The sequence below is a fragment of the Psychrobacter sp. AOP7-B1-25 genome (assembly GCF_052376195.1).
In the GTDB taxonomy this organism is placed as follows: Bacteria; Pseudomonadota; Gammaproteobacteria; order Pseudomonadales; family Moraxellaceae; genus Psychrobacter.
In genome coordinates this window covers 1-52,140 of sequence record NZ_JBQSVK010000019.1, presented here as the reverse complement: position 1 = coordinate 52,140, position 52,140 = coordinate 1, and the positions used below count along the sequence as shown (strand labels likewise).

42 protein-coding genes are annotated in these 52,140 nt (G+C 43.7%); 29 read left to right on the top strand and 13 right to left on the bottom strand.

The window, feature by feature from the left end; genetic code table 11:
* On the top strand, positions 1 to 488 hold a 488-nt coding region (locus ACT3QR_RS12390), incomplete at its 5' end, for a pentapeptide repeat-containing protein (RefSeq protein ID WP_444521633.1).
* Entirely contained in the window at positions 485 to 862 is a 378-nt protein-coding gene (locus ACT3QR_RS12385; protein WP_444521632.1) for a Spx/MgsR family RNA polymerase-binding regulatory protein, read from the top strand. The genes ACT3QR_RS12390 and ACT3QR_RS12385, both read left to right, overlap by 4 nt.
* Before the next feature lie 110 nt (positions 863 to 972).
* On the opposite strand, the gene argB is transcribed toward ACT3QR_RS12385, so the two are convergent.
* The 5 genes from argB to ACT3QR_RS12360 form a co-directional block, all read right to left on the bottom strand.
* A complete protein-coding gene (gene argB, locus ACT3QR_RS12380; RefSeq protein WP_444521631.1) occupies positions 973 to 1,884 on the bottom strand; it encodes an acetylglutamate kinase in 912 nt (303 codons plus the stop codon).
* 77 nt (positions 1,885 to 1,961) lie between these two features.
* Positions 1,962 to 3,767 (bottom strand): phosphomannomutase, encoded by a 1,806-nt coding sequence (locus ACT3QR_RS12375; RefSeq protein ID WP_444521630.1) that lies wholly within the window; start codon positions 3,765 to 3,767, stop codon positions 1,962 to 1,964.
* A 122-nt stretch (positions 3,768 to 3,889) separates the two neighbouring features.
* The gene (gene dut / locus ACT3QR_RS12370) at positions 3,890 to 4,354 is read right to left on the bottom strand and encodes a dUTP diphosphatase (RefSeq protein ID WP_201580448.1); all 465 of its coding nucleotides are present in this window, start codon (positions 4,352 to 4,354) and stop codon (positions 3,890 to 3,892) included.
* A gap of 134 nt (positions 4,355 to 4,488) precedes the next feature.
* Entirely contained in the window at positions 4,489 to 5,892 is a 1,404-nt protein-coding gene (gene mgtE, locus ACT3QR_RS12365) for a magnesium transporter (protein ID WP_444521629.1), read from the bottom strand.
* Between the two features lie 121 nt (positions 5,893 to 6,013).
* Entirely contained in the window at positions 6,014 to 8,047 is a 2,034-nt protein-coding gene (locus tag ACT3QR_RS12360) for a UvrD-helicase domain-containing protein (RefSeq protein ID WP_444521628.1), read from the bottom strand.
* A gap of 814 nt (positions 8,048 to 8,861) precedes the next feature.
* Here ACT3QR_RS12360 and ndhC point away from each other — a divergent pair.
* From ndhC to ACT3QR_RS12290, 14 genes are all read left to right on the top strand, one after another.
* A complete protein-coding gene (gene ndhC / locus ACT3QR_RS12355) occupies positions 8,862 to 9,485 on the top strand; it encodes an NADH-quinone oxidoreductase subunit A (protein ID WP_444521627.1) in 624 nt (207 codons plus the stop codon).
* Between the two features lie 169 nt (positions 9,486 to 9,654).
* The gene (locus tag ACT3QR_RS12350; protein ID WP_444521626.1) at positions 9,655 to 10,323 is read left to right on the top strand and encodes a NuoB/complex I 20 kDa subunit family protein; all 669 of its coding nucleotides are present in this window, start codon (positions 9,655 to 9,657) and stop codon (positions 10,321 to 10,323) included.
* A 112-nt stretch (positions 10,324 to 10,435) separates the two neighbouring features.
* The gene (gene nuoC / locus ACT3QR_RS12345; RefSeq protein WP_444521625.1) at positions 10,436 to 12,211 is read left to right on the top strand and encodes an NADH-quinone oxidoreductase subunit C/D; all 1,776 of its coding nucleotides are present in this window, start codon (positions 10,436 to 10,438) and stop codon (positions 12,209 to 12,211) included.
* A gap of 147 nt (positions 12,212 to 12,358) precedes the next feature.
* A complete protein-coding gene (nuoE, locus tag ACT3QR_RS12340; RefSeq protein WP_444521624.1) occupies positions 12,359 to 12,868 on the top strand; it encodes an NADH-quinone oxidoreductase subunit NuoE in 510 nt (169 codons plus the stop codon).
* On the top strand, positions 12,865 to 14,289 hold the full coding sequence (nuoF, locus tag ACT3QR_RS12335; RefSeq protein ID WP_444521623.1) for an NADH-quinone oxidoreductase subunit NuoF: 1,425 nt from the start codon (positions 12,865 to 12,867) through the stop codon (positions 14,287 to 14,289). Before nuoE ends, nuoF begins: the two co-directional genes overlap by 4 nt.
* A 10-nt stretch (positions 14,290 to 14,299) precedes the next feature.
* Positions 14,300 to 17,368, top strand: a complete 3,069-nt coding sequence (gene nuoG, locus ACT3QR_RS12330) for an NADH-quinone oxidoreductase subunit NuoG (RefSeq protein ID WP_444521622.1) — start codon at positions 14,300 to 14,302, stop codon at positions 17,366 to 17,368.
* 52 nt (positions 17,369 to 17,420) lie between these two features.
* Positions 17,421 to 18,413, top strand: a complete 993-nt coding sequence (nuoH, locus tag ACT3QR_RS12325; RefSeq protein WP_444521637.1) for an NADH-quinone oxidoreductase subunit NuoH — start codon at positions 17,421 to 17,423, stop codon at positions 18,411 to 18,413.
* 55 nt (positions 18,414 to 18,468) lie between these two features.
* Positions 18,469 to 19,017, top strand: a complete 549-nt coding sequence (gene nuoI, locus ACT3QR_RS12320; RefSeq protein WP_444521621.1) for an NADH-quinone oxidoreductase subunit NuoI — start codon at positions 18,469 to 18,471, stop codon at positions 19,015 to 19,017.
* The gene (gene nuoJ, locus ACT3QR_RS12315) at positions 19,014 to 19,733 is read left to right on the top strand and encodes an NADH-quinone oxidoreductase subunit J (protein ID WP_444521620.1); all 720 of its coding nucleotides are present in this window, start codon (positions 19,014 to 19,016) and stop codon (positions 19,731 to 19,733) included. Before nuoI ends, nuoJ begins: the two co-directional genes overlap by 4 nt.
* A 98-nt stretch (positions 19,734 to 19,831) precedes the next feature.
* On the top strand, positions 19,832 to 20,140 hold the full coding sequence (nuoK, locus tag ACT3QR_RS12310) for an NADH-quinone oxidoreductase subunit NuoK (protein WP_444521636.1): 309 nt from the start codon (positions 19,832 to 19,834) through the stop codon (positions 20,138 to 20,140).
* Between the two features lie 4 nt (positions 20,141 to 20,144).
* Positions 20,145 to 22,019: an NADH-quinone oxidoreductase subunit L gene (gene nuoL / locus ACT3QR_RS12305; protein ID WP_444521619.1), complete on the top strand. Its 1,875-nt coding sequence runs from the start codon at positions 20,145 to 20,147 to the stop codon at positions 22,017 to 22,019.
* Between the two features lie 3 nt (positions 22,020 to 22,022).
* Complete coding sequence (gene nuoM, locus ACT3QR_RS12300; RefSeq protein WP_444521618.1) at positions 22,023 to 23,648, top strand: NADH-quinone oxidoreductase subunit M; 1,626 nt, start codon at positions 22,023 to 22,025, stop codon at positions 23,646 to 23,648.
* 3 nt (positions 23,649 to 23,651) lie between these two features.
* Complete coding sequence (locus tag ACT3QR_RS12295) at positions 23,652 to 25,130, top strand: NADH-quinone oxidoreductase subunit N (RefSeq protein WP_444521617.1); 1,479 nt, start codon at positions 23,652 to 23,654, stop codon at positions 25,128 to 25,130.
* 193 nt (positions 25,131 to 25,323) lie between these two features.
* Positions 25,324 to 26,154 (top strand): ferredoxin--NADP reductase, encoded by an 831-nt coding sequence (locus ACT3QR_RS12290; protein WP_444521635.1) that lies wholly within the window; start codon positions 25,324 to 25,326, stop codon positions 26,152 to 26,154.
* Between the two features lie 88 nt (positions 26,155 to 26,242).
* Here the strand turns inward: ACT3QR_RS12290 and ACT3QR_RS12285 are convergent, their stop codons facing one another.
* The gene (locus tag ACT3QR_RS12285) at positions 26,243 to 27,022 is read right to left on the bottom strand and encodes a hypothetical protein (RefSeq protein WP_444521616.1); all 780 of its coding nucleotides are present in this window, start codon (positions 27,020 to 27,022) and stop codon (positions 26,243 to 26,245) included.
* A 557-nt stretch (positions 27,023 to 27,579) separates the two neighbouring features.
* Here ACT3QR_RS12285 and ACT3QR_RS12280 point away from each other — a divergent pair.
* Positions 27,580 to 28,467 (top strand): energy transducer TonB, encoded by an 888-nt coding sequence (locus ACT3QR_RS12280; RefSeq protein ID WP_444521615.1) that lies wholly within the window; start codon positions 27,580 to 27,582, stop codon positions 28,465 to 28,467.
* A gap of 139 nt (positions 28,468 to 28,606) precedes the next feature.
* Entirely contained in the window at positions 28,607 to 29,497 is an 891-nt protein-coding gene (locus ACT3QR_RS12275; RefSeq protein WP_444521614.1) for a mechanosensitive ion channel family protein, read from the top strand.
* 51 nt (positions 29,498 to 29,548) lie between these two features.
* Here the strand turns inward: ACT3QR_RS12275 and ybeY are convergent, their stop codons facing one another.
* Together ybeY and ACT3QR_RS12265 are read right to left on the bottom strand one after the other, a co-directional pair.
* Positions 29,549 to 30,148, bottom strand: a complete 600-nt coding sequence (ybeY, locus tag ACT3QR_RS12270) for an rRNA maturation RNase YbeY (protein WP_444521613.1) — start codon at positions 30,146 to 30,148, stop codon at positions 29,549 to 29,551.
* A 297-nt stretch (positions 30,149 to 30,445) separates the two neighbouring features.
* Positions 30,446 to 31,540 (bottom strand): PhoH family protein, encoded by a 1,095-nt coding sequence (locus ACT3QR_RS12265; RefSeq protein WP_444521634.1) that lies wholly within the window; start codon positions 31,538 to 31,540, stop codon positions 30,446 to 30,448.
* A gap of 600 nt (positions 31,541 to 32,140) precedes the next feature.
* On the opposite strand from ACT3QR_RS12265, the gene ACT3QR_RS12260 reads away from it, so the two are divergent.
* From ACT3QR_RS12260 to ACT3QR_RS12250, 3 genes are all read left to right on the top strand, one after another.
* Positions 32,141 to 33,451, top strand: coding sequence for a UbiH/UbiF/VisC/COQ6 family ubiquinone biosynthesis hydroxylase (locus tag ACT3QR_RS12260; RefSeq protein ID WP_444521612.1), 1,311 nt, complete (start codon positions 32,141 to 32,143; stop codon positions 33,449 to 33,451).
* A gap of 166 nt (positions 33,452 to 33,617) precedes the next feature.
* Positions 33,618 to 34,901, top strand: coding sequence for an FAD-dependent oxidoreductase (locus ACT3QR_RS12255; protein WP_444521611.1), 1,284 nt, complete (start codon positions 33,618 to 33,620; stop codon positions 34,899 to 34,901).
* 36 nt (positions 34,902 to 34,937) lie between these two features.
* Entirely contained in the window at positions 34,938 to 36,170 is a 1,233-nt protein-coding gene (locus tag ACT3QR_RS12250; RefSeq protein WP_444521610.1) for a PIN domain-containing protein, read from the top strand.
* 1 nt (position 36,171) lies between these two features.
* Here ACT3QR_RS12250 and ACT3QR_RS12245 read toward each other — a convergent pair whose 3' ends face one another.
* Entirely contained in the window at positions 36,172 to 37,083 is a 912-nt protein-coding gene (locus ACT3QR_RS12245) for a lysine exporter LysO family protein (RefSeq protein WP_444521609.1), read from the bottom strand.
* 265 nt (positions 37,084 to 37,348) lie between these two features.
* Here ACT3QR_RS12245 and ACT3QR_RS12240 point away from each other — a divergent pair, with 265 nt between their 5' ends.
* Genes ACT3QR_RS12240 through ACT3QR_RS12230 form a run of 3 tightly spaced genes read left to right on the top strand, consistent with a single transcriptional unit; the run spans position 37,349 to position 42,171 of the window.
* Positions 37,349 to 40,045, top strand: a complete 2,697-nt coding sequence (locus tag ACT3QR_RS12240; protein WP_444521608.1) for an alpha/beta fold hydrolase — start codon at positions 37,349 to 37,351, stop codon at positions 40,043 to 40,045.
* Complete coding sequence (locus ACT3QR_RS12235; protein ID WP_444521607.1) at positions 40,046 to 41,314, top strand: patatin-like phospholipase family protein; 1,269 nt, start codon at positions 40,046 to 40,048, stop codon at positions 41,312 to 41,314.
* A complete protein-coding gene (locus ACT3QR_RS12230) occupies positions 41,311 to 42,171 on the top strand; it encodes an SDR family NAD(P)-dependent oxidoreductase (RefSeq protein ID WP_444521606.1) in 861 nt (286 codons plus the stop codon). The genes ACT3QR_RS12235 and ACT3QR_RS12230 overlap by 4 nt, the downstream gene beginning before the upstream one ends.
* 26 nt (positions 42,172 to 42,197) lie before the next feature.
* Here ACT3QR_RS12230 and ACT3QR_RS12225 read toward each other — a convergent pair whose 3' ends face one another.
* The 3 genes from ACT3QR_RS12225 to nadA all read right to left on the bottom strand — a co-directional run bounded on the left by ACT3QR_RS12225 (position 42,198) and on the right by nadA (position 46,279).
* Entirely contained in the window at positions 42,198 to 43,091 is an 894-nt protein-coding gene (locus ACT3QR_RS12225; RefSeq protein WP_444521605.1) for a phosphatidate cytidylyltransferase, read from the bottom strand.
* A 121-nt stretch (positions 43,092 to 43,212) separates the two neighbouring features.
* Positions 43,213 to 45,138 carry an L-aspartate oxidase gene (nadB, locus tag ACT3QR_RS12220; RefSeq protein ID WP_444521604.1) on the bottom strand — a complete coding sequence of 642 codons (1,926 nt, stop codon included), beginning with the start codon at positions 45,136 to 45,138 and terminating at the stop codon, positions 43,213 to 43,215.
* A 1-nt stretch (position 45,139) separates the two neighbouring features.
* Positions 45,140 to 46,279, bottom strand: coding sequence for a quinolinate synthase NadA (nadA, locus tag ACT3QR_RS12215; RefSeq protein WP_444521603.1), 1,140 nt, complete (start codon positions 46,277 to 46,279; stop codon positions 45,140 to 45,142).
* Positions 46,280 to 46,638: 359 nt separating this feature from the next.
* On the opposite strand from nadA, the gene ACT3QR_RS12210 reads away from it, so the two are divergent.
* From ACT3QR_RS12210 to ACT3QR_RS12200, 3 genes are all read left to right on the top strand, one after another.
* Complete coding sequence (locus tag ACT3QR_RS12210; RefSeq protein WP_444521602.1) at positions 46,639 to 47,670, top strand: NUDIX hydrolase; 1,032 nt, start codon at positions 46,639 to 46,641, stop codon at positions 47,668 to 47,670.
* A 222-nt stretch (positions 47,671 to 47,892) separates the two neighbouring features.
* Complete coding sequence (gene nadC, locus ACT3QR_RS12205; RefSeq protein ID WP_444521601.1) at positions 47,893 to 48,753, top strand: carboxylating nicotinate-nucleotide diphosphorylase; 861 nt, start codon at positions 47,893 to 47,895, stop codon at positions 48,751 to 48,753.
* A 327-nt stretch (positions 48,754 to 49,080) separates the two neighbouring features.
* Complete coding sequence (locus ACT3QR_RS12200; protein ID WP_444521600.1) at positions 49,081 to 49,722, top strand: MarC family protein; 642 nt, start codon at positions 49,081 to 49,083, stop codon at positions 49,720 to 49,722.
* A gap of 255 nt (positions 49,723 to 49,977) precedes the next feature.
* Here ACT3QR_RS12200 and ACT3QR_RS12195 read toward each other — a convergent pair whose 3' ends face one another.
* Complete coding sequence (locus ACT3QR_RS12195) at positions 49,978 to 50,580, bottom strand: LysE/ArgO family amino acid transporter (protein ID WP_444521599.1); 603 nt, start codon at positions 50,578 to 50,580, stop codon at positions 49,978 to 49,980.
* Between the two features lie 145 nt (positions 50,581 to 50,725).
* On the opposite strand from ACT3QR_RS12195, the gene ACT3QR_RS12190 reads away from it, so the two are divergent.
* Both ACT3QR_RS12190 and ACT3QR_RS12185 read left to right on the top strand, forming a co-directional pair.
* Entirely contained in the window at positions 50,726 to 51,469 is a 744-nt protein-coding gene (locus tag ACT3QR_RS12190) for a hypothetical protein (protein WP_444521598.1), read from the top strand.
* Between the two features lie 175 nt (positions 51,470 to 51,644).
* A partial coding sequence (locus tag ACT3QR_RS12185) for a hypothetical protein (protein ID WP_444521597.1) occupies positions 51,645 to 52,140 on the top strand: 496 nt, incomplete at its 3' end.

Genomic DNA, 52,140 nt, shown 5'->3' with positions numbered 1-52,140 from the left:
TTAAATATGAGAATAATGAAGCGTTTGATAAATGGTTGAACTTACTGGACTACAAACTCATGCCTAAGTTGAACCATTTATATCTTCCAAATCTAACAATTTATTCGACATTTATTGCTGGTGATTTTGAGTCATCGGAACTTAATAATGCTGATTTAGTGTTTTGTGAATTATTTATAGCAAATTTTAAAAATTCAGTACTAGAGGGTGCAAATCTCTCAGAAACTAGAGCTGAAAGCGCATCTTTTGAAGATGCTAATCTAAAAAACACTGAATTAAAAGCAGCTAACTTTAGAGGGTCTAACTTTGTGAGGGCTAATTTAAAGAATGCTAATATTGAGGGGACAAACTTTACTAATGCAAATCTTGAAAATGCTAATTTTGAAGATACGAATCATGAAGAAGCGATTTTCACAGGTGCAAATCTAAAAGGCACTATTTTAGAAAGTTTATATACGTCAGAAAAAAAATCAGAGGAAGAAAAATGACCATTACCATTTACGGTATCAAATCATGCAGCACCATGAAAAAGGCGTTTACTAAGCTTGAGGAGTTAGGTGTTAACTATGATTTTCATGATTATAAAAAACAAGGCATCGACAAACCAAGCATCCAGCGTTGGGTGGATGCGCTAGGTATCGATAAAGTGCTGAACAAGCGCGGTACCACATGGCGCAAGCTGACCGATGAGCAAAAGCAAGCAGCTGATGCCGATATAAATAACGTGATTGATTTACTAGTCGAAAACACCAGTATGATTAAGCGTCCAATTGTAGAAGGTCAGATTGACGATAAAAATCAAGGTCAGCCAATATTGCTGTGCGGCTTCGATGAGGCGGAGTTTGATAAAGTTTTTTCGTAAGTTTAATTCGAGAAAATTCAGCTCAGCTTATTATTAAATGTAAAAATGTAGAAAAGCCCGAGCGTTTATATTGACTCGGGCTTTTCTACATTTAACATTGCTAGATTTTTCTAGCTCAATGAGGATTCTATCTCACGACTAATGAGTGTACCGACCCCTTCGTTAGTGAAAATCTCAAGTAAGGTTGCATGTGGGACACGGCCATCAACGATTACTGCACTTTTGACACCGCTACGTACTGCATCAAGCGCACATTGAATTTTGGGAATCATACCGCCTGAGATAGTACCGTCTTCGATTAAGCTATCGACTTTCTTTGGCGTGAGCCCAGTGACCACTTCACCGTCACGGCCCAATACACCTTTGATATTGGTCAATAGCATCAGCTTCTCTGCTTGCAAAAATTCTGCTACTTTACCCGCAACCAAATCAGCATTGATATTATAGGTATTGCCTTCAGCATCCACACCAAGTGGAGCGATTACAGGTATAAAATCAGAGGCAATCAACATATTGATCACATCTTTATTGACGCTGACCACATCACCGACGAACCCTAAGTCAACTGGTACAGCAATACCGTCTGCGCCAATTTTTTCCATCATCAGTTTTTTTGCCTGAATCAAGTTGGCATCTTTACCGGTCAGACCGATCGCGCGACCACCATGCTTATTGATCAAGCTAACAATGGATTTGTTGACACTACCGCCCAAGACCATTTCGACGACATCCATGGTGCTTTTGTCAGTGACGCGCATGCCATCGATACGGTCTGATTGACGTCCGAGCTCTTTTAGAAGATTGTCAACTTGCGGGCCACCACCATGTACGACTACGGGGTGCATACCGACGGTTTTTAGCAAAACGATATCGCGAGCAAATGAGCTTTCAAGATCAGGATCAGTCATGGCGTTGCCGCCATATTTTACGACGATGAGTTTATCAACAAAGCGCTGAATATAGGGCAGAGCAGTGGTCAATACTTCAGCGGTGTTTTTGGCATCGTCTAAATTAAGCGTCATTACAAACTCCTAAGGGCCGGGTTTAAATTGGTTGTTTTTATATCATGTCTAATGAGACAGTGATGTACGTTATGTGGCTACTCCGCGGGAATAGCAAGAATCTGCTCTGCTAAAGCTGCGTTAAATGGTCGGCATAAAGCGGCAAATGTCGCCTGAATATCTTTTAGATCATCCATGCTGTCACCAGCAAAGCGTGCGGTCAGGCTGTTACTGGTATTTGATTGACGTAGTACCCCAAAGCCATGCGCAAAATCCAAGCGCACACCATCGATACAGCTTAGTTTAGTTCCCGTAGGTAATAAGTCATGCATTTTTTTTAATGCTGTTTGCGACTTGGTAGTAGCACAAGTACACATTGAAGACTTGTATGGTGGGGCAGGCAGGCAAGTGTCTTTTAGGGCCTGACTAGACGAAGAAGAACTAGCAAGAATAGGCATATCTACTAGATGCTGCAAGTAATGACAAAATCTCGTCAGTTGCTCTACAAGTGAGCAGTCGGTAGTAGAAGCCTGCGGCATTGGTAAATAATGATCAGCAGTACTGACTATAGTGGGCAAGCTTTGGATGATATTTGATAGTGATTTTTTGTCATTAATATAGTCATGAGTTTTGTCAAGCCAGTGTAGCAACCGTAATGCAGCATACATCGCATCATCATAGGGGATAAAACGACTATCATTGAAAATAAAATGTCCTGATAGTTCGCCAGCAAAGACAATTTTATTGTCAGTATCCTGTACCTGTTGGCGCATAAAGCTGCTACCTGTTTTGCTAATCACAGGTGTAGTGTTAAGTTCAGCCAACAGTCTTGGTAAATGATGAGCGCACTTAATATCGAAAAGAACCTCAGATGTGAATAAAGGGTTGTTCAAAAAAGTAGGGTGTTCAGTAATAGCAATACGTGCCAATAAATAGAGTAAATGATCGGGCGTAACTATCTTGCCGTTATTATCAACGATCATCAACCGATCGCCATCGCCATCAAACGCTAAGCCTATGTCTGCTGCGTGAAAAACAACGGCTCGTTGCAATTCGTTTAAGCGATTTGGTTCGGTAGGGTCTGGATTACCAAGAGGGAAGTTGCCATCGGGTGTATGATTGAGAAAAATGACCCGTTGGCAAAAACGCTCAAACAAGCATTGAGCGATGCTCCCAGTTGCGCCATGCATACAGTCAATGACTATGACTAAATCAAGCTTATGGGTATCTTTCTGATTGTCTTCAGTTGCCGAGTGATTGTGCTGGAGTAATTGATCAAATACTTGCTCAATAGCATCGATATAAACGTTTGCTACTTTATGAGTAGATAGTTGTTCAAGCAAGTCACTTGGTAGTTCTGAATCGTGGTTATTCTCAATATTTTCAGTACTTTTTGAATACAAGAGAGGATTTTTAGCTTGGCTATCTGGGTAAGCGTACTGACCATGGTTGATGGTTATCTGATGATAAAGTGCCTGTATCTCGGAGTTACTAGGAGATTTGTTATTCACCAACCATTTGATACCTAATATATCTTTGGCAGAGTGGCTTGCTGTTACGACTATGCCATGTCCTTGATATTGCATTGCCCAAAATGCCATCATTGGCGTGGTAATAAGGCCTAACTGGATTACGCATAAACCCTGTTGAGCCAGTACAGCAGAAATCGTACGTGCAATCGCCTCACTGCCAATGCGCATATCATAGCCAATAACGACAATATTCTGCTTATTATCAACATCGGCGTTAGTATTGATATTTTGAGTCGGTTGACTGTCTTGCGCATTATAGAGAGCAGCAAAAGCATCGCCTAACGCTTGTATAAGACTGTTAGTGAAATACTGGTTAGCACCACGAATATCATAAGCACGGAATAAGGATTGCTGCGCCGCAAAAGGTGGCATTGCTTACTCTCCTTATAACCGTGATAGATGTTTAATGAGTAAAAATGAATAGCGCAAGATTTTATATATAACTTAAACAAAACCCTAAACGCTATCTAAGAAATTAACCGACAAAATAGCTACTACTGACGACCTGAATGTCCAAATCCGCCTGCACCACGTACGCTCTCATCGCTGAATTCTGCAACCACTTCAAACTCAGGACGAGCAACGGGTACTACGATGTACTGTGCCATACGTTCAGCCGGGTTGAGAACAAAATCATCTCCACTACGATTCCAAATACTAACCATCAGCTCGCCTTGATAGTCGGCATCAATTAGCCCAACTAAGTTACCTAAGACGATACCATGTTTATGGCCAAGTCCTGAGCGCGGTAAAATCATACCTGCATAGTTAGGATCTTGAATATAAACGGCGAGACCTGTGCCGATTAAATGGGTTTCTCCTGCTTTAATCGTTAATGGTTCATCGATGCAAGCACGTAAGTCGATCCCTGCACTGCCATCAGTGGCACGAGTCGGTAGAGAAAATGCTTCATCTTCAGTAATTTTAGGGTTTACCACTTTAACTTGTACAGCTTGCATAACGAACTCACTTAACGATTTGATGGTTTTTAAATCACGATTTTAAACTAGGGTTTTAAATAGATCTTATTCAAAATTTTATATAAATAGTAATTCTATATTTTGACTGGGTCATTGATTATTCAGCACTTTAATTAAAGTATCAGCACACTGGCCAATCCTAAAAAGGACATAAAGCCGACGATATCCGTGACAGTCGTTAGGATAACCGAGGCAGATAAAGCAGGGTCGATATTCATTCGTTTTAGCATCAGCGGTATGCTGATGCCTGATACGTTTGCGGCTGTCATGTTGATCGCAATGGCAAAACCAATAACAGCACTAATTTTAACATCATGAAACCACAACTGAGCAATGAACGCCATAATCACCGCCCAGACAATACCGTTTATCGCACCTACCCATAGCTCTTTATTCAAGAGCCAAACACGGTTAGAACCACCGATTTGACCCATCGCCATACCGCGTATCACCACTGTCAGCGTTTGCGAGCCCGCAATACCTCCCATACTGGCAACGACTGGCATTAGTATTGCTAATGCCACAACTTGTGCCAATACCTCCTCAAACTGTCCAATCACTGCTGCCGCTAGTAGGGCAGTACACAAGTTAATACCTAGCCAAACACTACGGCTTTTGGCACTGGTTAAGATAGGGGCAAACAGCTCTTCATCTTGACTAACACCAGCTAGGTTTTTCATGGTGCTATCGACGTCATCTTGGATGATGCCCATGATATCTTCACCATTTAGTTGACCAACCAGTTCGCCATGGCTATTGATTACGGGAGCGAAGCGAATATCTTCTGAACGAAAAATCGCAGCGGCATCTTGAATATCTAAGCGATCATTAATTGTGATGGCAGTATCAATCAGCTCCGAAACCAAAGTGTTTTGTTTGTGCTTAATTAAATCTACCAAACTCAGTAGACCGAGTAATTGCTGGCTTTGATCGACGACTAGCAACTCTTGGCTCTCATCATCGAGCAGATCATCGTTTTTTCGTAGCCACTCTTGCACATCCGCAAGATAGATATCATCCCTTATCTGGATAATATCAGGATCCATATAGCTACCAACTTCCCAGTCAGCATAGGTATCGAGCTTATTGACTTGAACTCGAGTTTCTTCGTCTAGCGTTGCCATGACTGAGGTACGGACGCTATCAGTGACGGTATCCAAAATCTCGGAGATGTCCTGAGCATCAAGATCTTGGGTAAATAGGGAGATTTCTTGAGAAGAAATGTTCTCCATCAACGGCTGGCGTGTATCGACATCTAGCTCGGCAAGTACCTCACCTTTGATGTGTTCTGGCACCTGCGCCCAAATCAGCAGACGGTTTTGAGTTGGGAAGGACTCTAGTAGGTTGGCAATCTCATATTCGGATTGCTTTTCCAAAAACTCCGTAATTGCCTCGTATGCTTTATCAGCAACCAGACCTTGCAGGTACAAAAGCTTATATTCAGCACTATATTCGGCTGAATTATAATCTCCTGACAGCATATTGGTTCGTTCCTGATTAGGCGTCGGGGTGGGCATAAGTCTTCCAAAGTTTTACAGTATATAAATAATAATAGCGATTATAACAATCATTTTTTGCGCAATCTAAGGCGTGCTTTCGAAAGCACGTTACTTAGACATTTAGATGTTTTGATTGAGATTAACGTTTACCCAGTAACGCTCGAATATTGGCCAAATACTCATCAGCAACGGCTTCGGGATCTTTGGTCGCTTTTTTCTTTTTCGCCTTGGCAGGCCAATCAATATGATCCTCGGGCAGCTCATCTAAAAACCGTGATTCTGAGGTGACACGCATCTGACCACCAGCACGGCGCTGGGTCGCGAGCGTCAATGTTAGTTCACGGCGCGCACGGGTAATGCCCACGTACATAAGACGACGTTCTTCTTCGACAGTTTCACTCATGATAGAGTTGCGATGCGGTAGCATCTCTTCCTCAAGCCCCATGATGTAAACAAAATCAAACTCCAAACCTTTTGCAGCGTGCAGCGTCATTAAGTTAACTTTATTGGTGTTCTCTTCTTCTTGCTGCTGCTCAAGCATGTCGAGCAAAACCAGTTTGCGAATGATGGTATCAATCGTTCGGTCTTCGTCTTCTTCAGCGCGATTAATCAACGACTGAATACTGGTGTAGAGCATATCGATATTGTCGATGCGATTTTTTTCTTGTTGAGGTGTTTTGGCATCGCTACGGACAAAATCAATATAGCCAGTTTCATCAATCATCTGTCGTACAATTGGTACAGGGTCAGGATGCTGATCTAGCTCGCGCGTATAGTGCTCGATGAATTCACCAAACTCTTTTATCGTACCATAAGCCTTTGAGGGTAATACGTGAGAAAGGCCAGCATGGGTACAAGAGGCCAGTAGCGATATGCTGTGCTCTTGCGCAAACAAGCCGAGTTTTTCTAGTGTGGCAGGTCCCATGCCACGCTTAGGCGTATTGATAATACGCAAAAATGCGCTGTCATCTTCGGGATTTAAAATCAGGCGCAGATAGCCCATGATGTCTTTGATTTCACTACGTGCAAAGAATGATTGACCACCTGATAATTTGTATGGCACTTGCAACTGGCGCAATTGGGCTTCCAGCATACGTGCCTGAAAGTTACTGCGGTATAGCACAGCATACTGTTCCCACTCATTACCAAAGCGCAGCTTATGCGTGACGATTTCTTTGGCCACGCGCTCGGACTCATCATCGTCATTACGGCAGTTAATAATGCGGATTTTTTCGCCTTGACCTTTATCTGACCATAGTTTCTTTTCGAATAAATGCTCGTTATTAGTAATGACGGCGTTGGCAGAAGTCAAAATACGCGTGGTTGAGCGATAATTTTGCTCAAGCATGACGATTTTTAGTTTTGGAAAATCTTCCTTTAGTAATCCCATGTTTTCAGGTTTTGCACCGCGCCATGCATAGATAGATTGGTCATCGTCACCCACCACAGTAAAGCGACCTTGTGGACCAACCAAGTGTTTGATCATCTCATACTGAGCGGTATTGGTATCTTGGTATTCATCAACGAGCAGGTAACGAATGCGGTTTTGCCATTTGTCACGTAGTTCTCTGTTCTCACGTAATATCTTGGTTGGCAAGACAATCAGATCATCAAAATCGACCGCATTATAAGCCCGCAAATTACGTTCATAAAGCGCATAGAGCGTCGCAAAGATCATGTCTTCTGGATCGTCTAAGGTTTCCATCGCCTTGTCAGGCTCAACCAAATCATTTTTCCAGTCGGAAATCATTTTTATCGCTTTACCAACCAGTTCGCGACTTTCAGCGCCACTTAAGTTGTCACGCATCATCAGCTCCATCAGTAAGCGTTTGCTGTCATCGCTGTCCATGATGGAGAAGTTGCCTTTTAGCGGCGTATGAATCAGCTCATAGCGCAAAAACTGTAGACCAAATTGGTGAAACGTCGACACCGTTAGGCCACGCGTTTTTTCGCTTGGTAGCAGTTTGCTTACCCGCGCTTTCATCTCACGTGCCGCTTTATTGGTAAAGGTCACGGCGGTGATGCGCTCAGCTGGCATGTCACACTCTTGGATTAGGTAAGCAATCTTACGCGTAATCACAGAAGTCTTGCCGGAGCCAGCACCTGCAAGTACCAGTAATGGACCAGATACGTAGAGCATGGCCTCGGATTGTTTGGGATTGAGTTGACTCATAACGTGACCTGTAAGACAAAAGCAAAAAAGAGGGTGGCGCTGATATGATAAATATAAATATAAATAAACGCAGCGCGCATCATTAAAACTCGTATCGTTGCGATATTTTAATAATTTTTATTATAAGAATAATAGAAGTTAAGGTTTGATGATGGAATATCATAAAAATCTGGTGGGTTATTATAAAGCAAAAACGTTCGCTTTGGGGGAGGACTTGGGTGATGAAAAAGGGGTATTTGGATACTTGATTTTTGCTAAATAGCATGGCAGTGTTTGTTTGTAGCCAAAAACATGGATTTGGAGTTAATATAAGTCAACGTATATATCATAACTTATAGTAGAAAAAACACATTTTTTTTACACAGAAAGTGACCGTTCAATACAGTTAAAAACTAGCTTTTAGGCACTGAAATGCGTATAGTACGTAAATAATTTATGCCAGTTGTCACGTCATTATTGACCACGTGTAATGAGCTATTAAATCAATTAAGTAAGCAGTCAGATATGATATTGATTTAATACGTTGATCTTACGTTGTTAGAAGATGCGTTGGGCGACCAGCCTTTATCCGTGCGCATACCGGAGTCTCTGCAGTAGGTCATGTCTAACATCGTCGTCAATAAGCTTGATAATTGGTTGTTACTAGCAAAATACCTAACATGTGACTCAATGACAGTTACTTAAACACAGTGACAGTTGCTTAAATACAGTTACTTTGTGTTTTCGTCTGCGTTATACCTGTCGCAACACGGTCTAAATGGGTCAGTGCTTGCGCTGTGTCTAACACTCGATTGGGTGAGGAGCACGTATTATCATGTCTGCTTTTAATTGGTCAGCCATTGCTTTTATCTTAGCCGCCATTGGGCTGGTTGTCTTTATGCTGGTTGTACCGCGCTTACTTGGCGGTCGCTCTCAAGGCTCACAAAAGGAAGAAGTATTTGAAGCGGGTGTTGTCGGATCTGGCAACGCCCGTATTCGTTTGTCTGCCAAATTTTATTTGGTTGCAATTTTCTTTGTGATTTTTGATCTAGAGGCACTGTATCTCTACGCTTATGCTGTGTCGGTACGAGAGGCGGGCTGGCTTGGCTTTGCCGCTGCTGGTACGTTCATTACTATTCTGATTATCGGTTTGATTTATGAGCTAAGCTTGGGTGCGATGAACTGGGCACCTGCTGACAAGCTACGCAAAAAAGCACGCTTATATGCAGCGCCTGCAGGTTTTAATTTGGCAGACATCACCAAGTTCGATGGTGCGCATGAGCTAATGGTCGATCCTACTGGTAAAGTGCCAGCGCAGTCATCCGGTCAAATCAATGTCTCAAACAATATTGAGACCAATCGTCGTCATCTACAAAACATCGATCACATCAATACCACGGGTAACGTTACTTCTGTGGATTTTGCGACGTCTGCTCAGCAGGAAAAAACTGAACGTTAATACCAGTTGATGCTCAGCTTATAGCGTTTGCAAAACGAGCAGTAAAGCATGAAGACGTCAGTCTGTTTGTATTGATGATCGCTGATGATTAGCCACTTATTAATAAAATTATGGTGATGGTACGTGCAAGATGATTGCCGCGCTAAGCCTAATATAAAGGTTGTATGTTATGAAATACACATTAACAAAAGCCAACCCCGATGCAGATACCTATCCTGCACAGACCAGCCAAACGGTCAACGATCCTATCGAAGATGAAGTTAATAAAAATGTCTTTATGGGTCGTCTCGAAGATCTCGTTCATTCAACAGCAAACTGGGGACGTAAGAACTCACTTTGGCCATTTAACTTTGGTACTTCCTGCTGTTACGTCGAATATGCTACTACCTTAACCGCCGTGCATGATTTGTCACGTTTTGGGGCAGAGGTTATCCGTGCCTCGCCTCGTCAGGCCGATGTCATGATCGTCGCTGGTACTTGCTTCGTTAAAATGGCGCCTGTTATTCAGCGTCTTTATGAACAAATGCTTGAGCCGAAATGGGTGATCTCTATGGGTGCCTGTGCTAATTCGGGCGGTATGTATGATATCTATTCTGTCGTACAAGGCGTGGATAAGATTATCCCTGTCGATGTGTATGTACCAGGTTGCCCGCCGCGTCCAGAAGCGCTTATTCAGGGTTTAATGTTGTTACAAGAGTCTATTACTAAAGAACGTCGTCCATTAGGTGTTCATGTCAACGAGCAGGGCGTCTACCAGCCGCAGATGACACCTGAGCGTGACCGTAAGCAGGCAGATCGTATCGCTGTCAAAAACTTGCGTAGCCCAGACAGTATCTAAGTTTCAAATAGCATTTAGACTTGTAGCAACAGTTTCAATATTTTATGCGCTTATCATAGTTCGGTTATGATCAACATAGTTCAGTTATGATTAATGAAGGAATACATCATTCATGGTCACGGTAGTCGAAAACATAGATCCTAAGATCAAGCCCGTCCCAGCAGTCATTACAGAGCTGGAGCAAAAGTATGCTGGTAAATTTGTCGTGCAGCAGACTGTGGATGAGATTCCAACGGTTTGGGTGGCGCGTGCTGATTTATTAGATATTCTCTTATTCTTGCGCAAACTGCCTAAGCCTTATGTCATGCTATTTGACTTATCTGCGATAGATGAGCGTTTACGCCAGCATCGCGCAGGATTGCCAGATAGCGACTTCACAGTGTTTTATCATTTGATGTCGCTTGAGCGCAACAGTGATGTCCGTATCAAGGTCGCGCTGAGCGAAGATGATATCAATGTACCGAGCGCTACCAATATTTGGCCAAATGCCAACTGGTATGAGCGCGAAGTGTGGGACATGTTTGGTATTGTTTTTACAGGTCATCCGCATTTGACTCGTATCTTATTACCAAAATACTGGGAAGGTCATCCACTGCGGAAAGAGTACCATGCGCGTGCAACTGAATTTACTCCGTACTTTTTGAACACGGCCAAACAGCAATACGAACAAGAAAATCTACGTTTTGTCCCAGAAGAGTGGGGTATGAAGCGTTCAGGTCGTGATGAGGACTTTATGTTCTTGAACATCGGTCCTAACCACCCTTCTGCTCATGGTGCGTTCCGTTTGGTGCTACAGCTCGATGGTGAAGAAGTTGTCGATTGTATCCCTGATATCGGCTATCACCATCGCGGCGCCGAAAAGATGGCTGAGCGTCAGACTTGGCACTCATTTATTCCATACACCGACCGTATTGATTATCTTGGTGGTGTGATGAATGAGCTACCGTATATCATGTCGGTCGAAAAACTGGCAGGTATCAAAGTACCGCCGCGCGCTGAAACCATCCGTGTGATGATGAGCGAGTTTTTCCGTATTACCAATAATTTGCTATTTGTTGGTACGTTCATTCAGGATGCGGGTGGTATGACCCCTGTGTTCTATATGTTTACCGATCGCCAAAAAGCCTATGATGTTATCGAAGCCGTGACTGGTTATCGTATGCATCCGGCTTGGTTCCGTATCGGTGGTACCGCTGCTGACCTACCACGCGGCTGGCAGCGTTTAGTTCGTGAGTTCTTAGAGTGGATGCCAAAACGTTTGGACGAATATGTCAAAGCCGCCTTGCAAAACAGTGTGCTCAAAGGCCGTACTCAAGGCGTTGCTCAGTATAATGCTAAGCAAGCGCTTGCTTGGGGTGTGACAGGTGCAGGTCTGCGCGCGACAGGTGTGGATTTTGATTTGCGTAAAGCACGTCCATACATGGGCTATGAAAATTACGATTTTGAAGTGCCAGTTGGTTACAACGGTGATGCTTATGATCGCTGTATGGTAAAAGTCGAAGAGATGCGTCAGTCATTGCGTATTATTCGTCAATGTATGGACAATATGCCACAAGGCCCTTATAAGGCCGACCATCCATTGGCTGTACCACCGCCAAAAGACCGCACGCTCAATGATATTGAAACGCTTATCAATCACTTTATCTCAGTATCTTGGGGTCCTGTGATGCCAGCGGGCGAATGTACGACGATCGTTGAGGCGACCAAAGGTCTGAACAGTTATTACATTACCTCAGACAAGGCCACGATGAGCTATCGTACCCGTATTCGCACGCCAACATTTGCACATATACAACAGATGCCGTCGGTCATTAATGGATCGCTGGTTTCTGATGCCATTATGTATTTGGCATCGATTGATATTGTGATGGCGGACTGTGATCGTTAGAACCGCTGTTTCACCAGTATTTGTTCATCAATATATTATTGCCTGATGGCACACCAAAATGCTGTCACTCGTCAATGTAACCACAGTTATAATCAGACTGATATTGTCTAGTGATAGAGCAGGATGAGTGAGGAAAGATAGAAGATTATGAAAATTGTTTCCGACAAAATGCCAAAAGTAGATGTAGAAAGCATCCTTACCACTGAGGAAATCGCTGCCATTCACGAGTTTATGCATCATTATCCGCAGGCGCGTGCTGCCTCGCTAGATGCGCTCAAAATCGTGCAAAAGCGTAACGGCTGGGTTGATGACGCGCAAGCAAATGCCATTGCCAATATTTTAGATATTCCAATGTCAGATATGGATGGGGTTGCGACCTTCTTTAACCGTATATATCGTCAGCCTGTTGGTCGTCATGTGATCCTTATATGTGATTCTGTGGCCTGTTATTTGACAGGTTACGAAGCGCTGTCAGCTGAGATTAGATCACAGTTGGGTATTGAGTACGGTCAAACTACTACTGATGGTCGTTTTACGCTGTTGCCAATTTGCTGTTTAGGTAACTGTGATAAAGGACCAGCGGTATTGATTGATGAAGACACTTACGGACCTGTCCAACCATCCGAGGTCGCGCAATTATTGGAGCTATACGCATGAGTTTAACGATTTCAGAGCAGATTGCTCGTCGCGGTCAAGGACAAGCGCCAAGCCAACTAAATGCACAGCGTGTTCCAATTTATGGTGATAAAGCAACCGCCACTAGTGAAACCAAGCCTCTGACGTGGCGTTTAGCACATCATGATGCGGTGCTTGATTTAGCCACGTATGAATCTCTAAAAGGTTTTACGGGTCTAAAAGAGGCGCTATCTAAATCGCCTAAAGACGTCGGTAATATGATTAAAGCGGCCAATGTTAGAGGTCGCGGCGGTGCAGGCTTTAATGCTGGTCTTAAGTGGTCATTCATGTCACCGCCAGATGGTCTACCGCGCTATCTCATCTGTAATGCTGATGAAATGGAGCCAGGCACCTTTAAAGATCGCCTATTAATGGAGCGCCTACCGTTTCAGCTTATCGAAGGTATGCTGATTACTGCTCATGCGATTGGTGCTACTGACGGTTACATCTTTATCCGCGGTGAGTATATCTTAGCTGCTGAACGTTTGGTTGCTGCTATTGAAGAGTGTTTGGCTAATAATCTGATGGGCGATAACATTCTAGGCTCAGATTTTAGCTTTAACTTGCATGTACATACGGGTGCTGGTCGTTATATTTGCGGTGAAGAAACCGCACTGATTAACTGTTTAGAAGGTCGCCGCGCTAACCCACGTACTAAGCCGCCGTTTCCACAAATCTCTGGTGCATGGGGTCGTCCAACCGTCGTCAACAACGTTGAAACGCTTTGTAATATGCCAGCCATCTTAAACCATGGTGTTGAGTGGTATCAGTCATTATCTAAAATCAAAGGCAAAAGTGAAACGCCGGGTACCAAGCTGTTTGGCTGCTCAGGACTAGTTAACGATCCAGGCCTGTGGGAATTACCATTTGGCTATACAGCACGTGAAATCATCGAAGATTTGGCGGGTGGCATGAAAGATGGTAAAACTCTTAAAGCATGGTTACCAGGGGGCGCATCGACTGACTTTTTGACCACAGAGCATTTGGATGTGGTGGTGGATTTTGACACTATTCAAAAAGCAGGTAGCCGTATGGGTACAGGCCTAATTATGGTCGTTGATGAAGCGCAAGACATGGTGCCACTACTGCGTAACCTTGAGATTTTCTTTCAGCGCGAGTCATGCGGTTGGTGTACACCGTGCCGTGATGGCCTACCATGGGGCGTGAAATTGCTTACTGCCATCAATGATGGTGAAGGGCAAGTGGGCGATGTCGAAAAACTAGAAGGTCTTACGCGTGATTTATGGATTGGTAAGACATTCTGTGCGCATGCCCCAGGTGCGATGGAGCCACTCATGAGTGCGATTAAATATTTCCGTCCAGAGTTTGATCAAAAAATCGCGCAGGCGGTTGGTGTCGATGTTATTGATGCGGCAGCCAACCAACAGCCAGTAGCGAAATAAGGAGAGCGGCATGGCAGTCATACATATTGATGGAACCACTGTCGAAGTAGATAGCGCAGATAACTTGCTACAAGCTTGCCTATCACTCGGCATTGATGTGCCGTATTTTTGTTATCATCCAGCCCTTGGCTCAGTAGGGTCGTGCCGTCAGTGCGCGGTCAAGCAATTTCAAAACAAAGAAGATATGGAAGCGGGTCGCGGTCGCTTAGTCATGTCATGTATGGTCGCTCCTGGCGATGACATGTACATCTCTGTGACTGACGATGAAGCCAAAGCATTCCGTAAGTCGATGGTTGAGCTACTGATGACCAACCATCCACACGACTGTCCAACCTGTGAAGAGGGCGGGCATTGTCATTTGCAAGACATGACCTATATGTCAGGTCATAGCCGCCGTCGCTATCGCTTTACCAAACGCACGCATCATAACCAAGAGCTTGGCCCGTTTATCGCGCATGAGATGAACCGTTGTATCGCGTGCTACCGCTGTGTACGTTTTTATAAAGACTACGCAGGTGGTGAAGATTTAGGTGTCTATGGCTCAAACAACCGTGTGTATTTTGGCCGTGACCAAGACGGTCAGTTCGAAAGCGAATTTTCAGGAAATTTGACAGAAGTTTGTCCAACTGGGGTGTTCACTGATAAGACTCACTCTGATCGTTATAACCGTAAATGGGACATGCAGTATGCGCCAAGCATCTGTCATGGTTGCTCAGCTGGTTGTAATATCTCGCCAGGTGAACGTTATGGTGAATTACGCCGTATCGAAAACCGCTATAACGGTGAAGTAAACCGTTACTTCTTATGTGACCGTGGTCGTTTTGGTTATGGCTATGTCAATCGTGATGATCGCCCAACCCAAGCGCTTGAGCGTATCAACGATAAGCATGTCAAAATTAATATCGACTACGCACTTGATGAAACCATCAAGCGACTAAAAGACAAAAAAGTCATTGGGATTGGCTCACCGCGCGCCAGTTTAGAGACCAACTTTGCGCTAAAAAATCTCGTTGGTTTTGATAACTTTTCAACAGGTTTGAACCATCAGCAGCAAGCATTGGTCAATAAGTGCATCGAAGTGCTGAGCACTGAAGGTATTTATAATCCAAGCATGACCGACATCGAAACGCATGATGCAGTGCTCGTATTAGGTGAAGACATTACACAAACTTCATCACGTGTTGCGCTGTCAGTACGCCAAGCGGCAAAAAATGAAGGCCTAAAAATGGCGGCGGCATTGCAAACACAGCCGTGGCTTGCTGAACCAGTCAAGCGTATTGCGCAAGATGCGCTAAGCCCTGTCTATGTCATCGATGTTACGCAAACCAAGCTAGAAGATATCAGTAAGGTAAGTGTGGTGGCGACACCTGAAGATATCATTCAACTTGGCTTCAAAGTCGCTGATGAAATTGCCAACTTCGCTGATGACTTGGTAGAAATAACGGACCCACAATCGTCTGAGCAAGGTATCGATACTGATGGTATGCAAGCGTTGGCTCAGCAAGTCGCTTATGATTTGATTCAAGCAGATAAGCCATTAGTTGTTTCAGGTAGTAGCTTATCTTCTACCGCTTTGATAGAAGCAGCGGCGCAAATTACTCAAGCATTAACTCAAAAACGTGCGGCAATTAAAGCCACTGAGCAACAGCAGGTTGACGCCCATAATGCCAAAGTAAATGCAGCTCAAGCAGAAGCTGCTGATGACCAGCCTGAAGAAGATAAAGATTTATCTGCTAAGCCAAACAAACCTGAAACAGGCGTAAATACAGAAGCGCAGGATGATGTAGAGCGTGAGCCTGCTGAAAACCTTGAGCTGAAAGAAGTAAACACTAAATACCAAGCACAAGCAGGTATCTATCTAACGGTTCCTGATGCCAATAGCATTGGCGTTTGTATGCTTGGCGGTCAGTCAGTTGAAGAATTGCTAGCTACTGATTACGATGTGGTTGTGGTGGCAGAAAACCAGCTAACAGATGCGATTGATGCCAATAAATTGACGCAGTTATTGATAGATAAAACGGTCATTGCGTTGGATCATCAGCTGCTTGATTGGCATAAAGACGTCGATATCGTATTGCCAGCCGCAAGCTTTGCAGAAGCAGATGGCACACTGATATCTGCTGAAGGTCGTGCACAGCGTTTCTTCCAAGTTTATGATAATGAATACTATCATCCGATGAGCAGCATCAAAGAAGGCTGGCGCTGGATACATGCTGTGCATAGCAGCATCGAGAGTCGTGATGTCGATTGGACACAGCTCGATGATGTGATTAATGCTTTGATTGCAACGCATCCTAAGCTTGCTGGCATTAAGGGCGCTGCGCCTGAAGCGGACTATCGTATAACTGGTCTGAAAGTTGCGCGTCAGCCGCGTCGTTATTCAGGGCGTACCGCTATGCGTGCACCAATTTCGGTACACGAGCCAATGCAGCCAAAAGATTTAGACACTGGTCTAACTTTCTCAATGGAAGGTTATAGCGGTAAAGAAACACCAAGCTCAATGATTCCTTTTGCTAATGCAGCAGGTTGGAACTCACCGCAAGCATGGAACAAATACCAAGATAAAGTCGGCGGTCATCTGAAAAATGGTGATCCAGGTGTGCGCTTGTTTGATCAGTTAGAGCGTCTAGCCACTCGTCAATATGTTGCGCCAGAGGCCATGTCTGCAAATACCACTGATTTACAACAAGGCCAAGCCAAACTGGTACCGATTCACAATATTTATGCCAGCTCAATGATGGCCTCGCGCAGTCCAATCGTTGCAGAGCAGTTACCTGTAGCGGCATGGCGTATCGGTATAGATGATGCCAAAGACTGGAATATCGCTGCTGGTGATTACCTAGCGATTGAAATCGATAAGCAACAAATCACCTTGCCAGTACAGATCGTTGGTTATTTAGCAGAAGGTTGTATTGGTTATCCTGTTGGACAAGTCAGTATCATTCACCCATCGATGCCAGCGTCGGTACGTAAAGTGGATGCACCAGTAACGATGATGGGTAGCATGGCTAACGATATGATGAACAACAATGACGCTGCACAAATGAACGCAGCGCTGACCACCACACAGGAGGTGTAATATGCAGGTTACCCGTATTATCCCTGATGTGCCAAGCTTTTTGGCCAATATCATGAGCTTTGATGCTTGGTCTATTTTGTTTTTGGTGGGTCAATCCTTAGCCATTTTTTTGGTCGTGGTATTGGTTGCCGCAATTATGATCGTCTATGAGCGCCGCATGCTGGCCTTATGGCAAGATCGCTATGGCCCCAACCGTGTTGGGCCTTTTGGTTCATTGCAGCTTATTGCAGATATGCTCAAGATCTTCTTTAAAGAAGACTGGACACCAAAATTCACCGATAAGTTCATGTTTACGTTGGCACCTGCGGTCGCCATGTTTACTGCCTTGGCTTCGTTTGCCATTATTCCTATCTCGCCAACGCTAGGCGTGGTTGACTGGGATATTGGCATTTTGTTTTTCTTTGCCATGGCTGGTATTGCTGTCTATGCCGTGATGTTCGGTGGTTGGGCCTCTGCAAACAAATTCTCATTACTAGGTGGTTTGCGCTCTGCTGCACAGACAATCAGTTACGAGGTTTTCTTAGGTTTGTCGTTGATGGGCGTTGTTGCACTAACAGGTTCATTTAACTTGCGCGCCATTGTTGAAGCGCAAGCGGACGGCTGGTATATCATTCCGCAGTTCTTTGGATTTTTGACCTTTGTAGTGGCTGGTGTGGCCGTTACGCATAGACATCCATTTGACCAACCAGAAGCAGAGCAAGAGCTGGCCGAAGGCTATCATGTTGAATATTCTGGCATGAAGTTCGGTATGTTCTTCATTGGGGAATATGTCAACGTTGTCTTGATTTCTGCATTGATGACTTGCTTGTTTTTTGGTGGTTGGCTTGCACCTTTTAATTTAGATATTCCATTTATTCCACCAGCTTTTTGGTTCATGATTAAAACGCTGTTCTTTATGACCATGTTTGTTTTGGCTCGAGGCTCACTCATGCGTCCGCGTTATGATCAGGTGATGAACTTTGGCTGGAAAGTATGTCTGCCTGTAACCTTGATCAATTTGTTGATTACGGCTGCGGTCATTTTGATCTTTTCCCCAACGCTGTAATCATCACTAGCCATCACTGATGAACTAGGGTAAAGCTGATAAGGATAATAATCCCATGTTTACTACCATAAAAAAGACCGTCATTGGTATATTTACCATTGTCCGCAGCATGTGGATGGTCAATAGTCATGCGCTCAGACCGCGTGACACCATTCTTTATCCTGAAGAGCCGGTACCTGTACCGCCGCGTTTTCGTGGACGTATTGTCCTAACGCGTGATCCTGATGGAGACGAGCGCTGTGTTGCTTGTAACTTGTGTGCGGTGGCATGTCCGGTAGGATGTATCTCATTACAAAAAGCCGAGCGTGATGATGGGCGCTGGTATCCGGAGTTTTTTCGTATTAACTTTTCACGCTGTATCTTTTGTGGATTGTGTGAAGAAGCCTGTCCAACGACAGCCATTCAATTGACACCTGACTTTGAGTTGGGTGAGTATAAGCGCCAAGATTTGGTCTACGAAAAAGAGCATTTGCTTATTTCAGGACCAGGTAAATACCCTGATTATAACTATTATCGTGTGACAGGTATGGCGGTAGCAGAAAAACCAAAAGGTGCAGCACAAAACGAGTCTGCACCGATTGACCTAAGGAGCTTGCTACCATGATGAATATTTTGAACCATCCTGAACTGGCTGGGTTTTATTCGCTTGCAGCAGTGGCCATATTTGCCAGTCTGCGCGTAGTGACTCAGGCCAATCCCGTGCATGCTATCTTATCGATGATTGTGTCGTTATTGGCAATAGCCGGAATATTCTTTGTATTAGGTGCGCCATTTGCTGGTGCATTAGAGATTGTCGTTTATGCGGGTGCCATTATGGTGCTATTTGTCTTTGTGATTATGATGCTGAATTTGGGCATGAGTAATGATGAGCGTGAAGAGCGTTGGCTCGATGCAGGCACTTGGGCAATACCAACAGGATTGACGATAATTATTGCGGTTGTGCTATATGCAATGATTGGTCTCAATCACGATGAAGCAGTCATGATGGGTGGTACGACTATCTCTGCTAAAGCAGTCGGTACGGTACTGTTTACCAAATATATTATGTTGGTCGAAGTAGCAGCATTGCTACTCTTGGCAGCCTTGGTCGCCGCTTATCATTTAGGTAAAGAGACAGTCGACGATGAGGTCATCGATGACGATAGCCAAAATTTAAGACCAAGCGTAGGCAGTATCAAGCAATACGACAATGATAGTAATCTTACACAGTATGATGCCGTAGAAATGGCTAAGCCCTATGAATATAAAGATGTTGATCCGCATGACTATGTAGGTATGAAAGTAGGTGCGAACAAAGTTACGCGCAAGGAGTCAGACTAATGGTACTAGCAGCAAGCGTGGCACAAGATGTGTCAAACGTGCCGTTTGCCCACGAGGTGGCAGGCTTAGTACAGCCAGCCGCTGAGGCGCAAAATGTACTGGGTATGATACCCATGAGCCATGGATTGATCTTGGCAGGTGTTTTATTTGCCATCGGTCTGTGTGGCGTCATGGTACGACGTAACTTCCTATTTATGCTAATGAGTCTTGAGATCATGATGAATGCGGCAGCATTGGCATTTGTAGTGGCAGGTAGTCGCTGGGTAGATCCAGATGGGCAGATTATGTTTATCTTTATTTTGACCTTAGCAGCAGCTGAAGCGTCAATTGGTCTGGCAATATTATTGCGTTTTTATCATCAGCGTGGGCATCTCGATGTCGATAGCGCCAATGAGATGAAAGGATGATGTCATGAGTTTATTACCATTAACCTTTATATTCCCGCTCATTGGCTTTTTGATTTTAGCCTTTATGCGTGACAAATTATCAGAGCAGGTCGCAGCGATTGTTGGCGTGGGTAGCATGCTGCTATCAGCACTATGCACGCTAGTCGTTAGCTATACTTTTTTGACCACCAATCCAACTGGAACGGTAGTAGAAGTTCCGCTGTGGACATGGTTCCAAGTTGGCGATTTCGCGCCGCATTTTGGTTTGAGCTTTGATGGTTTGGCATTGACCATGACTGGTGTCATCACTGGGATTGGCTTTTTGATCCATTTGTTTGCCGCTTGGTACATGAAAGGCGATACTGGCTTTGCTCGTTTCTTTAGCTATATGAACTTGTTTGTGGCCAGTATGTTGTTACTGGTACTAGCAGATGACTTATTCTTGCTTTATCTCGGTTGGGAAGGCGTGGGTATCTGCTCTTATCTATTGATTGGTTATTATTACCATGACAGAGCCAACGGCCGTGCCGCGATGAAAGCTTTTACCGTTACGCGTGTCGGTGATGTGTTCTTAGCCTTCGGTTTGTTCTTATTATTCCGCGAATTCGGTACGCTCAATATTCAAGAGATTATTACGCGTGCGCCAGAAGTATTCGATGTTAATAATCCAACGATGATGCTAACGACCATGATGTTGGTTGGCGGCGCGATGGGTAAATCAGCCCAGTTGCCCCTACATACGTGGCTTGCTGATGCGATGGCAGGCCCAACACCAGTATCGGCATTGATTCACGCGGCGACGATGGTGACGGCAGGTGTTTATTTGATTGCCCGTCTACATCCGTTGTTTGAGTTGACCCCGGGTATCTTATTGTATTGGGTCGGCGGCGTAGGCGCGTTGACGTTAGTCGTTGCTGGGTTCTGTGCACTTGCGCAAACAGATATCAAACGTATTCTTGCTTATTCGACCATGAGTCAAATTGGTTATATGTTCCTAGCACTTGGCGTAGGCGCGTGGCAAGGTGCAATCTTCCATCTGATGACCCATGCTTTCTTTAAAGCATTACTCTTTTTATCATCAGGTGCGGTCATCCTTGCGGTACATCACGAGCAAGACATCTTTAAGATGGGCGGTCTGCGCAAAAAGATACCATTGGTATTCTGGTGTTATATCGTTGGTGGCGGTGCACTTGCTGCAATACCTTGGGTTACTGTTGGTTTCTATTCTAAAGAAGCGATTCTTTGGGAGACTTATGCGACTGGACATTTAGTACTATTCTATATGGGTGTCTTTGGTGCCTTCTTAACCGCGATTTATACGTTCCGTATGATTTGGATTATCTTCTTCGGTGAAGAAAAAACCCATGCTCATAAGCTATCAGGTATGTCGTACTGGTTGCCTTTAACCGTACTGCTCGTACTATCTACTGCTGTTGGTGCGTGGATTACACCGCCATTAGAGGGCGTGTTGCCAGAAAGCGTTGGTCATTTATTAGAAGTTGCCGGTCAAGCGCATGCTAAGCACACCGCAGAGTATATCGCGATGGGTGCCATGGCAGCAGGTTTGATATTGGCAGCACTATTATATGTCGTTAACAAAGGTCGCTTGCTTACTAGATTTAAGCGCTCACGTATAGGTGGGGCATTGTATCACTGGTGCTACCATGGCTTAGGTTTCGACGCGCTATATGATGTACTTTTCGTAAAACCCTTTTTGTTCATCGGCCGCTTATTAAGAGCAGACCCTATTGATAAAACGTGGTTACTATTACCTAAGCTAGCTTCAGCAGGTAATAAAGTATTGTCTGCGACGCAAACAGGGTCTCTTCGAGGTTATGCCACAAGCTTTGGCTTGGGTATGGCTGTATTGCTGGTGCTGGTAATGATGACGGTGGTGTAAAAGATGATTGAGTTACAACAAACGTGGATGCTACCAGCATTAATCGCAATTCCTTTTATTGCAGGTTTGCTATGTTGGGTGGTAGAGCGGTTTAATAAACGTCTGCCGCGCTGGATTGCCTTGATCGGTATGACGTTGACCTTTGCTTTGTCATTGCTACTTTGGCAGCAAGGTGATTTTAGCGGTATGAGTAAGCAAGTCATTGCGCCAGATGCGGCAGTGCCTTGGGTAGCAGAGTTTAGCGTACCGTGGATACCTAGCTTTGGTATAAGCTTTCATTTAGCGTTAGATGGTCTGTCGTTATTAATGGTGGCTTTGACAGGTTTGCTTGGTGTGGCAGCTGTTGCTTGCTCGTGGAATGAGATTCAGCGCCGTGTTGGTTTCTTCCATTTAAACTTACTATGGAGTTTGGGCGGCGTCATCGGTGTTTTCTTAGCGATTGACCTATTCTTATTCTTCTTCTTTTGGGAGATGATGCTGGTTCCTATCTACTTCTTGATCGCGATTTGGGGTCATGATGTGGTTGGTAAAACCAAAGAATACGCCGCAACCAAGTTCTTTATCTATACCCAAGCATCTGGGCTTATCATGCTCATCGGTATCTTGGTATTGGTCATTATCAGCTATGCCCAAAAAGGTGTGGTGAGCTTTAATTATAATGACTTGCTCGGTACGTCACTTGGCGGCTGGGAATATCCAATCATGCTGTGCTTCTTCATTGGCTTTGCGGTGAAGTTGCCAATCATTCCTTTCCATGGCTGGTTGCCAGATGCGCATGCGCAGGCACCAACGGCAGGTTCTGTGGATTTGGCGGGTGTACTCATTAAAACCGCTGCGTATGGTTTGATTCGTTTTGTGTTGCCACTATTTCCAGCAGCATCACAAGAGTTTGCGCCGATAGCGATTACTTTAGGTACGATTGGTATCTTTTACGGTGCATGGCTAGCGTTTATGCAGACTGACATGAAGCGTTTGCTCGCGTATACCAGTATCTCGCACATGGGTTTTGTGGTATTGGCGATCTATACCGGGACATTGCTCAGCTTGCAAGGGCTGATGATCCAGATGCTTGCTCATGGTTTGAGTTCAGCTGCACTCTTTATCATGGCAGGACAGCTATATGAGCGTCTGCATACCCGTGATTTGACCTTGATGGGTGGCATGTGGGGACAGTTCCGCTACTACGCACCGATATTGATGTTCTTCTGTGCTGCGCTGTTAGGTATTCCAGGTACGGGCAACTTCATTGGCGAGTTTATGATTTTGTTTGGCTCATTTGCTCAGTATCCAGTGTTTGTGGTTTTCGCGACATTCAGTTTGGTATTAGCAGGTCTTTATTCGCTGATTTTGATTCATCGCGCACTATTTGGTAAAAACAACATCGCAGCGTTGGCAGAGCGAGAGACTAAGTCACATGGCTTACCCGCACGTAAACTAAAAGACTTGGGCAAGCGGGAGCTGTCATTGCTACTGATGTTAGCTGCTGGTTTGGTATGGCTAGGACTGTATCCACAGCCGTTCCTTGACACCTCAAGTCATGCGATGCAGTGGATCAATAACGCATATATATACAGTCAAGTGACACAGGTAGATGCGTCGCATCTGCTTGATGTAATGGAGGCACGTTAAGTCATGAATGATATTACGATGAATGATTTGATAGGATTGTTGCCTTACGCACCGATTATCGCCGTAGTGATTACGGTACTAACGGTTATGATCGCGATTACCTTTAAACGCTCGCACATGGTCACTGGTACGATTACAGTGGCAGGCTTAAACGTTGGCTTGTTTACTTTAATCGGGCAGATGATCGGCGTGATTGAAAGCGGCTCTATCGCGCCAAATGCTGAGCAGTTATTTGTTATCGATAACTTTGCCCAATTTAATATGGTAGTGATTTTTATCTGTGCCTTGGCTTGTTGTACGCTGTCTTATGCGTATCTGGCCAATCTCAAAGATAATAAAGAAGAGCTATACTTGCTCATGTTGTTATCGACCATTGGTGCATTACTAATGGTAAGCGCGCAGCATATGGCGTCATTCTTTATGAGCCTAGAGATGCTGTCAGTACCGCTATATGGTTTGCTTGCTTATACTTATATGCGCAACCAATCGCTCGAATCAGGACTGAAGTACTTGGTATTGTCGGCGACTGCATCAGCGACGTTACTGATGGGCATGGCCTTTATTTATGCGGAAGTTGGTTCATTAGCATTTAAGCCAATCAGTATGGCATTGGGCAATATCTTTGAGTCGCCATTACTGATATTGGGCGCGGCAATGATGATGTTTGGTATCGCCTTTAAACTCTCGGCTGCACCTTTCCATATGTGGACGCCTGATGTTTATGAAGGTGCACCAGCGCCTATCGCTACCTTTTTAGCATCAGTATCAAAAGTGGCGATGATGGCACTGGCAGTACGTTTCTTAATCGATACTGCTTTGCTAGCACTACCATCAGTGCAAATGCTATTGATGGTGATGGCAACTTTATCTATATTGGTAGGTAACCTGTTGGCAGTACGTCAAACCAGTCTGAAACGTCTACTCGGTTATTCATCTATTGCCCATATGGGTTATGTGATGATCGTGATTGTCAGCATTGGTTCAGCCGCTGATAGCATCTCTAGCATGTATATGGCGGTTTATGCCTTTACCTCTATCGGTGCCTTTGGCGTAGTGACGCTGATGTCGAGTCCATATCGCTTATCTGGTGAAGCCGATGAGTTGACGCATTATCAAGGGTTGTTCTGGCGTCGTCCAGTATTGACCGCTGTCATGACTATCATGATGTTGTCATTGGCTGGTATTCCGTTGACGGCAGGCTTTATCACTAAGCTATTTGCCATCTTGGCTGCTGTACAAGGTACCAACTGGTTCTTGGCAGGGATGATTATCTTGGGTAGTGCGATTGGTCTATTTTACTACTTACGCGTTTTACTTACGCTGTTCAAACGTCCCAAGCAATTCATCGAGTTTGATGTGTCTGGGCAATGGGGTATCCGTACTGGTGGTATCATGATCATTGCTGTGACGGCGATTATTCTATTCTTTGGTATCTTGCCAAATAGTATGATTGAGTGGGCAAGTTTGGCTCGAATTTGGTAATGTCGCTGAATTAATACGACAGATAAGTCGCTGTGACCTATCTGTTGTTACGGTTAAAAAACCAAGATGTGCCAGCTTTATGATAAGCTTGGCGCATCTTTTTTTTATGCTTACCTTGTTGGTATTTATCTTCTTTTGCCTATCAAAGGTAACTTATAAAAATACAGTTTAATAAAAGTATAAGTGACGAATAATTATGAGTGATAATATTCAAACAGTAACGGTGCTCAGTAAAACCACATGGACGCCAAATCTATTTAGCTTTACCGTCAGCCGTCCTGACAGCTTTAAGTTTACAGCAGGGCAGTTTGTACGTTTAGGCGTCAATCCTAGTCAGTTGAAATATTATCAACAGACTGATGCAAGTGATGACACTGCTGATACTGCATTGAATGAAGACGTTTTTCGTGCATATTCGATTGTCTCTTCGCCCTTTGATGAGGTGATAGAGTTCTTCTCTATTGTGATTCCTGATGGTGCATTTACCTCGCAACTGCAGCACTTACAAGTGGGCGATGAGCTATTACTCAACACCATGCCATTTGGGTTTTTGACTTTGGCGCGTTACCAAAAACCCTTGCCAAGAGATTTATGGCTGCTAGCAACAGGGACTGGCTTGGCACCGTTTTTGTCAATGCTACAAGATTTAAAGACATGGGAAGATTACGAGCATATTGTATTGGCCTATAGCGCACGCTCGCTCGATGAACTGGCTTACGTTGAGAAAATTGAGCGCCTACAAGAAGACTTCGGTACGCTGGTTGATAATCCAGCAAAGCTTATCTTTATACCAATTGTCACTCGTGAGCCTGTCGAAGGTGCATTATCAGAGCGTTTACCGAAGCTACTGCTAGAAGGTAGCTTGCAAGAGCGTGCGGGAATCGCATTAAACATTGATACTACCCATGTCATGCTATGTGGTAACCCAGATATGGTAGAAGATACTAAAGAAGCGTTAAAAACATTAGGTCTGGTGATGAATCGCCGCGGCGAGGGTAATATTGCCGTAGAGAACTACTGGTAGTTATCGGATTTAATAAAAAAACGCTGCATCTTAAAGGTTATCAGCCTTATAGATGTAGCGCTTTTTTATGGGATAAAATACTAGCGACTTACTCTTGGCTTGGCTCAGTCGCATCATCTATAGGGTTGATAGGACCTTGCATCAACTCAGGATCATCGTCATCGCTGATGATATCTTCATTGCTGCTGGCAGCCAGTAAATCTCGATAGTTAATCTGAGCCTTTAAAACCATTTGCTCTTCTTCTAGCTCACCATAATTTATCTGCACTTTATGCAAGGTGCTTATGATTTTTTTATTATTTTTTAACCAACGATGGATATCAAGATAAATCACCTCATCTTTTGCACGAGCAATATTTACGTACGACAGAATAAAGCCTAAAGGGTCTTTTTTGAGCACACTGTGATAAAACCAAATCGCCAGTTTGATGCCTTGACGTTTCACGAAAGATTCACAGCGCAGATTTAGTATATCGGTATAAGTTTGCTGACCAAATACAAAACGTTGTACATTGCGATCGAGTTGAACGTGAACTAAGCTAAAGTTACTTGCTACCTCGGCATAGATACCGCCTGCATTGACAGTGCAGTACAAACGAAACCAGTCATCATGCATCTCGACACGTAGTTCTAAAATGGCTTTCACATTATCGGTGACAAACCTTTGTAGTGCATCATTAACGTAAGTCTGTGCTACTGGTAATGATAGTTCATCCTCGAACTTGTCCGTCGTCTTGTTATAGATATCTTTAACCGATTGGGCGATACGATCCCAACCACTGCCGAATGACTCGTCAAAACGATAGCCAATACTCTCGAAGAACTCATCAAAATTTTCTGAATTATTCACGTTATCAAAGTCACTCAAACTTATTATCCTTATAGGGCGCGTCATTTAATCGGTGACGTAAAAATGGCTAAACAGTATCTGCAGGCAATCGTTAATCCAAACGAAAGCAAATGCACTATAACTTCTAAATCTTTACGACCAACAGTAATTTTTATACTGGTAGGTAGCAAAAGCGAAAAAATCACCTTTAATACTAGTGCGTCTATGTCTATTAAACTGCTTAACTAAGGCGATGCACAGTTCTGATTATGACAATGCACAATGCTAACCATTCAATTGTGTTAAGGCAGTATATAACAAATACAGTGGCTTCAAAATGAACACGTGCGTTTTATAGCAACTCATTTGGTATAGACAGTGTTTCGTTTGTCTTATAGGTTCTCAAATGCATATCTATTAATCAGCGGCTAAGGTTACCAATCCTGCATGGCAGATGTCAAAATGCCGCCGCAGTGTTGATACTGGCGACATAATTCTATGTCATGTTATGATAGCGCCAGTATAAATCTTGCTTATCGTTACAATACTGATTAAATGGTGCCTTGTATTGATATGCTCACAATCTGAGATCCATTGTGGCCTATATAAAAGACTCACAGAGTTATCATTTTTCGGCACAAGCTCCTAAGCGCAATATCAGCTTGCCTGTCGCTATTGTCATTGCAGTAGCTGTCCATGTGTTGATTATCTTCGGCATCGGCTTTTCCATGGGGAAAGACCCAGCTGCAATGATGCAAGACGTGGCAAAGGTGCTGACCGACAACATGCAGCCCAATGAAGATGCACATTTTATTGCCAACGCTTCACAAGAGGGCGGTGGTACAATAGAAGAGCAGCTAAGACAAGAGAACAATCAGCTAAGTGCAATGTCTGCTGAGCAAATGAGTGAGACTCAAGACATCATTAACTTACAGCGCCAAGTTCGTCAGCAGCGCTACCAAGAAAGTTATCTACGTACGACGTTGAGCTGGCGTCAAGCCACGGTAGAGTCGGATAATGATAGCGAGCAAGCGCAAGATGATGCGATGGCGCAAGAAGAGCGTCTACGTAAGCAGATTGCAACCTTAGAAGCTCAATTGTCTCAGCGTCAACAGGTTTATGCAACCAAATCCAAAGTTGTAACGATGGATAGTAATTCGACCACGCGAGGTGCGGCAGCAGATTATATTAATACATTCCGCGAGCACGTTGAGCGAGTGGGTAATTTGCATTATCCTGTGCAAGCACGCGCTCAAGGTATTACGGGTGAGGTGCGGTTAATGGTGATCATCAGTAACGATGGGGATATCAAAGCTATTCGCTTACTTGAAAGCTCGAACTCTACGATATTGGATGAAGCTGCTAAGCAGTCGGTACGACAAGCTGCACCCTTTGGTAAATTTACCGAAGACATGAGCGATATCGTCGAGCTGCGCTTGATACGTACGTACCGCTATAGTGATACGGTTGAAGTAACGTATTAAGGTTAACCTATACAAGTACTAAGAATAAATTTACTTAAAATCAAGTCAATGAAAATACAGCTGTTAAAAACAACGCACTATGTTTTATAAGTACAGATATCAAAACTCATAACACACCGCTATAAAATAAAGAGTCATTATGGAATTTTTAGGTTTTACCGTAGATGTCGCGACTTTAACGAGCAATGCTTTAGAGCTGGTCATTAAAGTCGCTTTAGCAATAATTATATTTATCGTTGGGCGTTGGCTTGCCAAAAAGGCAGTCTCTTTTTCTGATCGACTGATGACGCGTAGTCATTTGGATCAGACAGTTGCCAGCTTTTTAAGTCGGCTATTGTATGGCGTGCTACTGGTTGTGGTGGTCCTAGCTGCACTTAGTAAAGTCGGCGTGCAGACTACCTCTGTCGTCGCGATCTTAGGTGGTGCTGCCGTTGCCATTGGTTTGTCACTGAAAGATCAGCTATCGAATTTTGCTGCTGGTATTATGATTGTGACGTTTCGCCCGTTTGTACGCGGTGACTATGTGCAGATATTGGGTCACACAGGGACGGTAAGTGAAATTAGCCTAGTTAATACGCATCTAACCACCACCACCAATCACGATATTATTATTCCAAACGGTGATATCACCACCAGTGCTACTATCAATTATAGCTCGCTGCCCAATCGCCGTGTCGATATCACACTTGGTATTGGTTATGACGCTGATATTAAAACAGCTAAAGATATTATGATTAAACTGGCTACTGATAATCCATTGTCATTCGCTGATCCAGCACCTATTGTTCGAGTTACTAACCTGGGTGACAATTCAGTCGACCTAACGCTCAATGTTTGGACCACAAATGACGATTGGTGGAGCATGCAGTGTGATTTATTAGAGCAATTCAAATATGCCCTGGATGATAATAAAATTGATATTCCATTCCCGCAGCGCAGTGTACATGTTAAAGGATTGGATATGTTGATGGGCAATAAAGACCAGTCACCAGCGCCATTACCTTCTTTAGATAAAGATAATAATGCCTAAAATGCGCAGCTTGTGAGTTAACAGATCAAGTAAAACAAACAGCCTCAACAATCATAAATAAGGATTTGGCAGCGCAAGATTTTTTAGAATGGCAATCTCAAACTTTTCCATTTCATCTTGCTCAGCCTGTCCAAGCTCATGATCAAAACCCAATAGGTGTAGCACGCCATGTACCAGTAAATGGCTAATGTGCTGCACCACGGTTTTGTCCTGTTCAGCCGCTTCACGTACCATCACTTCGTGACATATAATCAGCTCTCCAAGAGGCAACGTTGGCATCAGCTCAATGATAGTAGCAGGTAATTCACTTGGATAAGACAAAATATTAGTCGCATAGTCCTTACCACGTGCTTCTAAATTTAATGCACGACCTTCGACTTCATCAGTAATATATATATCCAATGTTTTTGACTTTTCTTGCCAGAGCTCAGAATCAATATCTGCAAAATAAGGTAGGGTCAGACCATTATTAATACGATTATCTATATATTCTAAAGTTGCCATCATGACTGACAGCAGACGCTCACGATTGTAAAAAGTATTTAAGGTCTCATCATTAATACTATCGGTCGCACTGATATCAAGTGCTGCTAAGCTGGCATGGTTGCTAGCGATCTTGTCATCAACATTGATATTGTCAGGTTGGCTCATGTTGTTGTCCTTTTTATTATAGATAAATGTGTTTCTAAGGCTGCATTGTTTGGATTATTTACTTACCAGCTTTTTTTGCCATATAAACAGCTTAATCACTGTCCATCTCAGTGCTACGTTCTTGGCTAATATATAAAGGCTACTATAGCTAAGTTGCTGGTAGGCTACTAGTAGTGAAAGAGCTAAATCCAACAAAATATTGGTAAGAAAAAACCGGACTACTGTTAGTAATCCGGTTTTCTTATACAAGATAAGTGCTTATAGCAAATGTCTGTAATTCAGTTATTAGCTTGATTATTACAAACTGGCTGCTGCATTAGCGACTGCTTGCTTTCGCTCTTGTTCTTTCATACGTTCAAACTTACGTTTTTCTTGTAGTGCCAGTTGTTCTTCATCGAACACATCATAGGCTTCGACAATTTGTTGTACCAACTGATGTCGCACCACATCTTTTGAGTCAAATTTTGTGATATGAATCTCTTCAATACCACTCAAGATATCCATCGCTTGCGCCAAGCCCGATTTATGACCGCGTGGCAAATCGACCTGAGTAATATCACCAGTGATGACCGCACGTGAGCCAAAGCCCAAGCGTGTCAAAAACATTTTCATCTGTTCAGGCGTGGTATTTTGCGCTTCATCTAAAATGACAAATGAGTTATTCAAAGTACGGCCACGCATATAAGCAAGTGGCGCGATTTCAATAATCTGACGCTCAATCATTTTACCAACCTTCTCAAAGCCGATCATCTCATATAGTGCGTCGTATAATGGGCGTAAGTATGGGTCAATTTTCTGAGTCAAATCACCTGGCAAGAAGCCTAGCTTTTCGCCAGCTTCTACCGCTGGACGTACCAGCAAAATACGTTCAATCTCATTACGCTCAAGCATATCTACGGCACAAGCAACTGCTAGATAGGTTTTACCCGTACCAGCAGGCCCAATACCAAATGATACATCAGAGCTCAGGACGTTTCTTACGTAGCGCTGTTGGTTACCACCGCGTGGAACGATGCGTCCCTTGCGTGTACGCAAACTGATGGGCGTAAACTCGCTAGCCTCATCTAAGTCTTCATCATATTCCATATCATCATGACCTTCTTGCTCATCTTCTTCGATATCTTCATCACGAGAGATACTAGATTGGATGATGAGATGCAGTTCTTCTGCACTGATATCTTTGGTATTCTGGGCTTCATCTACCATTTTGTAGATGATACGTTCACCGCGTTCGACATTAGTCACATCGCCACTCAGGCAAAAATCGCCGTGGCGCTGCATGATTTTAATATCGAGGCGTTCTTGGATGTATTTCATGTGGTTGTTGTATTCACCAAGCACGGTTTTCAGCTGTGCTGGAGTCAATGATTCAAACTTTATACGGCGGCTCATGGAATCAGTCAAGCGATTATCCTTTTATTGTGTACCCAACGCTATGATTTCGTTTTAATGGCGTGACGGGTTGCAGAGATAAAATAGTTAGTGGCGTTACAGTATTTTGGATGTTGAAAAATCTTAGATAACAAAAATGACGGCGATATTATTATTGTTTTTGTGGAAAGTAGTAAATGAAAGTCTTGCCTTCATTATGGTAGAGAATTTTTAAATTTCAAGCCATACATCTAGGTAGATGACACTGTTTTTGTATGCTGATTGCAACTGCTACAGCGACTTTCTGTAAATCGATTCAATGTTGCTAACAGTTCTATATAATTCATCGCTATCCATTGTTTGATAATACTTTAATAAGATTAAAATTTTTGAGTTTTATAAATACAAAGCTTACTTATGATGAAAATGGAGAAACGGTTTGTCTACGTTTAAGGCCACGGCATAATAGACAATTTGTGGTAATCTATGTGCTATACCATGGTTTGCTACAATCCATCTAATAACTGCAGTAACATGATAAAAATTATAAAATAAAATCAGTGACAAGCGGTTATCTATTACTAATAAACCGCTTGTCTAAAAAATTATAATAGGAAAATAATGATGCAAGATACTGATTCACATTTATCCAATTCTAACAACATATCTAAAAAGAAAGAAGCAATCACCGATCAGCAAGTGCTTATCGCAGGTGGTGGTCATGTTGGTTTGTCTTTTGCATTGCTATTATCTCACCACGGTATAGCAAGTACCTTATTAGAAAAAAACAGCTATCCAACCATCAGTCCAACGGATGATAGTACTCGTAGCCATTATTTAGACAGTCGCAATACCGCATTATCACGGCGTACGGTACAGATATATCAAGAGATTGGACTGTGGGATGAATTACAGAGCCATGCTTGCCGTATCGATACCGTACAGATTAGTGAGCAAGGTAGCTTTGGACGTGCGCAGTTGAATAAAGCAGAAGAGCGCGTTGAGTCATTTGGGCAGGTCATCGAAAACGCTTGGCTGGGGCGAAAGCTTTTATTAGCCGCGCAGCAAGAATCATTAATTACCTTAATAGATAATGCCAATGTGACGACGGTCCAACAGCAGGCCGATAGTGTGACGCTTAGCTTTAATTACAATGACGACGCGGAAAACGATCAACAGCTACAAGCTAGCGTATTAGTGGCTTGTGATGGGCGCGACTCTACAGTACGCCAACTGTTAGATATCAGTACGACCACGTATAACTATCAGCAAACGGCTATCGTCGGGGTGGTAGAAACAGATACGCCACATGAGCATGCAGCGATTGAGCGTTTTAGTCCAGCTGGCCCGCTTGCTGTGCTTCCACTGACTGATCCAGAGGGCGATGGCAATGATGAGTATCAACAAGGCTACAGACGCTCTGTCGTGTGGGTATGTCCAACAGGTGAAGAAACTAGGTATCTGGAAGACGACGCGCATTTCTTGCAGACGTTACAGCAAGCGTTTGGACAACGCGCTGGCAAGTTTGTCACTGCTGGTTGCCGCGGTGCCTATCCATTGACCCGCGTACTAGCGGATAAGCAAGTAGAAGGGCGCTGCGTCATTATGGGCAATGCCGCTCACACTTTACATCCTGTCGCTGGTCAAGGCTTTAATCTTTGTATGCGAGATGCACATGTATTGGCACAAATGCTAAATACACAAGTGCTCAAAGGTGAAGATATCGGTAATGCACAGTTATTAAAGCGTTATGAAAAAGCACGTCAGACTGACCAGAAACGAGTGATTCGATTCTGTGATGCGGTAGTACATGGTTTTACCCATCCTAACCCCGCGATTAAGCTGGCGCGGAATATGGCGTTGTTGGCCTTTGATAAGTTGCCAAATATTAAACCACTAGTCGCCACTTATGCGATGGGTCTAAAGTCATAGCGCTATAGTTAATCCTCTTTAAAAGAGTGACAGCGTTAACCTCGCTTGAAGTATTGCCTATACATCTGCACTCGGTTGCCTTGTCTGTCTTTTAAACTGAATCAACTAACTGTAATTAAGATTGATAATAATCATTCTAATATTGAGCAATATTGAGAGACACCTTATGAAAAACAACCATACGTTGATTATCGGTGGCGGTATCGTTGGTGCGACATTGGCGCTAAAACTAGCACAACAAAAAATGCCTGTGACGTTAATTGATGCTCGCCCTGCACGCGATGAATCAGCTTGGCAAAACGTACTTAGCAAACGTGATGCACGTGTCTATGCCCTCAGTATGGCCAGCATTAATTTGCTGAAAGATGTTGGTGCTTGGCAACATATTGCCATATCCAAACGCAAAGCAGACTACTCACAAATGCAGGTGTGGCAGCTAAATGGTATGGGTGAATTATTATTTGGTGAAAGTGAAGATATTGGCGCCGGGGATAATAGTAGTAAAAATCATGCGCCTACATTATTAGGTAGTATGGTAGAGCCAGCTATCATAGAGCACGCACTGTGGCAGAGTTTGCATGAGGACGATGTCAGTGATTATCTAACCCTTATCGCTGGTCATAAAGTTGTCAATATGGATTGGTTGGGGGCGCAGCAAGGTTACCGTGTAACTCTAGACAGTGGCGAAGCGATTGATACGCGTCTATTAGTTGGCGCTGATGGGCGTGGCTCATTTGTACGTCAGCAAGCAGGAATTGGCGTAGATACGTTAGACTATAACCAAACTGCCATCTGCTGTGCGATTCAGACCGAGAAACCGCATCAGGCAACTGCACGCCAAGCCATGCTACCGACGGGTACGTTAGCACTATTGCCATTAGCAGATATAACCGAGGCTGATCAAGAAAACCCGCAGCATTGGCAGTCCATAGTATGGACATTGCCACGCAATCAAGCATTGGCGTTGATAGAGGAAGAAGATCGCTTTATCGCTGATAAACTAGCTGCTGCCAGCAATTACGAACTGGGTGCGATTAATCAGATTGAGTCTATCGCTAGTTTTCCATTATCGGCACAGCAAGCGAAAAGCTACGTCGCTGACAACCTAGTGCTCATCGGTGACGCTGCTCATGGCGTACATCCACTGGCAGGTCAAGGATTGAATCTTGGTATGCTCGACGTAAAGGTGCTATGTGAGCAGTTGATGCATGACTTTACCCGTAGTGGCGGTACGCTTTGGGGCAACAATCAAACGCTACGTTATTATGAGCGTTCGCGTCGCCCGCATAATAGTATGATGATGCATAGTTTTTCTGCGCTTAACTGGTTATTTGCAGGGTCGCTTGCCCAAATGCGTCCCGTGCAGCAGATACGTAATGAAGGCATGTACCGAGTCAGCAAAATCAAGCCTTTGATGCGTTTGTTTGCTAAGCAGGCGAGTGGAGTTTAGGAATGGTAACTTAAATTAAATAATAAGAATATTTTGATGAAGCATATTTTAATTGATTATGAGAACATTCAGCCCAAAAGCTTCGATAATGTAGAGGTGGCTCAGTGTCATATATGGTTGTTTTTGGGTGTTAATCAGCAAAAAAGTCTGCCACTTGAACTGGTTGAAACACTGCTCAGGTTCGATAATGAAAGTGTTCATATTATTAAGATGCAACATGCAGGAAAAAATGCGTTAGATTTCTATTTGTCTTTTTATCTTGGTAAAATCTCTGAAATTGATCCTAGTGCCGATGTTTGTATTTTAGCAAGAGATAGTGGTTATGATATTTTGGTTGAGCATCTAAATAGTGCCTATAATGGTATGAATATAATGCGGCTAGAAAATGCTAATCAGCTAAATGTAGCTTATGAGCCCAATGAAAATACAGTGTTAGATATAGAACAAAGCAAACTTGTTATTGATGATAATCAAGATACTTTATGCGATAACGTTCCTGAGGTGCTAAAGGAAAATAAAAAACATCTAGCTCAACCGATCGAAAATGATGTACCTAAAGTGATTATATACGACTGTTATGTCTTAGTTTTCGATGGCATTGTAAATCGTAAAGTATTTTTACCAAGCTATAAGTCTAACTTATTACATTTGATGAAGAAGTATGTTCCAGTGAAAATGTTAGAGAACTTTAATAACCTTGAGCAAGATTATATTTTTGAACAGGTTTTTGATAAGTTTGTTAAATTAGGTCTTATTAGCCACAACCAAAACGAAGAAAAACTAAGTTATAAAGTAGATAGGCAAGGAATATTAGATTTAGTAAAAGATCAAGTTTTGTTGAATAAGGCTAAAAAAATTGACGGACTAAATAATGTCATTAAGCAGAAACTTGCAACTTATCGCCAAGTAAATGATGAAAAACAAGTTGGCCTAGTTGTGAGGTGGTTAGAAAAGCAAGTTTATATTAAGCAGAATAATCAAGCTATCTATTACTCACCTTTTGATAATATCAAGGAAAACTCGAGTAAAGTGTCACAAGGTAACAATAAGAATAGCAAAGACTCTGCTACAACATATCAACGCGCAATAGCACAGCTAAAAAGTAGACCAGCAAGTACTCGACCATCTAAAAAGTCGAGTTTAATAAATTATCTTAAAAGCCATCTACGCAATGAAGACCCTAAAACCATCGATAAGCTGGTTAAACAGATGGTTAATAATAAAATAATCGTAATATCAAATACGAACAAGCTGATCTACAAAATATAGTTTATCCCAACGCCGAGAAAAACACCATTAGCACTGGCGAGACAATATTAATCAAAAAGCCAAAGCTAATCGCTAGTGGCACGACTTTTAGACCACCTGACTGCTGGATGATAGGCAAGGTAAAGTCTAAACTGGTCGCGCCACCAAGCCCAACCGCAGCGGAAGGGTATTTACGCATAAATACCGGAATAAAGATTAACGCGAAGAACTCACGTACTAAGTCGTTGAATAACGCGACACTACCCCAAACCGCGCCATAAGCATCCGTCATGACAATCGCTGACAGCGAGTACCAACCAAACCCTGACGATAGTGCTAAGCCTTTCGTCCATGATACATCCGTAAATAGTAGCGCGAAAATAAGCCCGCCTGCCAATACTGCTAGCGTAAAAATGACACTCATTTCTACGCCGCGTTTATTGAGCAGCACTTCTTTTAACGTGATGCCCGAACCTTTTAAGCCTATACCGACCAGTAAAATCAAAATCATCAGCATGACGGTCATAGAGTTTTCAGGCGGCATATAATCAGCAGGCAAGAAATAGCCAATCACCATCCCAATCACCACACAAACTACTTGTGCTAAGCTACCTCGAATACTCACCTGATGTTCTTTAGATTTTACACTTGGTTTTTTGGCATGCCATGGTCGAAAATGGTCAAACACCATGAGCGAAAACAACCCTGTGCCAATTGTCAGTATTGATAGGACAGTGACATATAGAACAATTTCACCAACCTGACTGCCTAAGCCTTCTACCTGAGACAGCTCAATCCCGATCAATGCTAGGATGATAAATACTAAATATGACAAACCTTTGTCTGCTAGTTTTGTCATAGTAGGGTTAGAAGGAATGGCAAAGCCAATAAACATTGGCATTAATACTAGAACAAGGGTGACTAGGCTTTGCATGATGAAGGACTCGCAGCGTTTTTTATAAGGCTTTTTTAAGAAGCTGAAGATTGTACCATATAAGGTTAGCAATACTGATATGAGACACTGAGATTCATTGTAAATCATTGGTCGTTGTTGACTAAAATAGGAAAAATTGAACGATTACAATGATGATAGTAAATATCTTTTTCAAAATGTTTGAACGTTTTTGAGCATTCTGTAATTCTTTACCTTATAAACTTTTGTTGCTACATTAAAGTACTGAAAATATTTGGCTAGACTCATGTCGCTATATCAGCTTAAAACTCAGTTTCAAAATCAACTACGTCCGATAAGCAATACGCTGGTTGAGCAAAATGTTACCGCTAATCAAGTGACGGTATCCGCTATTTTATTGAGCGTCGGCACAGCGTATGTCATTGCGAAGCCTGCAACCGAGCAGCAAGCGTTATGGCTGCTATTACCTTCATCGTTATTTGTACGGATGGCACTCAATGCCATCGACGGCATGATGGCGCGTGAGCATGGTCAAGCATCGATACTGGGCGCAGTACTCAACGAGATGGGTGATATTGTTGCTGATACGGCTCTCATTGCCAGTTTGGCTCCTCATGTTGCTCAGCATGACTTACAGATTAATTCTGAACGACAGACTGGCACGAGGAAGTCACTAACCACTCAGCGGCATATTAGTAGCATGGTGGCATTGAGTGTTGGTACCGAACTGCTCGGTATCGCTAGCAATACGATACTAGGGGTTAGGGCGAACCAAGGGCCTTTGGGCAAAAGTGACCGCGCGTTGGTGCTGGGTGTGTTTGGTGCTTTTATGGGAAGCAAGAGGCCGCTATCACTCTCTCATTTCAAAATCACTCCGCTATTCATATTGACCGAAGCACTCCTACTCAAAACGTGCTTAAATCGTATACGCTATATGGCAAACCTATATTTGATGCATCAGCCGCCAACGCTTCGATCAGTAACGCGTGAGTCGAAAAATAACTCACTATCTATTAACATTGCCTCATCACGTGATACTGCTTTACCAAATAATTCTACTGACAACGCTTACCCATTGGAGCTCAAAGAAATGCCAACCACTCCGGTTAATAATCAAAAAATAAAAGAACAGGCCAGTGTGAATTTTGAGCAATCTTCACCCACAGTTATCAATGGTGAAAGTTGCTACAACGCTTATGATGGCACGGCTATTTATTATCGCTATTGGCTCACAATGCCATTAGTAGATATGCAAAAACCAACGATTAAAAAAGCCGCTCAGCCGTTACGCCAAGTGATTTTATTACATCGTGGCCATGAGCATTCGGGCCGATTAGCCGAACTAGGACAGCAGTTTGCAGCAGCAGGCTATCAAGTGTTTGCGTGGGATGCGCGCGGCAATGGTCGCTCAGGCGGTATCAAAGACCATGCCGAGAGCGTCACTGAACTAGAGAGAGATTTAGACGGATTTGTACAACTGGTCATCGGGCAAACTGGTATTGCTATCGAAGACACCCTGATCGTCGCCAGTAGTATCGGTGCGGTATTGGCGGCAGCATGGGTGCATGATTATGCGCCCAATATTCGCGGTATGATACTCGGCACGCCTGCGCTAAGCATTCGCTTGTACATGCCCTTTGCGATACCGTCATTAAAGGTGGCACGTACGCTGGGTCTGATGTCACGTGTCAGCAGTTATGTCAAAGCACAATTGCTGACCCATGATAAAGACGCGCAGCAAGCTTACAATGCGGATCCATTGATATCGAACAGTATTTCGACCGACTTATTGATTGATACTCATGCCACAGGTCAGCGTTTGCTTGATGATGCAGGGGCTATCACTGTGCCGACATTTGTACTGTGCGCAGGTAAGGATTATGTGGTCGACAAGCAGGCTGAACGCGCGTTTTATGAAGCGATAAACACACCGACTAAACGCTGGCAACTATACCCAGACAGTTATCACGCAATCTTTCACGAAACCAATAAGGCAGATGTGTTTGCCGACTGCATAGATTTTGCTGAGCAGGTGTTTGCCGCGCCAGTACAAGCGCCTGATTTGAGTACCGCGCATTTGGATAGCGCCAGTAAAGACAAGGTAGACCGCTTAGCGATTAAGCCATTCAATCCGAGCTTTGCTATTACTCGTTTTGCGATGCAGAAGTTTGGTCATGTCAGCGACGCGATTGCTACAGGGCTTGAGCATGGGTTTGATTCGGGCCACTCGCTTGATCATGTTTATTATAATCAGCCAAGTGGTCAAAATAAATTTGGACATGCGGTTGATAAGTTTTATTTAAACAATATCGGTTGGCAAGGTATTCGTATACGCCGCGCGCATATATTGGAGCTGGCACGTTTAGCGCTCGCAGATACTAAAGACAAAAACCAAAATAGTACCAAACCATATCAACCAAAATTGTTAGATATCGCCAGTGGCCATGGTTTTTATGCGTTTGACTTACTGACTGAGTTTACCGATTTGCGTGCGGAGCTACGAGATTATGAGATGCATAATATCCAAGCACTGCAAGCGAAAGCCTCTAATTTAGCCATTACTGATCGAGTCACTGCCTGTCAAAAGGATGCGTTTGACGCAGCCAGTTATCAGCAAGTAGAGAAGACGAGCAGTAGTAAGGTCAATAAAGGTTTTGATATTGCCATCAGCTCAGGCGTGTTTGAACTGTTTTCTGATAATACGCTGCCAGAGACGGCATTGGCAGGTATTTATGACAGCTTAAAAGCAAATGGTTATCTGATTTATACCAACCAACCGTGGCACCCTGAGCAGGAGTTTATCAGTAAAACCTTAAACAACCATCGTGGTAGCAGTTGGGTAATGCGCTGTCGCTCACAAGCGGAAATGGATCAACTGGTTGAGCGTGCTGGCTTTAAAAAGGTTGCTATGCGTATCGATCGTTTTGGTATCTTTACCGTGTCATTAGCGATTAAAACCGCACCAGTTGATGATGAGTCATAGATGAATAGTCAGCAGGTTAAACCCTACGAGCGTGTGCAGCTATTTTCTGGAGGTGGCTCACGTTTTGGCTATTATTTGGGCAGTTATGCGGCATTGGTCGAGCATGATTTGGCACCAGATATTATCGTGGGTACTTGCGGTGGCAGTTTGTCTGCTTATCTGGTACAGCTTGCGTCTGACCCTAAGGACTTGCAGGCGCTGATGTGTAGCCGTGAGCTGTATTCAGTTATCAAAGCGATTCGCCATGTTACTCCTGATGAGGCGAACAGGCGTGCAAAAATGCGCTATATAACGCATGCGCTCAAACGTTTGGGTTTGTCCTTATCACATCAATCGTCCAAAGCTCAGCGGCATCGGCAAGCAGATAGCTATGCGCGACTGTTAGATGAGCTGCAACAATTGGCGATGTTTCGTATTGATAATGAGGGGCAATGGCTTGATGAGCTGGCTGGTGTCTCTACCAATAGGCATAATATCAATAGACATAACTCCTTTAACGCGAATGACACAACGCCAGAGATAGCCATTATCGCGAGTCGCCTGTATTCAGCACCTGCGGATAGCGATTTATTGAATGATAACTTGGCTAATAATAACTTGGCTAATAGCAGCTCGACTGATACGTCAGCCAGTAATCACCATGTAAAGCTGCAAGAATTGTTGTTTGCGCCACCGCTTTTGGCAGAATATCTATCAGACCTGCCTACCGAGCGCATGACATCACCGACGCATAGCTTTGCCAATGAACGGATACATCCCCCTGTTAAGCTCCTGACCCAATGGGATATTCAATCAGTGGTTCGCGCCTCTATGGCAGATATGTATTATTTACCGCCCACCCATATCACAGAGCTTGGCTGGTGCTTGGGCGGTGTGATTAACCTCACACCTATTGAGTTGGCCTGTCAGTTGGCGAAAACGGTATTTGCAGAGACCAAGGATGGTTATGATGCATGGCTTGCTGCCCCTGCCATTAAACGGGTTTTTGGTTTTGACCCAAATGCGCGGTTGGCCGCAGTACATAGTTATCAATCGAAAGCTGCATTGTCCAAATCCACATCATCAAAATCCGCACCGCCTCATTGGCTACCATTTGCCGATAATGCCCAGCAGCTGACGGGGAAAAATGTGCAAAAGCGGTTTAATCTACAGCAAATGACCGTCGAGCTGATACACGCTGACTATGATGGCTTTGTGCAGCAAATGCAGGCGCAATGGCAGTATGGTCATCAGCGTACGGTCGATTACATACAGCAGCATAAATTATGACAACTCATGCAGAAGATACCGCTAAAAACCATGCGCCGCATATTATTGTTATAGGTGGTACAAGTGGGGTGGGTTTGGCACTGGCTGTGCATCATTTACAGCTTGGCTGGCAGGTGAGCGTGGTTGGGCGGCGCATGGCAAAGATAGAACATATCAATAGCCAGTATCCGACTATTCAGACCTATACCTGTGAGTTGACTGATGATACTCAAATAAAAAATTTACTAGAGAGATTATCGAGCATACGCTTTGACAGACTGATTTATAGTGCGGGCAGCTATACCAATGAGCGTACGCATCAGTTGAATCAAGCAGACAGTGATAAGATGTTAGCGATTAATCTGCAAGCGTTTGAGCAGGTATTTAGCTGGGCCAGCACTCAGTTAAAGCAGCAAAGCCAGTCGCTCGATGTCATTAAGAATAATATTACTAGTAGCAATGCCACTCATAATGGTGCCACTAATAATCTTAAGCCAAGCCTTATTTGTTTGGCATCCATTGCGGGTACGCTGGATTATCCTTATGCCAGCCTTTATGCCAAAAGTAAACGCGCGATGATAGCGACGGCCAGCGTTTATCGATTGGCGCTTGACCCTTATGAGATTCAAGTGACCTGCATTGCTTCAGGTTATATCGATACTCAAGCGCTGCGTGATTTAAACGACGGTGATGCCAGCCACAAGCCATTTATTATGAGTACGCAAACAGCGGTAACAAATATTATGAAAGCGATTGACGATGATGTTGAGTTGGCCGTGTTTCCAAAATCGATGCGCTACATTACTCGCACACTAAATCACTTACCTAAGCCATTACTCAACTGGATATTACGCAATAAACTGGATAAAGCCAGATAGCATGTCTATCAATATTTTGACTAGGTCTAACCAAATAACCAATACAGTAGGGTAAATAACGGCACCCCAATTAGTAAGCTATCCATCCGATCTAATACGCCACCATGTCCAGCCAGCATCGTGCCAGTATCTTTTACCCCATGTTGGCGTTTAAATGCTGATTCTAATAAATCCCCCGCAATACCGCTCACTGCTAAGCTGTAGGCTGCTAGTAAGCAAACCCACCAGCTAAAAGGCGTGAGCAATAATCCTAGAAACGAAGCCAATATAGCCGCAACTAAACTGCCAAAGACAGCACCTTCAATGCTTTTATTCGGGCTAATAGTCGGTGCTAGACCTCGTTTAAACAGCTTACGCCCAAGCAGTCGCCCACATAGATATTGGGCAATATCGTTGAACTGACTGGCAAATAATACGAAGAGTAAAACACCATATTGTTCGCGTTGCCAAGTCAATTGCTGTAAGGCGACAAGGCTAATGATGAGTGAGATGAAGGCAACACTCAGTAGCAGGTCTAAGGAGTTGAGCCGCGTATAGTGTTGAGTCAGATTGAGAGAGGTTTTCGCTAGCAGGGGAGTACTTGGCTGTAAACCTTGTGCTTGGAGTTTATGAATGAGCACGGCTTTACTGCGTAAACACCATAGACGTTTAATCTCGTAGCTGCCGCGTAGACCAATTAATATAAAAAATAAAATGAGCAGCCATTGATAGGCATATACTTGCAAATGAGAACCTTGCGTATCGTTCGTTATTTTTGCAATCACATAGCAAGTGCAGAGCGCGGCTAACATCAACCACCACGAGCGGGCTATCAGGTAGATTTTTGGCAAACGTTTGCGTAGACGAGGTACGGCAAGTACACTCCAAGCCAAGCTGACGATTATCATCAGGGCAATCACAAACACAATATCAGAAGCCATACCGTGGACACTCAAGAAAGAGATAATATTTTAAGCCTATCCATAATGATAGCTTAAATGCCTCTTTAACTATAGTGTTAGATATCGCCCTTGATGGGTTTGGTTATTATCTGTTGTAGGCTTAAATATGGTCAGTAACAGGTATCGGATAACGCTCGTCTTCTATAATGTGAGAAAAGGAGTTAAGCGTAGTTTTTCTTAATGGCAAAATGATACTGGTCAAAGGCGTTTCAGCTAAGTTAGGATAATCCTCACGATAATGCCCACCGCGACTCTCAAAGCGTTGATAAGCCGATTGGACAATCATCGTTGCTAACGCTAATTGCCTCACCAATTGAAAAATGGCAAGCTCACTGTCAGTAGTAGGGGCTTTACTACTCATATCAGATAGCATGGTTTCAGTATGTTCGATTGACTCCTGCCACTGCTCAATTTGTCGCAATGCTTGCTCTAATTGTTTGGCACTACGTGTGATGCCCATATTGGCTGTCAAAAGAGCTTTCAATGCTATAGTTATCTCTGCAATATCTACGTCAGAATGAAATGCTTTATCAGCCTTATAAGTTGGGAGTGTTGACTGCTTAGAAGAGGGCAAGATAACAAATTGCGTGTTTTCTAGTGTCGGATATTGCCAAATGTCGGCAGCTAACTGATGCAGTTTATAATAGGCAGTATGTGGCTGCGGTATTTTTTCTAAAGCTTCAGCCGTTTTCTCTAAAGCTTCTAAGTTCTTTAAGCGGTCCAATTTCTTTAAGTAACGAGGCAAGTTGGCTGCGATGTTACGACCAACCACCACACACTCCAACAATGAATTACTTGCTAAGCGATTGGCTCCATGTAGCCCTGTATAAGCAACTTCGCCTTCTGCATACAGCCCTGCAATATCGGTCAATCCATTGGCATCAGTCACCACTCCGCCACAACTATAGTGGGCAGTCGGAGCGACCGGAATAGGGTCTGTGGTCATATCGACGCCGAGTGCTAGCAGCGTCTGATAAATCTGCGGGAAATGCGCTTGTATAAATGCAGCTGGCAAGTGACTGACATCAAGATGCACGTAGCCAAGTCCGTTACTACTAATCTGATTGGCTATTGCCCGAGCGACAATATCGCGTGGCGCTAATTCAGCGCGCTCATCAACGTCTAGCATAAAGCGCACACCAGTCTGCGGACAATACAGTCGTCCACCTTCACCGCGTAACGCTTCAGATATCAAAAAACTGCTGTCACCTAATGCTAAGCCCGTTGGGTGAAATTGAATAAATTCTAAATTTGCCAAACGACAGCCTGCTTGCCATGCCATTATAACGCCATCACCGACGCAGACATTAGGCGCGCTGGCACGTTTAAATAATTGACCTAAGCCACCACTAGCGAGTACGACAGCTGAACTATGAATAGTGAGTTGACGCTCGTTGATATGATCAAAGACCAGCGCCCCTTGGCAATGTTTAATCTTGCTATCGTTCGTGCTAAAAGAAGAGTTACCAATCATAGGTGAAGTCAGTAACTCTAATGCTTCATGATAAGGCAAGATAATGATATTGACCGCAGTCTGTGCTTTGGTAGTTAAGGCATCCATCACGTGCTGACCCGTTGCATCTTCAGCGTGAGCGACTCGTCTACAGCCATGCCCACCTTCTTTGGTTAGATGTAGGTCACTGGTTGTTAAGCCATTAGTCCGCTGTACTTTATTTGCTGCTGTCGCATGTTGTTGTAGGGTCGGCGTAAAGGGAACGCCTTGCTCACATAACCATTGAACCGCTTGCTGTCCTGCACTAAGAATATCGGCCGTATTATCGGCGTCACATAATCCTGCGCCAGCGATGAGCGTATCGCTAATATGGTCGGCAACTGAGTCAGTGTCATCCAAACTGGCTGCAATACCGCCCTGCGCATAATGGCTTGAGCAAATTTCCAGGGCTGCTTTGCTCAGTACCATGATGCTCAGTGATTTTGGTAGTGATAGTGCAGTACTTAAACCAGCCAGTCCTGCACCAATAATCAGGACATCTGTCTGCCTGATATTATCCGCACCCTCTCTCATACTAGGCTGCCCCAACGTTAGCGAACAGCGCACGGTCGGCAACGATATCTCCACTCGCTGTGACACGTTGTTTTTGTGCTTCGGCAAAATCAAGCATACGTTGTAATGGTTTTCTAGCAGCTGTAGCCAACTCGGGCGTCATCAATACTTCACCACTACGCTGCGTTAAGCACTGTTCAATACCTTTTAGACCATTCATTGCCATCCAAGGGCAAAACGCACAGCTCTTACAGTTTGCACTCTCACCAGCAGTAGGTGCGGCCAAAAAGCGCTTGTTTGGTGAGCGTTTTTGCATCTCGTGCAAGATACCCAAGTCAGTTGCGACAATAAAGGTATCGGCATCCATCTCATACGTTGATTGCAAAAGCTTGCTAGTCGAGCCGACCACATCGGCTAGTTCAACCACGCTATCAGGTGACTCTGGATGTACCAATACTTTAGCCTCTGGATGTTCCTCTTTTAGTTGCATCAATTCAGTGGCTTTGAATTCATTATGTACTAAACAAGAACCCTGCCAGAGCAGCATATCGGCGCCAGTCTCACGAGCGATGTATTTACCTAGATGACGGTCAGGGCCCCAAATGATAGGTTCGCCTTGGGCCTGTAAGTGGCGGACAATATCGATACCGACAGATGAGGTAACCACCCAATCAGCTTTCGCTTTTACCGCGGCGCTAGTATTGGCGTAGACGACTACGGTACGCTCAGGGTGAGCGTCACAAAATGCTGAAAATTCGTCAGCAGGGCAGCCCAAGTCAAGCGAGCATTCTGCTTCCAAATCTGGCATGAGTACGGTCTTTTCCATGCTTAATATCTTTGCTGATTCACCCATGAAGCGTACACCAGCGACTACCAACGTCTGTGCGCTATGAGCTTGTCCAAAACGTGCCATCTCAAGAGAGTCGCCTACACAGCCACCCGTTGCCAATGCCAAGTCTTGGATAAAAGGATCGACATAATAATGTGCGACCAGTACGGCATTATTCTCCTTCAATAGCTTTTTGATATTTTCTTCGACCACGATGCGTTCAGCGCGGGGCAAGTCTGCTGGCATTTTAGCCTTGGCATATTCAATGTTCATCTGAGTGGCGATGGGATTGTCCGCACTCATGATAGGTGCGTCGTAAGGATATTTTTTCATAATGGCAGCCTTTGTTGGTGCAATAACGATAAATGAGTGCACTAAAAAACAGGTAATTGACATAATAAATTTATAAGTTATGTTAATTATGTTCATTTTGAGTATAATTACAAGTGGTTTTTCATACTTAAAAAGTCAGAAGGTTAAATTTTAGTGCTCAAAGTGACGTGTAGTTAAGTCATATCAGGCTTAAGAATGGTGCTAATTCATGCCCCTTGTAACTATTTATCGATATTGATTTTTCATACTTACAACCACAGACTATGATAGTTTTAGATTCAAGTTATACTAAGCAGTACCACAGCTATTGACCCCGATAGCTATTTGTAGTTCAGAGAAAAAGGATAATCCCCAAAGCCATGACGTTGTCTTATTCACATGCGCACCAGCAAGGTAGCGGCACGACAGAAGTGGTCGCTGTATTGGTCGCTATCACCGATCATATCGCGCGCGTTCTAACCGTTGACCAAGGCAAGCTGTTGCCAAATGGGCCACTTATGCCGCTACATCGTTCGCTGCAAGCGGGCGTACGTCAGTGGGTAGAAGAGCAGACGCAGCAACCGCTGGGATATTTGGAGCAGTTATATACCTTTGTGGATACCAATAGGCGCAATATCGATGGCCATGCATTGGTGTATGTGAGTTATTTGGGTTTGGTGCAAGAGACGCAAACGCAGGCGCTCCAAAGCAAAGCACTATGGCGAGACTGGTATGACTACTTCCCGTGGGAAAATCATCTGAACGGTATGCCCAGTATTATTATGGACTTTGTCGTGCCAGCACTACTCGAATGGGCTAATACTGCCACCGACTTAATCGTTCAACAGCGCAGGCGTCAGCGCATTGGCTTGTGTTGGGGGCTGGACGAAGCGTTTTTGGCAGGTGATAAATCGACAGGTAGTCAATCAGTCAAGGAACACGATAACGAAAGTAGAGAGTGGATTGCAGAGCATGTGTTACTGCGCTATGAGATGCTGTATGAAGCAGGTCTGATACCCGAAGCCCCTAATTATCCACCTAACTATCAAGCCGCTGACTTGCCAGAGGACTGGTCGCAACGTATAGGTGTACCCATGTATTACGATCACCGTCGCGTGATTGCTACTGCTATATCAAGACTGCGCGCGAAGATTGAATATAGGCCGCTTATTTTTGGGTTGATGCCAGACGTGTTTACCTTATCGCAGTTGCAGCAGAGTGTTGAGGCGCTATCAGGCGTGCGCTTGCACAAGCAAAACTTTCGTCGATTGCTCGATTCACAAAATCTAGTGATGGAGACAGGTGAGAGTAGCAGTGCTCAACGCGGTCGTCCTGCCAAGTTATATCGCTTCCGCCATGATATTGAGCTACAGAGTTTATTGATGGATAGTAAGCTTCCTAAGCGAAAGTAACTAAGAACTAGTAACTAAACATAAGTGATTAAGCAAAATTAATTAGTTGCAAATAACGATGAGCGAGTGTCCAATAATATCTCATACTCGAAATTTGCTAGCAAAATAAGAAATATGTCACCTTACCTTGCAGGGCTGATAACTTTACGTTATATTTATGCTCATTTTGAGTTTAAATAACAAGCAGTTTCTATCAACATTATGCCTACATAAGGGTCAAAAATGACAACTGAAAAAGAGCCAGCATTGGATGACGTATTGCTCAAGCCATTGGTTGAGAATGCACTGACTGAAGATTTGGGTAGGCGTGGTGATGTAACGTCGCAAGCCACTATTCCAGCTGATATGCAAGCGCAGTTACAAATCAAGGCGCGGCAAGCAGGCGTGGTATGTGGTATCGATTTGGCACGGTTGTCTTTTGCTTTGGTCGATGCACAAATTGAGTTTATTGCCCAAGTACGGGATGGCGAAACGGTAGAGGCTGGAGCAGTGCTAGCTACTGTAAAAGGTAACGCACGTCACTTATTGACGGCAGAACGCACAGCACTGAACTTTATGACGCATCTCAGTGGTATTGCGACAGCGACCCGTCAAATTGTCGATAGTGTGGCGCAATATCCTGCGCAAATTACTTGTACGCGTAAGACTATTCCAGGCTTACGTATTGTACAAAAGTACGCCATACGCTGCGGCGGCGGACGCAATCATCGCTTGGGGTTGGATGATGCGATTTTAATTAAAGACAACCACATTGCTATTGCTGGTGACATCAAAACGGCCATTCAACAAGCACAGAAATTTGCTGGGCATCTGATTCCTATTGAAGTTGAAGTCGATACGCTAGAGCAATTAGAGCAGGCATTGGACGCAGGTGTGAGTTTAGTGCTATTAGACAATATGTCCCCTGAAACATTGTCGCAAGCGGTTGCTATGTGTCAGGGTCGAGCAAAGACTGAAGCCTCAGGTGGTATTACGCCCGAAACAGTACAAGCAGCGGCAAATACAGGGGTTGATTTTATCGCGATGGGCTATTTGACGCACAGTACGACAGCCTTGGATATTGGGCTAGATTTTAGTGCATAAGTACAGAGATGATAAAGGCTAATAGTACTACAGCGCTCGATTTTATCGGAAGGATTATCACCAAGTTAATAAAGCGGTAGTATAAAATGACAGCTTGTACTAACAACCTGTTAAAGGCTTTTTCTACGCTGAAGGTCTACTAAGATGATATATAGGCATAACGGCGCAAAGTTAATGATTTTATTAGCTTATCTGCCTATGTTACAATATAAGCTACAATGCTATTTTCAATCAGATATTGTTTAGTCCGATATTGGGTCATCGTTGCACTCGCACGATGACCTTAACTTTTTGCACAAGCGGTATCAATAAACAAGCGAGCGCTCAGTGAATACTGAAATCATTAAGATAATCTTAGCCTTTTTGGTATTGATTAATCCCTTTAGCGCCTTGACGTTATTTTTGGATTTGACCCGCGGTTATTCAATGAATAATCGACGCAAGGTTGCGCGTGTTGCCTGTTTGACGATTTTTATCACTATCAGCTTTTTTACTGTGGCAGGTGAGGTGTTACTAAACGCGCTCGGTATTTCAATTGGTTCGTTTCAGCTGGCTGGTGGCATCCTAGTATTTCTAATTGCCCTTAATATGATGAATGGTGATGGCAATCCAGTTAAGCCCGATCAAGAAAATTTCGATGTCGATCACGTACAAGATTCGCCAGTTTCGATGGCAGCTGCTGTGGTTCCTTTGGCTATTCCAATGATGATTGGACCTGGTGGTATCTCCACAGTTATTATTTATTCTTCTCAAGTTTCTGGTGTTTTGCAGGTATCTGCTATATTGATAGCTGGATTATTTATCAGCTTATTTTGTTATTTAGCATTAATGGCGGCAGGTCGTATTAGCCGCTTATTAGGTGATACTGGCTTGAACATCATGAGCCGAATCATGGGTATGCTATTGGCAGCCGTTTCTATCGAAATTATTGTAGGTGCGATACGCACTTTATTTCCTAGTGTGGTATAACAGATTTTCTGTTCTAGGCCTCAATTCTCTGTTGCTTATGCCGCTATTTTGTTGTTAAAGCACATCAGCATAGTTTTGGAGTCGCTGGTCATTAAGATAAAGCTATTATCCTAACTTGTACTTATATTTGATTATTCATTATTTGAATTCTATACACGCTATAGTGTCTATATAAAAAAACCAAGTACATTTAGATGTATTTGGTTTTTTTATGAGTTGTACATAACGGCTATGTTTGCAAATGTTTAGCACGGCCTAACTTCTATATAAATGCCAAGCTAAGTACAGCATCAATATGCCTACTAGAGCATCCAGTATGTTCCATGCCTTAGGCTTTGCAAATAAAGGCCTGAGTAATCGCGCACCATATCCAAGCGCAAAGAAGAAAAAGAACGAAGCGCTAACTGCACCAGCGGCAAACGTCAATCTACTGCTTGCACCCGTAGAGACCATACCGACGAGTACCAATGTATCTAGGTATACGTGCGGGTTTAACCAAGTAAAACCAAAGCATAGTAGTAAGGCTTTTTTTAAGCTACTCACGACTTGCCCCTCGACAGTCATTGCATGTGATTTTCTAACGCTGGCATATAGGCTCTGCAAGCCGTAAACTAGCAAAAATAGTGCGCCTGCCAGTCTGGCTATGTCGACCACATGCGGATAGCGAGCTGTTACAGCACCAAAACCAGCGACGCCCGCCGAAATTAGTATCGCATCGCTCACCGCACAAAACAGGCAGATAAAAAAGATATGTTCACGTTTGATGCCTTGTTTGAGTACAAAGGCATTTTGGGAGCCAATCGCTAAGATAAGTGAGAGGCCGAGTAGGAAGCCAGCAATATAATCTGGAGCATTCATAATACGGTGCTTAACGGTTGGAGTGTAGAAATGTTGACATTTTGATTACTGGCAGGCCAGAAAAAACCTGTTAAGATACGCTATTGAACGAATGTATGCAATATGCGCACAATGTGAGTGTAATAGACGAGGGGCAGAGCAAGTCATGGTAGTCAGTTTGACAAGAATGCTACAGTCATTTGGGCAAGCTCAAGATGACCTACCATCATTGGCAGCAAAGAATGCTCAAGAGATGAGCTTCGATCATGAACAGAATGCTAGTAATGATGGCAATCAAACAACTCACGGGCGTTCTACACTGACACCACCTGAACGTGTGAACCGCATATGTGATGCGTTGGCACAAGTGAGTGATAGCCAATCATCCACGCCTTTGACCGATCGCTATCTGAGTAATCATGCTCAAATGCGCCCAACCAATAGACCGCCTTTTGACCCAGATACTTTGTGGTATCTCAAACATGGACGTTGTCCGATTATGACTGAGCTTGTTGATGTGGTCGATGAGGCCACCCTAAACGCTATGCCTATCGAAGCTGTTGCGATATTAGACCGTATCAACGGTAAGCTAAAGCGCTATCGTGAGTGGAGTAGTGAGCTGAACGAGCAGCAACAGCAGCAACATAATGAGCGCCAGTTCGTCATCGATAAGTTGGTGTCCGAAAGTATCCCTGAGGCATTGCATCATTATGAGCAGCTACAACGTTTTAGTCCGCATCGTACCAAAAATAATATGGTACAGGGTAAGATGACTGCTGGTGATATGCTGACAGATTTGTTTTTAGAGATTGATTATGAGCTTGATGAGTTACTGGATGAATTGCATCAAACGGTTCTGAACCGCCTTGCCTCTACCCATCGTTATGTTAAAAGCCGTACACAAAGTTAATATTTGCTTTAATATCACTTTTTTCGTACATTCGAAAAGATTAAGTGTTATCAAAAGATACAACCGATCCGGTGCATAACAATATAGGGCTTTAATAGAGCCTTATTTTTTTGTTTAATAATAACAACCATAAGAAATTTGCCAAGATATTCTGACAAGTAACAAGGATAATATAATGACCCAAATGACTGCGATGTTCGTAATGTTTGTTTTGTATGGGCTGTTGCCAGTAGCCGGGTTATATTTAGGATATCGTGGCATTAAAAAAGTCACAGCACCCAAAATGCTCGAATATAAGGCGATGCCACAATTGGGTTATATACCCGAAAAAAGCCTGCCCGTCGAAGTAAAAACGGCTCTTGAGCAAATTAATACAAAGGGTGAAAAGCTGCGTGTCATGTATGGCGATACCAATAATGATGGCAAGATTGATGATAAAGATACCGTCAATGAAACTTATATTATGATTCAAAACTTGATGGATAGGCACGTACCGCTTGCTGTGGCTGATTATCGCCGCTTGCATGATTTAGACGATTCGCTTGCTGACACTACCAAAATTAAACATTCTAATGTCACGGGCAAAGAAGCCTTGTTAGATGTGCTTAAGACAATTAACACACAGTTCGATGACCTGCTCAACGCGTCATATCATCAAGACGGTCAAAAAC

Bases quoted from the DNA above. Each gene is read 5' to 3' on its own strand.
- ACT3QR_RS12375 (WP_444521630.1), bottom strand. From the start codon at position 3,767: ATGCCACCTTTTGCGGCGCAGCAATCCTTATTCCGTGCTTATGATATT.
- ACT3QR_RS12225 (WP_444521605.1), bottom strand. From the start codon at position 43,091: ATGGCTTCTGATATTGTGTTTGTGATTGCCCTGATGATAATCGTCAGC.
- nuoM (WP_444521618.1), top strand. From the start codon at position 22,023: ATGATTGAGTTACAACAAACGTGGATGCTACCAGCATTAATCGCAATT.
- nadB (WP_444521604.1), bottom strand. From the start codon at position 45,138: ATGAGAGAGGGTGCGGATAATATCAGGCAGACAGATGTCCTGATTATT.
- ACT3QR_RS12235 (WP_444521607.1), top strand. From the start codon at position 40,046: ATGAATAGTCAGCAGGTTAAACCCTACGAGCGTGTGCAGCTATTTTCT.
- ybeY (WP_444521613.1), bottom strand. From the start codon at position 30,148: ATGAGCCAACCTGACAATATCAATGTTGATGACAAGATCGCTAGCAAC.
- mgtE (WP_444521629.1), bottom strand. From the start codon at position 5,892: ATGCCCACCCCGACGCCTAATCAGGAACGAACCAATATGCTGTCAGGA.
- ndhC (WP_444521627.1), top strand. From the start codon at position 8,862: ATGTCTGCTTTTAATTGGTCAGCCATTGCTTTTATCTTAGCCGCCATT.
- ACT3QR_RS12210 (WP_444521602.1), top strand. From the start codon at position 46,639: ATGACGTTGTCTTATTCACATGCGCACCAGCAAGGTAGCGGCACGACA.
- ACT3QR_RS12250 (WP_444521610.1), top strand. From the start codon at position 34,938: ATGAAGCATATTTTAATTGATTATGAGAACATTCAGCCCAAAAGCTTC.
- nuoC (WP_444521625.1), top strand. From the start codon at position 10,436: ATGGTCACGGTAGTCGAAAACATAGATCCTAAGATCAAGCCCGTCCCA.
- ACT3QR_RS12260 (WP_444521612.1), top strand. From the start codon at position 32,141: ATGATGCAAGATACTGATTCACATTTATCCAATTCTAACAACATATCT.
- ACT3QR_RS12255 (WP_444521611.1), top strand. From the start codon at position 33,618: ATGAAAAACAACCATACGTTGATTATCGGTGGCGGTATCGTTGGTGCG.
- ACT3QR_RS12385 (WP_444521632.1), top strand. From the start codon at position 485: ATGACCATTACCATTTACGGTATCAAATCATGCAGCACCATGAAAAAG.
- nuoF (WP_444521623.1), top strand. From the start codon at position 12,865: ATGAGTTTAACGATTTCAGAGCAGATTGCTCGTCGCGGTCAAGGACAA.
- nadC (WP_444521601.1), top strand. From the start codon at position 47,893: ATGACAACTGAAAAAGAGCCAGCATTGGATGACGTATTGCTCAAGCCA.
- ACT3QR_RS12245 (WP_444521609.1), bottom strand. From the start codon at position 37,083: ATGCAAAGCCTAGTCACCCTTGTTCTAGTATTAATGCCAATGTTTATT.
- argB (WP_444521631.1), bottom strand. From the start codon at position 1,884: ATGACGCTTAATTTAGACGATGCCAAAAACACCGCTGAAGTATTGACC.
- nuoH (WP_444521637.1), top strand. From the start codon at position 17,421: ATGAGCTTTGATGCTTGGTCTATTTTGTTTTTGGTGGGTCAATCCTTA.
- ACT3QR_RS12265 (WP_444521634.1), bottom strand. From the start codon at position 31,540: ATGAGCCGCCGTATAAAGTTTGAATCATTGACTCCAGCACAGCTGAAA.
- nuoE (WP_444521624.1), top strand. From the start codon at position 12,359: ATGAAAATTGTTTCCGACAAAATGCCAAAAGTAGATGTAGAAAGCATC.
- nuoI (WP_444521621.1), top strand. From the start codon at position 18,469: ATGTTTACTACCATAAAAAAGACCGTCATTGGTATATTTACCATTGTC.
- nuoG (WP_444521622.1), top strand. From the start codon at position 14,300: ATGGCAGTCATACATATTGATGGAACCACTGTCGAAGTAGATAGCGCA.
- ACT3QR_RS12230 (WP_444521606.1), top strand. From the start codon at position 41,311: ATGACAACTCATGCAGAAGATACCGCTAAAAACCATGCGCCGCATATT.
- ACT3QR_RS12275 (WP_444521614.1), top strand. From the start codon at position 28,607: ATGGAATTTTTAGGTTTTACCGTAGATGTCGCGACTTTAACGAGCAAT.
- ACT3QR_RS12240 (WP_444521608.1), top strand. From the start codon at position 37,349: ATGTCGCTATATCAGCTTAAAACTCAGTTTCAAAATCAACTACGTCCG.
- ACT3QR_RS12295 (WP_444521617.1), top strand. From the start codon at position 23,652: ATGAATGATATTACGATGAATGATTTGATAGGATTGTTGCCTTACGCA.
- ACT3QR_RS12195 (WP_444521599.1), bottom strand. From the start codon at position 50,580: ATGAATGCTCCAGATTATATTGCTGGCTTCCTACTCGGCCTCTCACTT.
- dut (WP_201580448.1), bottom strand. From the start codon at position 4,354: ATGCAAGCTGTACAAGTTAAAGTGGTAAACCCTAAAATTACTGAAGAT.
- nuoL (WP_444521619.1), top strand. From the start codon at position 20,145: ATGAGTTTATTACCATTAACCTTTATATTCCCGCTCATTGGCTTTTTG.
- ACT3QR_RS12360 (WP_444521628.1), bottom strand. From the start codon at position 8,047: ATGAGTCAACTCAATCCCAAACAATCCGAGGCCATGCTCTACGTATCT.
- nadA (WP_444521603.1), bottom strand. From the start codon at position 46,279: ATGAAAAAATATCCTTACGACGCACCTATCATGAGTGCGGACAATCCC.
- nuoJ (WP_444521620.1), top strand. From the start codon at position 19,014: ATGATGAATATTTTGAACCATCCTGAACTGGCTGGGTTTTATTCGCTT.
- ACT3QR_RS12350 (WP_444521626.1), top strand. From the start codon at position 9,655: ATGAAATACACATTAACAAAAGCCAACCCCGATGCAGATACCTATCCT.
- ACT3QR_RS12190 (WP_444521598.1), top strand. From the start codon at position 50,726: ATGGTAGTCAGTTTGACAAGAATGCTACAGTCATTTGGGCAAGCTCAA.